The organism is Gluconobacter sp. Gdi (assembly GCF_014132155.1).
GTDB lineage: Bacteria > Pseudomonadota > Alphaproteobacteria > Acetobacterales > Acetobacteraceae > Gluconobacter.
Window position 1 is genome coordinate 60,450 of record NZ_BLJQ01000003.1, and the last position, 57,671, is coordinate 118,120.

General features: G+C 56.1%; 48 protein-coding genes and 3 tRNA genes (1 of these 51 only partly in view). 36 read left to right on the plus strand and 15 right to left on the minus strand.

Annotated features, from left to right (window positions below):
• Together JN414_RS07245 and JN414_RS07250 are read left to right on the plus strand one after the other, a co-directional pair.
• Positions 1-265: hypothetical protein (locus JN414_RS07245; RefSeq protein WP_202207325.1), on the plus strand; the 265-nt coding region annotated here is incomplete at its 5' end.
• 61 nt (positions 266-326) lie between these two features.
• Positions 327-403 (plus strand) — tRNA-Pro (locus JN414_RS07250).
• Positions 404-451: 48 nt separating this feature from the next.
• Here JN414_RS07250 and JN414_RS07255 read toward each other — a convergent pair.
• From JN414_RS07255 to JN414_RS07265, 3 genes are all read right to left on the minus strand, one after another.
• Complete coding sequence (locus JN414_RS07255; RefSeq protein ID WP_202207326.1) at positions 452-1,558, minus strand: AI-2E family transporter; 1,107 nt, start codon at positions 1,556-1,558, stop codon at positions 452-454.
• Between the two features lie 89 nt (positions 1,559-1,647).
• The gene (locus JN414_RS07260; RefSeq protein WP_202207327.1) at positions 1,648-2,079 is read right to left on the minus strand and encodes a DUF3574 domain-containing protein; all 432 of its coding nucleotides are present in this window, start codon (positions 2,077-2,079) and stop codon (positions 1,648-1,650) included.
• Positions 2,076-2,714 (minus strand): NUDIX domain-containing protein, encoded by a 639-nt coding sequence (locus JN414_RS07265; RefSeq protein WP_237389938.1) that lies wholly within the window; start codon positions 2,712-2,714, stop codon positions 2,076-2,078. The genes JN414_RS07260 and JN414_RS07265 overlap by 4 nt, the downstream gene beginning before the upstream one ends.
• 268 nt (positions 2,715-2,982) lie before the next feature.
• Between JN414_RS07265 and JN414_RS07270 the strand changes: the two genes are divergently transcribed.
• The 3 genes from JN414_RS07270 (at position 2,983) to fusA (ending at position 7,453) form a co-directional block, all read left to right on the plus strand.
• The gene (locus JN414_RS07270; RefSeq protein ID WP_202207329.1) at positions 2,983-4,785 is read left to right on the plus strand and encodes an ABC transporter ATP-binding protein/permease; all 1,803 of its coding nucleotides are present in this window, start codon (positions 2,983-2,985) and stop codon (positions 4,783-4,785) included.
• 96 nt (positions 4,786-4,881) lie between these two features.
• Positions 4,882-5,184, plus strand: coding sequence for a 50S ribosomal protein L28 (rpmB, locus tag JN414_RS07275; protein WP_007282133.1), 303 nt, complete (start codon positions 4,882-4,884; stop codon positions 5,182-5,184).
• Between the two features lie 166 nt (positions 5,185-5,350).
• On the plus strand, positions 5,351-7,453 hold the full coding sequence (gene fusA / locus JN414_RS07280) for an elongation factor G (protein ID WP_202207330.1): 2,103 nt from the start codon (positions 5,351-5,353) through the stop codon (positions 7,451-7,453).
• Positions 7,454-7,896: 443 nt separating this feature from the next.
• Here fusA and JN414_RS07285 read toward each other — a convergent pair whose 3' ends face one another.
• Complete coding sequence (locus JN414_RS07285) at positions 7,897-9,486, minus strand: S10 family peptidase (protein ID WP_202207331.1); 1,590 nt, start codon at positions 9,484-9,486, stop codon at positions 7,897-7,899.
• An 86-nt stretch (positions 9,487-9,572) separates the two neighbouring features.
• Positions 9,573-12,338, minus strand: coding sequence for a phosphoenolpyruvate carboxylase (locus tag JN414_RS07290; RefSeq protein WP_237389939.1), 2,766 nt, complete (start codon positions 12,336-12,338; stop codon positions 9,573-9,575).
• 95 nt (positions 12,339-12,433) lie between these two features.
• Here JN414_RS07290 and JN414_RS07295 point away from each other — a divergent pair, with 95 nt between their 5' ends.
• From JN414_RS07295 to JN414_RS07330, 8 genes are all read left to right on the plus strand, one after another.
• On the plus strand, positions 12,434-13,753 hold the full coding sequence (locus JN414_RS07295) for a DUF445 domain-containing protein (protein WP_237389940.1): 1,320 nt from the start codon (positions 12,434-12,436) through the stop codon (positions 13,751-13,753).
• A gap of 120 nt (positions 13,754-13,873) precedes the next feature.
• Complete coding sequence (locus JN414_RS07300) at positions 13,874-14,356, plus strand: SUF system Fe-S cluster assembly regulator (protein WP_202207598.1); 483 nt, start codon at positions 13,874-13,876, stop codon at positions 14,354-14,356.
• Positions 14,357-14,368: 12 nt separating this feature from the next.
• Complete coding sequence (gene sufB / locus JN414_RS07305; RefSeq protein ID WP_046901415.1) at positions 14,369-15,856, plus strand: Fe-S cluster assembly protein SufB; 1,488 nt, start codon at positions 14,369-14,371, stop codon at positions 15,854-15,856.
• 3 nt (positions 15,857-15,859) lie between these two features.
• On the plus strand, positions 15,860-16,630 hold the full coding sequence (sufC, locus tag JN414_RS07310) for a Fe-S cluster assembly ATPase SufC (protein WP_064273144.1): 771 nt from the start codon (positions 15,860-15,862) through the stop codon (positions 16,628-16,630).
• Positions 16,627-17,820, plus strand: coding sequence for a Fe-S cluster assembly protein SufD (gene sufD, locus JN414_RS07315; protein ID WP_202207333.1), 1,194 nt, complete (start codon positions 16,627-16,629; stop codon positions 17,818-17,820). Before sufC ends, sufD begins: the two co-directional genes overlap by 4 nt.
• Positions 17,817-19,028 carry an aminotransferase class V-fold PLP-dependent enzyme gene (locus tag JN414_RS07320; protein ID WP_202207334.1) on the plus strand — a complete coding sequence of 404 codons (1,212 nt, stop codon included), beginning with the start codon at positions 17,817-17,819 and terminating at the stop codon, positions 19,026-19,028. The genes sufD and JN414_RS07320 overlap by 4 nt, the downstream gene beginning before the upstream one ends.
• A complete protein-coding gene (locus JN414_RS07325; RefSeq protein WP_064273147.1) occupies positions 19,025-19,393 on the plus strand; it encodes an SUF system Fe-S cluster assembly protein in 369 nt (122 codons plus the stop codon). The genes JN414_RS07320 and JN414_RS07325 overlap by 4 nt, the downstream gene beginning before the upstream one ends.
• Positions 19,394-19,410: 17 nt before the next feature.
• Entirely contained in the window at positions 19,411-19,767 is a 357-nt protein-coding gene (locus JN414_RS07330; RefSeq protein ID WP_046901420.1) for an iron-sulfur cluster assembly accessory protein, read from the plus strand.
• Here the strand turns inward: JN414_RS07330 and JN414_RS07335 are convergent.
• The 3 genes from JN414_RS07335 to JN414_RS07345 all read right to left on the minus strand — a co-directional run bounded on the left by JN414_RS07335 (position 19,712) and on the right by JN414_RS07345 (position 24,031).
• Positions 19,712-21,037, minus strand: a complete 1,326-nt coding sequence (locus tag JN414_RS07335; protein ID WP_237389956.1) for a class I SAM-dependent RNA methyltransferase — start codon at positions 21,035-21,037, stop codon at positions 19,712-19,714. The two genes, JN414_RS07330 and JN414_RS07335, sit on opposite strands and share 56 nt — an antisense overlap.
• Positions 21,030-22,952, minus strand: a complete 1,923-nt coding sequence (locus JN414_RS07340) for a DEAD/DEAH box helicase (RefSeq protein ID WP_237389957.1) — start codon at positions 22,950-22,952, stop codon at positions 21,030-21,032. Before JN414_RS07340 ends, JN414_RS07335 begins: the two co-directional genes overlap by 8 nt.
• A 626-nt stretch (positions 22,953-23,578) precedes the next feature.
• On the minus strand, positions 23,579-24,031 hold the full coding sequence (locus tag JN414_RS07345) for a hypothetical protein (RefSeq protein ID WP_202207336.1): 453 nt from the start codon (positions 24,029-24,031) through the stop codon (positions 23,579-23,581).
• A 158-nt stretch (positions 24,032-24,189) separates the two neighbouring features.
• Between JN414_RS07345 and JN414_RS07350 the strand changes: the two genes are divergently transcribed.
• The 18 genes from JN414_RS07350 to recO all read left to right on the plus strand — a co-directional run bounded on the left by JN414_RS07350 (position 24,190) and on the right by recO (position 45,620).
• Positions 24,190-25,659: an NAD(P)H-hydrate dehydratase gene (locus JN414_RS07350; RefSeq protein ID WP_202207337.1), complete on the plus strand. Its 1,470-nt coding sequence runs from the start codon at positions 24,190-24,192 to the stop codon at positions 25,657-25,659.
• A 69-nt stretch (positions 25,660-25,728) separates the two neighbouring features.
• A tRNA-Leu gene (locus JN414_RS07355) sits at positions 25,729-25,813 on the plus strand.
• Positions 25,814-25,869: 56 nt separating this feature from the next.
• Complete coding sequence (gene tig, locus JN414_RS07360) at positions 25,870-27,201, plus strand: trigger factor (protein ID WP_202207338.1); 1,332 nt, start codon at positions 25,870-25,872, stop codon at positions 27,199-27,201.
• A 131-nt stretch (positions 27,202-27,332) separates the two neighbouring features.
• A complete protein-coding gene (locus tag JN414_RS07365) occupies positions 27,333-27,977 on the plus strand; it encodes an ATP-dependent Clp protease proteolytic subunit (RefSeq protein ID WP_046901425.1) in 645 nt (214 codons plus the stop codon).
• Positions 27,978-28,176: 199 nt separating this feature from the next.
• Positions 28,177-29,442: an ATP-dependent Clp protease ATP-binding subunit ClpX gene (gene clpX / locus JN414_RS07370; protein WP_202207339.1), complete on the plus strand. Its 1,266-nt coding sequence runs from the start codon at positions 28,177-28,179 to the stop codon at positions 29,440-29,442.
• A gap of 158 nt (positions 29,443-29,600) precedes the next feature.
• Complete coding sequence (gene lon / locus JN414_RS07375; protein WP_202207340.1) at positions 29,601-32,141, plus strand: endopeptidase La; 2,541 nt, start codon at positions 29,601-29,603, stop codon at positions 32,139-32,141.
• A 139-nt stretch (positions 32,142-32,280) separates the two neighbouring features.
• On the plus strand, positions 32,281-32,568 hold the full coding sequence (locus JN414_RS07380; protein ID WP_007282110.1) for an HU family DNA-binding protein: 288 nt from the start codon (positions 32,281-32,283) through the stop codon (positions 32,566-32,568).
• Between the two features lie 70 nt (positions 32,569-32,638).
• Positions 32,639-32,713 (plus strand) — tRNA-Val (locus tag JN414_RS07385).
• A gap of 21 nt (positions 32,714-32,734) precedes the next feature.
• A complete protein-coding gene (locus tag JN414_RS07390) occupies positions 32,735-33,457 on the plus strand; it encodes a biotin--[acetyl-CoA-carboxylase] ligase (protein ID WP_202207341.1) in 723 nt (240 codons plus the stop codon).
• A 17-nt stretch (positions 33,458-33,474) separates the two neighbouring features.
• Positions 33,475-34,272: a type III pantothenate kinase gene (locus JN414_RS07395; RefSeq protein WP_046901429.1), complete on the plus strand. Its 798-nt coding sequence runs from the start codon at positions 33,475-33,477 to the stop codon at positions 34,270-34,272.
• 51 nt (positions 34,273-34,323) lie between these two features.
• Entirely contained in the window at positions 34,324-35,982 is a 1,659-nt protein-coding gene (locus JN414_RS07400; RefSeq protein WP_064273152.1) for a ribonuclease J, read from the plus strand.
• Between the two features lie 11 nt (positions 35,983-35,993).
• Positions 35,994-37,310, plus strand: a complete 1,317-nt coding sequence (proS, locus tag JN414_RS07405) for a proline--tRNA ligase (protein WP_202207342.1) — start codon at positions 35,994-35,996, stop codon at positions 37,308-37,310.
• Complete coding sequence (locus JN414_RS07410) at positions 37,310-38,557, plus strand: lipoprotein-releasing ABC transporter permease subunit (protein WP_202207343.1); 1,248 nt, start codon at positions 37,310-37,312, stop codon at positions 38,555-38,557. Before proS ends, JN414_RS07410 begins: the two co-directional genes overlap by 1 nt.
• Positions 38,550-39,239 (plus strand): ABC transporter ATP-binding protein, encoded by a 690-nt coding sequence (locus JN414_RS07415; protein ID WP_202207344.1) that lies wholly within the window; start codon positions 38,550-38,552, stop codon positions 39,237-39,239. The genes JN414_RS07410 and JN414_RS07415 overlap by 8 nt, the downstream gene beginning before the upstream one ends.
• A gap of 60 nt (positions 39,240-39,299) precedes the next feature.
• A complete protein-coding gene (dnaE, locus tag JN414_RS07420; protein ID WP_202207345.1) occupies positions 39,300-42,722 on the plus strand; it encodes a DNA polymerase III subunit alpha in 3,423 nt (1,140 codons plus the stop codon).
• A 171-nt stretch (positions 42,723-42,893) separates the two neighbouring features.
• On the plus strand, positions 42,894-43,688 hold the full coding sequence (gene rpsB, locus JN414_RS07425) for a 30S ribosomal protein S2 (protein ID WP_046901435.1): 795 nt from the start codon (positions 42,894-42,896) through the stop codon (positions 43,686-43,688).
• Between the two features lie 102 nt (positions 43,689-43,790).
• Complete coding sequence (gene tsf, locus JN414_RS07430) at positions 43,791-44,699, plus strand: translation elongation factor Ts (RefSeq protein WP_046901436.1); 909 nt, start codon at positions 43,791-43,793, stop codon at positions 44,697-44,699.
• A 123-nt stretch (positions 44,700-44,822) separates the two neighbouring features.
• Positions 44,823-45,620, plus strand: coding sequence for a DNA repair protein RecO (gene recO, locus JN414_RS07435; protein ID WP_202207600.1), 798 nt, complete (start codon positions 44,823-44,825; stop codon positions 45,618-45,620).
• On the opposite strand, the gene JN414_RS07440 is transcribed toward recO, so the two are convergent.
• Positions 45,580-46,056, minus strand: coding sequence for a hypothetical protein (locus tag JN414_RS07440; RefSeq protein ID WP_202207346.1), 477 nt, complete (start codon positions 46,054-46,056; stop codon positions 45,580-45,582). The genes recO and JN414_RS07440 overlap by 41 nt on opposite strands.
• Here JN414_RS07440 and parC point away from each other — a divergent pair.
• Complete coding sequence (gene parC / locus JN414_RS07445; protein WP_202207347.1) at positions 46,033-48,243, plus strand: DNA topoisomerase IV subunit A; 2,211 nt, start codon at positions 46,033-46,035, stop codon at positions 48,241-48,243. The two genes, JN414_RS07440 and parC, sit on opposite strands and share 24 nt — an antisense overlap.
• A 2-nt stretch (positions 48,244-48,245) precedes the next feature.
• Here parC and JN414_RS07450 read toward each other — a convergent pair whose 3' ends face one another.
• On the minus strand, positions 48,246-48,962 hold the full coding sequence (locus tag JN414_RS07450) for an arginyltransferase (RefSeq protein ID WP_099212259.1): 717 nt from the start codon (positions 48,960-48,962) through the stop codon (positions 48,246-48,248).
• A gap of 115 nt (positions 48,963-49,077) precedes the next feature.
• On the opposite strand from JN414_RS07450, the gene cls reads away from it, so the two are divergent.
• Positions 49,078-50,490 (plus strand): cardiolipin synthase, encoded by a 1,413-nt coding sequence (cls, locus tag JN414_RS07455; RefSeq protein WP_202207348.1) that lies wholly within the window; start codon positions 49,078-49,080, stop codon positions 50,488-50,490.
• 3 nt (positions 50,491-50,493) lie between these two features.
• Here cls and JN414_RS07460 read toward each other — a convergent pair whose 3' ends face one another.
• On the minus strand, positions 50,494-51,120 hold the full coding sequence (locus tag JN414_RS07460; RefSeq protein WP_202207349.1) for an endonuclease/exonuclease/phosphatase family protein: 627 nt from the start codon (positions 51,118-51,120) through the stop codon (positions 50,494-50,496).
• Positions 51,117-52,193, minus strand: a complete 1,077-nt coding sequence (locus JN414_RS07465; protein ID WP_202207350.1) for an AI-2E family transporter — start codon at positions 52,191-52,193, stop codon at positions 51,117-51,119. Before JN414_RS07465 ends, JN414_RS07460 begins: the two co-directional genes overlap by 4 nt.
• A gap of 111 nt (positions 52,194-52,304) precedes the next feature.
• Between JN414_RS07465 and JN414_RS07470 the strand changes: the two genes are divergently transcribed.
• Genes JN414_RS07470 through JN414_RS07480 form a run of 3 tightly spaced genes read left to right on the plus strand, consistent with a single transcriptional unit; the run spans position 52,305 to position 54,565 of the window.
• Positions 52,305-53,135, plus strand: a complete 831-nt coding sequence (locus tag JN414_RS07470) for a sulfurtransferase (RefSeq protein ID WP_202207601.1) — start codon at positions 52,305-52,307, stop codon at positions 53,133-53,135.
• A gap of 3 nt (positions 53,136-53,138) precedes the next feature.
• A complete protein-coding gene (metC, locus tag JN414_RS07475) occupies positions 53,139-54,356 on the plus strand; it encodes a cystathionine beta-lyase (RefSeq protein WP_202207351.1) in 1,218 nt (405 codons plus the stop codon).
• Complete coding sequence (locus tag JN414_RS07480; protein WP_202207352.1) at positions 54,356-54,565, plus strand: hypothetical protein; 210 nt, start codon at positions 54,356-54,358, stop codon at positions 54,563-54,565. The genes metC and JN414_RS07480 overlap by 1 nt, the downstream gene beginning before the upstream one ends.
• On the opposite strand, the gene JN414_RS07485 is transcribed toward JN414_RS07480, so the two are convergent.
• The 3 genes from JN414_RS07485 to JN414_RS07495 all read right to left on the minus strand — a co-directional run.
• The gene (locus tag JN414_RS07485) at positions 54,545-56,047 is read right to left on the minus strand and encodes a YifB family Mg chelatase-like AAA ATPase (protein WP_202207353.1); all 1,503 of its coding nucleotides are present in this window, start codon (positions 56,045-56,047) and stop codon (positions 54,545-54,547) included. The two genes, JN414_RS07480 and JN414_RS07485, sit on opposite strands and share 21 nt — an antisense overlap.
• Before the next feature lie 36 nt (positions 56,048-56,083).
• Positions 56,084-57,331, minus strand: a complete 1,248-nt coding sequence (gene serA, locus JN414_RS07490) for a phosphoglycerate dehydrogenase (RefSeq protein ID WP_202207354.1) — start codon at positions 57,329-57,331, stop codon at positions 56,084-56,086.
• Between the two features lie 80 nt (positions 57,332-57,411).
• Positions 57,412-57,671: the 3' portion of an inositol monophosphatase family protein gene (locus JN414_RS07495; RefSeq protein WP_202207355.1), read on the minus strand. 547 nt of this gene lie beyond the right edge of the window; 260 of the gene's 807 nt are visible here — the last part of the coding sequence; its start codon lies off the right edge, out of view — the gene reads right to left on this strand; the stop codon is at positions 57,412-57,414.

Below are 57,671 nucleotides of genomic sequence, written 5' to 3' on the forward strand. Positions count from 1 at the left end.
AGCCGAAGCCGAAGCCGAAGCCGAAGCCGAAGCCGAAGCCGAAGCCGAAGCCGAAGCCGAAGCCGAAGCCGAAGCCGAAGCCGAAGCCGAAGCCGAAGCCCCTTTCTCAATTTATGACACAGAAGAAGTTTTGGTTCTGCAGGATGCGAATCAGCACCTTGCTGCCTCCGTCAGGCATCTGGATGCAGAAAACGAATTTTTGCGTTCTGAAATGAAGGAAATTCTGGAAGAACTTCAAATTTTGAGAAGTCTTCTTCCTGTATAAGGCAGATGCCCCATTGCGGTGATGAGTTTACGCTGCTAAACCACCGCCACCGCAGGACGAACGGGCAGTAGCGCAGCCTGGTAGCGCACCAGTCTGGGGGACTGGGGGTCGTGGGTTCGAATCCCGCCTGCCCGACCAGTCCTGCGGTAATTTCCTGAAAAAATGATGTTTTTGTAAAAGGCCTTTTCAGGCCTTTTTCTTGTCTGTGCGCTCTTCTGTCCAGAGCGTCCACAGCAGGTGCAGTGCGGCCATAATTGCTGGTCCAAGGAATAAGCCGAGAAGGCCCCATGTTTCTGCTCCGCCCAGAATACCGAGCAGGACCCAAAGGAATGGCATTTTGGTGCTGCCACCAATTAAAACGGGGCGGACAAAGTGGTCAGCTACAAAAATCACGACTGAACCCAAGGCCATCACCACGATTGCGCCGATCATGCTGCTTTTGGCCAAGAGCAGGAGTGCGACCAACCCGACGGTTGGCCATGCAAGAAATGGTATCATTGCGGCAACAGCCGTGAGCATGGCAAAGAGCAAGGGCTGTGGAGCACCTGTCAGCATATAGGCGGCTCCCATGATCGCCCCTTCTCCTAGGCCGACCAGCACCAGCCCTGCGAGAGTTCCGTGAACGGATGAGATCATCTGCTTGGCAAGGCTTTCTCCTTGCTCACCAAACAGCCGATGCGAGCCGACAAGCCCTTTGCGGATAACGTAATCACCATCCTTTAGCAGGAAGAAGAGCGTTAACAGGGAGAAGGCGAAAAGTGTGCCCCGACGCGCGACCTGCGACCCAACCTGCTTTGTCATTTGCATGCCATGTGCGACATCGACTGAGTGGAGCAGATGTGACAGCCGTTGCGGGCTGGTCATGTGGTTTTGCCACCAGGTGGTTGCCTGCGTAGCGACGAACGGAAGGTGAGGAACCCACTCAGGCATCGGGATGCCGTTATTGCGTACGTCCTCAATCCACTCCAATGCGCTTCTGATCTCGTCGGCAAGTTTGACGCCAACAAGTGAAACGGGGACCAGAAAGATCAGAGCAACAACTAGCGTGAAGCTCATAGGCAGCCAGTCATTACGACCAAATCGACGTTCAGCACGCTGATAAAGCGGCCACAGGGAAATTGCGAATACACATCCCCATAACAAAGCGGGAAGAAAATTTTTCAGTGTGTAGAGACCGATAGCCACAAAAAAGAGGGCCAGGAATCCGCGTGCCCGTCGCTGTATGGTTCCGGTGGAATCCGAGGCTTCCACCGGGATGACTTCAGGGGAACGAGGAGGAAATTGATCGGTCATGAGGGTCCTGAAAATAGAGGCCGGAAATTATGACTAAGGCGTTATCCGTTCGCATCTTAGGGACGCGTTGGAAGCACGCTCGCAGGTTCTCAGTTGAACAGTGAGCATCCGGACTGAATGGTGAGGCCCACGGCCTGTTGGGAGAACTGTTGCCGGTAAGCGGCTTGAATTGCACGCAGATTGTGCTGAAGGTTCTTATCAGGAGGCGTCACAACCCAGAGAATTCTGGACGGCTCCCTGCCGACGATATGGGTGACTGTGTTCATCCACTGCCCATCAGCCTTGAAAACTGTCAGGCCGCTCGGGAAATAGGGAGTAATTTGGGATGTGACAAATGTCTGCCACTCATCATCTGTTATCGGCAAGCCGCCGGGACGCGTCTGCCCGAACATCATTCTGATCTGCAATGTATCCTGAGCACGCATTTCGCGGCAGAGGTCGGGCGTGACACTCACCGGGACGACGCAGCCTCCCAAAAGGGGAAGCGAGAGGAACAGCGCAGTGAGACCGAGGTTTTTCATGAGTGTGTTTGTGCCAGTGCATTTTTAAGGATGGTACATTCGCTGGGAGTGAACAGACCCCGCCGGATAAACAGATCGATCAGAACAAGATTGACGTTGAACTTGAAGTCATCGGTGTCCCGAACGAGAGAGAATGCATCCGTTAGTGGTATCAGATGAAAGCTCTCAACTTCACCATCTTCTGCTACCGGGAGAAAATCTTCTGGCAGGATCAGGTCATAGCAGTGAAGAACATCTCTTCTAAGCCCTTCAGGGCGGTCCATGGCGTAGTGCAGTCGGCTGACGGGCACTGCGCGGCGGGATAGTTTTTCTGGGATGCCAGCCTCTTCCTGAGCTTCCTTGATAACGGTCATCTCTGGGTCAAGCCCGGCACTCATGCCGCCAGCGACCAGATGGTCCAGTTTCCCAGGATCAAGACGTTTGGACATACTCCGACGGGCGATCCATAGCATTGTGCCTGTGGAATGCTCCACGAGGCCATTCATATGGATACCTTCTGCCGCTACTCCCAGAACAGGAATGGCACCCCGGTCAACACGCCCAATGACATGGCCTTGCGCGTTGCGAACGTCGAAAGGCTCATCATGCGAAGCATACACGCCCTGTCTGGCAAGAGTTTGGGAGAGGGGAAACAAGTCCTCTCCTGACGCAACGCCGAACTTTTCGTGTGTTTTTAATCCCAAAGATTCAAGCTGGAGGGACGTTTCCGGGGAAATCCATCCAATCTGCTCGTGAGCACAAAAAAACGGGAGCCGTCCGCCGGGAAGGCGTGCGCTATTGCAGGCCTCTATATGTCGGAGGAACGGATCAAGATTCGGGAATGGAGACTTTTCTAGCACAATCGAAAGTTTCGCATGCGCGCGAGCGATTGCAAAGCGGAGCCTCTCTTTCTCATAGTCTGGCATGTCAAAGAAACACGATTCGAAATCGGAAAGCCTGTCTCTCAAAGAACTCTGGAAAAAAATTCGTCCTGAAAATCCTGGCCGTACAGCGTTCTGGGTCGGGGCGGCGATGGTTCTGCTTCTTGTAGAAAGCGGGACGACTGTTGCGACCCCCTGGCTATTCAGTCGGATGGTGTCGGCGTTGTCAGAGCATCAGGCGCTGCTGGCAGTCCCGTTCTGGCTGATTGGCCAGTATGCGATCATCCGTGTTGTTGCTGGCCTATCGACACCGCTGCGTGAAATGCTGATTGCTCCTATTGAAGCTGACCTGCAAAGGCGTGTTGCGCTGGTGGGACTGGAGCATCTTCACGCCATGAGCGTGCGGTTTCACCTTGATCGGCAGACGGGAGCTCTCACGAGGACACTGGATCGTGGCTCGGATGCGATTGGCACATTGCTCAGTCTTGTCCTCTTCAATGTTCTGCCAAACACCATCGAACTGTTGATGACGCTTTTCGTTGTGTTTCGGATCTTTGACTGGCGGTATGTCGTGGTGGCTGTCGGCGGGATCGGCGTTTATGCGGCTGTATCGTATGTTTTTACACGTATGCGAATGACGGCCCGGCGCGCGCGGAACACAGCCAACAGTCAGGCACAATACCAACTCGTTGACAGTATGCTGAACTTCGAGACAGTCCGCAGTTTTGCCAACAGTCATCAGGAAATTCTCCGCTACGACCGGTCGCGCGTCGCTCTGAAAAACGCTGAAATTCGTTTGAAACGATTGGTCGGCCTTTCCCAGATGGCGCGAAGCCTGCTGATTGCGGGCGCAACCGCGGTCATATTGTTGCTGGCCGCTCATGACATCGTGCAGCACAGGATTGGTGTCGCACAGTTCGTTCTGATCGGCAGTTATCTTCGAGGGCTCTATAGTTCTGTAGGAGCGCTGAATTACGTCAGTGCGGGCTGGAGAAATGCCCGGGTAGATCTTGAGAACTACCTTGAACTTCTTGGTACGCACTCAGAGATTGTTGAGGCAAAAAATCCGGTATCCCTGCCGGTCAAGCTTGCAACCGGTGGTCCAGCGTCGATCAGGTTCGAGCATGTTTCCTTTAGTTATGATCCGTCCCGTGAGATCTTGCATGACATTAATCTTGACGTTCCGGCAGGAACGTCTCTGGCGATTGTCGGTCATACGGGCTCGGGGAAATCGACGATTGGACGTTTGTTGACCCGTGCATACGATCCTACATCGGGTTCCATCTCTATTGATGGGAAAAACCTGCGGGATGTCGCGCTGGAAGACTTACAACGTGTGATTGGCACGGTCCCCCAGGATACCGTTCTGTTCAACGCGGGGATTGGCGAAAATATTGCCTATGGAGATCCGTCTGCTCCTGAATCTGCGGTCGAGCTCGCAGCGACCCGTGCGCAAATCCACGACTTTATTAATGAACTGCCAGAAAAATATGACACAGTCGTTGGAGAGCGGGGACTGAAACTCTCAGGAGGCGAAAAACAGCGCGTCGCAATTGCTCGTGTGCTTCTCAAGGACCCACGCATTCTGCTTCTTGATGAGGCGACGAGCGCGCTTGATACGTGGACGGAAGCCGCGATACAGCAGGAGTTGCGTGCGCTTTCTCTCTCCCGGACAACAGTGATCGTTGCGCATCGTCTGTCCACAGTGCAGGACGCCGATCAGATTGTTGTGCTGGATGCAGGCAGGGTAGTCGAACGCGGAACGCACACGGAATTGCTGCAAAAAGACGGTTATTATGCAAGAATGTGGTCGGTTCAGGCAGGAGAAGCGGTCATGAGGGCTTGACGAAAGCCCTCTCGTTCGCGATAAGCCGCGCCTGATTTACGGAACGCGCCGGGCCTCCGCTGTCCTGCGTCATCCAGCATCGAGGAAAGTGCTACCATGTCTCGCCGTTGCCAGGTCACGGGCAAGGGCGTGCTGACGGGCAATAACGTCAGCCACGCCAATAACAAGTCCCGCCGTCGTTTTCTCCCGAATCTGCAGGAGACCACGATGATCTCCGATATTCTTGGTTCGTCAGTGCGCATGCGCCTGTCCACCAACGGTATCCGTACGATCGAGCACAATGGTGGGCTGGATTCGTTCCTGCTGGGAACGCCAAACCGCAAGCTTCCTGAAGAAGCTCAGGTCATCAAGCGTCGTATCCTGCGCGTTCAGGAACGCAAGGCTGCACAGACCGCCTGAGAAATCTTCCCGGCTGATGTCGGGTCATAAAGATTACTCTTGAAAACCATGGCGGTCTGGGTCATTCAGCCGCCACTGGGACAAATCAGGTTCGGCTTTAACGAGCCGCAGCGGAGGTGTTTCAGTCCAGACTGAAACACCTTTTATTGTTTTTTGGAGGTTCTCCGTGTCCGAAAGCGTTCAGGAAGCCAAATCGGCTCTCTCGAAGATCCGCAATATCGGTATTACCGCACATATTGACGCTGGTAAGACCACCACGACCGAGCGCATCCTGTACTACACGGGTGTCTCCCATAAGATCGGTGAAGTGCACGACGGCAACACCACCACCGATTACATGGCACAGGAGCGTGAGCGCGGCATCACCATCACGTCCGCTGCCGTGACGTGTGAGTGGAACGACCACCGCATCAACATCATCGACACCCCGGGCCACATTGACTTCAACATTGAAGTGAACCGTTCGCTCCGCGTGCTCGATGGCGCCATCTTCGTCATCGAAGGTGTTGCTGGTGTGCAGCCGCAGTCCGAGACCAACTGGCGTCTTGCTGACCGCTACAACGTGCCGCGCATCATCTTCATCAACAAGCTCGACCGTACGGGTGCAGACTTCTACTACGCTTTCAGCACGCTGAAAGAGAAGCTGGACATCGTTGCAGTTCCGCTGCAGCTGCCGATCGGCGCTGAAGAAAATTTCGTTGGTGTTGTCGATCTGGTCGAGATGCGTGCCATCGTGTGGGAAGGCGGCGAACTCGGCGCCAAGTTCCACTACGAAGAGATCCCGGCTGACCTGAAGGAAAAGGCTGAGGAAGCTCGCCAGACCCTGCTTGACACTGCTCTTGCCGTTGATAACGACGCCATGGAAGAGTACTTCGAGAAGGGCGATGTTGACATCGCCACGCTGAAGAAGTGCATCAAGAAGGGTGCAATCTCCGGCGAATTCCGTCCTGTCATGTGCGGTACGGCGTTTAAGAACAAGGGCGTTCAGCCTCTGCTCGATGCCGTCATCGACTATCTTCCGGCTCCGGACGAAGTTGAAGGCATCCGTATTGCTCCGCCGGAAGGCGAAGAGGTTGACGAAGACTTCCTGCCGATCGTTCCTGTCGATCCGGATGGCAAGTTTGCTGGCCTGGCCTTCAAGATCATCTCCGACAAGTACGGCACGCTGACCTTCGTTCGCGTCTATCGCGGCGTTTTGAATGCTGGCGATACAATCCTGAACACGACCAAGGGTCACAAGGAACGCGTTGGCCGCATGTTCCAGATGCATGCTGACAAGCGTCAGGAAGTGAAGTCCGTTGGTGCGGGTGACATTGCTGCGTTCGTCGGTCTGAAGGACACGGTCACGGGTGATACGCTGGCTGATGCCGCTGATCCGGTGGTTCTGGAGCGTATGCAGTTCCCGGTTCCGGTTATCGACATCTCTGTCGAGCCGAAGACCAAGGACGGCGTCGAGAAGATGACGCTGGCACTGCAGAAGCTGACGGCTGAAGATCCGTCCCTGCACCTCAAGACCGATCAGGAAACGGGTCAGACCATCCTGTCGGGCATGGGTGAGCTTCACCTGGACATCATTGTTGACCGTCTGCGTCGTGAATACGGCGTTGATGCCAACATCGGTGCACCTCAGGTTGCTTATCGTGAGACGATCACGAAGCCGCACGTTGAGACCTACACCCACAAGAAGCAGTCTGGTGGTTCGGGTCAGTACGCTGAAGTCAAGATTGAGTTCGCTCCGTCTGACAAGCCGGACGAGATCATCTTCACCAACAAGGTCGTTGGCGGTACGGTTCCGAAGGAATACATCCCGGCTGTCGAAAAGGGCATCCGCATGCAGAGCACCACGGGTGTTCTCGCAGGCTTCCCGACGGTGGACTTCCAGTTCACGCTGCTCGATGGTAAGTACCATGACGTTGACTCGTCGGCTCTGGCCTTCGAAATCGCGGCCAAGGCTTGCTTCCGTGAAGGTATGAAGAATGCCGGTCCGGTCATTCTTGAGCCGATCATGGATGTTGAAGTCACGACCCCGAACGATCACGTTGGTGACGTTGTTGGCGATCTTAACCGTCGCCGCGGCATCATCCAGAGTCAGGAAACGTCTGGTTCGACCGTGATGATCCGTTCCCAGGTGCCGCTGAAGGAAATGTTCGGCTACATTTCCCATCTGCGTTCTGCAACGAAGGGGCGTGCATCCTTCACCATGCAGTTCCATCATTACGAGGCTGTTCCTCGTAACGTTGCTGAAGAAATCATGGCAAAGTCCGCCTGATTTTTTCGCTTCGGTGAGACATCTGACCCCGCCAGAGCAATCTGGCGGGGTTTTTTGTGCCTGTATTTCATAAGGATGCACCAATGCGTCTGCCTGACAGGCAGACATGCACTGTTGCTTGTTTTTCCTGCGAATAACCTTTTACACGCAGAATTTTTCCCTCGGAGTGGTAGCACTCAGGCATACCGGCCTCTGGTACACGCTATCCCGGGCTTGGAGAGGTAGGGTGGGCCCGTTTCGGTTGTCCAGATATGACCGCTTCGGCAAAAACTCTCACTGATCAGATCAGTGACAGGGTGGCATCAATCAAACCGTGCTGCATGTACGAGTTTGTGATTAACGGGTCCTGATAGAATTCTCGTTCGGGTAAGTTAGGGCGCCGAAGCATAAAAAAAGGCGACGAAAGGTTGCCCCGCCGTCGCCTTTTCTGAAAATGCTAGAGATCAGTGCAGATTGTCTGTCCGGCGGATAAACGCTGCGACATTGTCATGAAGCTGCTGCAGGGCTGCCGGGTCTACGTAGACCATGTGTCCGGACGAATACTGAGCGTATTCGATGTTCTTCTGAAGGCTGGTAGCCATCGGAAGATGCTTCATCTCGTAAATACCTTCGTAGTAAGGCGTTGCGAGATCGTAGTAGCCACCATTTAGCATCACATGCAGGTTCGGGTTCGTCTTGATTGCCATGGCAAGGTCGCTCATGACGTTGGGAACGCCCTTGGGCTGGTAGCCGTGTCCTGGCTGGGTGTGTTTGTTGTCCCAGTTCCCTTCAGGATTGAAGAGGCGGTAGGTTTCGTCTGTGCCGTACTTCAGAGTGTTTCGCACATAGTCATTGAAGACCGAAACATAGGCAGAACTGATAGCGCTGGACTGCGGATCGTAATCGGCTTCCTTCGTCATCGGATCAAGCGTTGGGCTGGAATACCGCGTATCGAGGCGACCTGTTGCCATTCCCGTTGCAGCCTGAAGCTGCTGTTCGAATTGGCCGCCGTTCACGCGGAGATCAGAGCGCAGAATATAGTCCACCGGCAGGCCAGTGTAGGTGTGGAGCTTCTCTGCGATGGCCTGACGCTCGCTTTCCGGCAGGTCTGCTCCCTGACGGAGGGCAACGGTATAATCCGTCACAGCAAAATGCTCGACTTCTTTCAGGAAGGCCTTCAGGTCCGGGTGCTGCTGTGGCAGGCAATGATGATACCACGCCGTTGCAGCATAGGTGGGTAGAGCGAGAACATAGGGGTCATCAACGCCAGGGTTGAACTGCGGTGCATCAGCGCTGTTGTCGTAATTCAGGATCTGGGAGAGCAGGATGACACCATTGAAATCGATGTTCTCTTCCTGCTCCAGATCATTGATGACGACTGCGGAGCGCATGGTGCCGTAGCTTTCGCCAAACAGGTATTTGGGCGAATTGTAGCGGTGGTACTTTGCAAGAAACTTCGAGATGAAGTGGGTGAATGCTTCTCCGTCACCATCGACACCAAGGAACTCCTTGGCTGCATCCTTGCCCGCAATGCGTGAGAAACCGGTTCCCGGAGCATCAACAAACACAACGTCCGACACGTCTAGTAGAGACTGGGGATTGTTGATGAGAGCGTAAGGCGCGGCGGGAAGATGCTGGTCACCAGGTGTGTTGACGCGGCGTGGGCCGAACGTGCCCATATGGACCCAGACAGACGCCGACCCCGGCCCGCCGTTATACAGGAAGGTAATGGGACGTTTCGCGGATGGAACGCCATCCTTGAAGTAGGCGGTATAGAACATCGATGCGACAGGTGGGTTCTTGTCGCTGTCGTCTTTGCCGGCTTCAACCTTGATGCCGCGCTTGGTCAGAACCTCATTGGAATCATTGTATTCTGACCCGTGCACGAGAATAGTCCCGGCAACAGCCTGATAAGGAATGGTCGAGCCATCCACGACTACCGTGCCGCGTGTCACGCTGTCGGCATTGGGGGCAGGAGTGTCCTTGGCGGGTTCAGCGGCAAGAGCGGGTGTTACCATCATGGCAACACCCAGGAAGAGAGCCTTGCGAAGCATTCAGAAGGGCCTTGTGTTAAGTGTTCTGCCCTTCTCTAAACGCATAGCTGACTTGCAGACAAGCCAGATGTTATAATGTTTCGTTCTTAACCGAATGCACGGTTCGTATGCATGATCGCCACGCCGATTTCCCGTAGCAGATTGAACGAGCGTTCCAGTGGCTGGAAAATTTCCCGGTGTTCCCGGGCAAAGCCACTTTCTTCGCCCGCGTCGCCCGGCTCGCCAAAGTCCAGATTGGCCACGCTCGGGCCAGAGACCGGGAAGAGGTCATCCAGCAGATGCAGAGAGCGCGGGATATCCAGACACAGGATCAGGTTGGTGATGGAATCACGTGTCAGGCTATTGCGCGGACCAAAATAGGGAATACGCGTAGACAGAACCCACAGTCGATCAATCAGGGCAAAGCGGATGGCGTGCAGTAGCTTTTCACGGGGCTCCATACGCGGGGCATCCGGCCACGCGGCACGTAGGGCAATATGATCCGTCTGGATACGGCGGAACATTGCCGGTGCGCTCGTCCAGAAGCGCAGAACTTCCAGTCCATGGGAAATGGTCAGGAAATTCTGACGCTCTTCTTCGTCCTGCGCTTTGGATGCGCGATCCAGCCAGGTTCCCGGATCAAGCTGACGTATTGTTGCGCGCAGGACTTCCAGATCGGAGTGAGCCAAGGCCTGTCGGGCAAAGTCCATGGCTTCGCGGAAACGTGGCGAGCTGGTGACAAACTGCTCGAATGTTTCCGGATGGCGCTGCGCCGCGCTTCCAAGTCCGTGCAGCACATTGGCCCACCAGCCAAGCTGCTGAAGGATGGCATTGTTTGGGATAGCGCGTAGCTGGCTTGGATGCGTGATGCGTGTGACTGTAGCGGCGTCAGACTGACGTGCAGAGGGGCGGGAGCCTGTCTTGTCAATCAGGGATGGCCCGAAAGCACTCAAGAGCGCTGCATATCCCGGATCGTTGACCAGCGCGCCCATGTCCAGCGCAATGGTCGAAAAGAAGTCTGCTGCAAAATCCGGGCGTTCATAGACTGGATCATTCACGCTCGTCGGAACGTGCGCCACATGCTCGGCCAATGTCGCAATCGTGGAGGCTGCAATGCTTCCCGTTCCGAACAGCGTATAGCCGTCACCACCCTGAAATGCGGTTTCTACACGGCAGCCGACGCCTGCATTCTGGAATGCAATCCGCGTTCTTGCCGGAGAAAAATAGTCCAGACGCTGACGAAGGCTGAAAGGATGGGCGCCGCGGCCGATGCTTTCGCCATGGGTGTCGAACAGGGTGAGGGCAACGTCCCCGAGATCATGTTCTTTCAAGAGGTCCAGCGTCCGCATCCGTAGCCGCTCAACCAGATTCGTGGCGGCTAACTGCCCGACATATCGACCCGAGTCCGAATAACCGAACTGGAGGGATAGTCTGCCATTCGCCCGCAGATAATCCCGCCAGTGTGGGGAGCGGAACGCTTCCTCAAGGATGGTCTCTCCGTTTTCGAGTGCGCTTTCCGTCTCGAAAAGAGGAGAAATTTCGATCTGATGATCCTGAATACCGAACAGGCGGGCGAGCCACAGCGTGGCCAGCAGTGTGTATCCGCTTTCTGTCTCAGCAATGAGAAAGCGGATGGGGGAGCCGGAGTCGATGTGCTTGAGAATCTGCGCCATCGTCATCATCAGACGTGCGGCCGATGCTGGTTCAACGAGCAGAGAGCCAAAATCGACATGGCGCGCCGTTAGATCATCGAGGGCATCGTTGATTCGAGACAGCAGCACGCGACGGCGAGACGGAAGAGCCGGATCGTCCGTCAGACCGAGGCGCGTTCTTGCAACGTTATAGATCTGAGCGGCATTCAGTCGCGTGTGGATATGCGCAATACCAAGACCGTGGCTCATGAACCCAGCCCGGAGTGTGCGCAGTCGCAGGGCATCTGACGCTTCCAGTCCCGATGCGGCATCCCGGAAGAAGGGCTGAAGCTCTTTCGCGTCCAGCAGGGCTTTTTCCCGATGTGCGATCAGGGTCTGTGCAAAGTCGCGGATGTCTTCGGGGGTAGCACTTTTGCTTCTCGGACATGCGGCATGTTGTGTCCGGACCGCTTCCATGGCGCGGCGAACACGCATCGCCAGTGCCGTGTCCTGAAGGCGGAGTTCAGTCAGGCCCGATTCAAGACGTTCAAGCTGGGCAAGTTTGAGTTCCAGACGGATGCGGATTGTGTCCCACCAGCCAATGTCATTGCGTCCGTCTGTATCAAAACCGACCCAGCTTGCGAGAATGACGGGTGAGGGATCCACATGATCCGCCTCATTCGCCCAGCGGGATGTCATTTTTTCAATGAGAGATGCCGTCAAATCATCAAGAGCATCGCGGCCACGTAAAACGGCTGCCAAGGCCAGGGACTGTTCATCAGCGAGTGTTGGCGGTGCAGAGCGACGATGTGTTGTCAGGCAGGGAAGAGGTTCTTCCGGATTGGATGCGCGTTCTGCCATGAGAGCATACACATGGTCAGCTAAAGCAAACGTCGGGTGAGCCGTAAAAACAGCAGCGATTGCGGGTTTGGTCAGCGCTTCGGGAGAAGGGGCCTGCTCGACCAGTTTCGCCGCGACCTGCTTGAGACGTTCTGTCGGATTTGCGTCTTCAAGGCCAACATAGTGCCGAAGATGGGCTGCACGCTGGGAGAAGTATTCATCCCGCAGTGTTCGAACTGTGTGTTCCAGTTCCTCGATTTTCTCGCCTTTTCCGATGGACAGTTCATCACCAATGGAGGCAATCAGATCACCCAGGCCGTTGCGTTCCTGTGTAAGGCGCGTGGTCATGGCGTCGATGCGGTCGGAAAGGGATGTGTCGTGCCGGGAGGCGCAGTCAGACATCGGGAGCAGTCTCGCTTCTGCGGGAGGTAAATTGAAAACGGGCAAGTTATGTTCCATGCCCGGCCTGTAAGCGCAACCTTGTTGCGGACGCGACAGTGCGTCCGGATGATGCTATCGGAGGCTTCATGCATCCGGATATGAAGAAAGATGTCAGTCAGGCCATTCCGCAGAAGGGATCTTCGCCAACAAGATTGGCCGGAGGCCTTCTGATCGGGATGGGCGCGCTTGCCACAGGCACGACCTATCTGGCTGCAAGACATTTCCACGATGAGAGTCTGGCGTTAGGCGTGCTCCGGGCAGGCTCACGAGCGGGCGTTGTCGGTGGTCTGGCGGACTGGTTTGCTGTAACGGCTCTGTTCCGACATCCGATGGGGCTTCCTATTCCTCATACGGCTATCCTTCCTAGACAGAAGGTACGGTTAGGGCAGGCGCTGGGTCGGTTTGTGTCCGGTCAGTTCTTTACGGATGCCGACGTTCATCGGGCCCTCTCCAAGATTGATCTGCCAGGTTTGATCGCGGACGCTCTCAGCGAGCCATCTACCCGACAGACACTTGTCGCCACGCTGCGCGCCAGTATCCCCAGCCTGTTTGATCGCCTTGAGGACGGTCGGGCGAGTGCTGCTCTATCGCGCGCGCTGCCGGTCCTGCTCAATGGTGAGGAAATCGCGCCACTCGTCTCTCGCGCCATGAGGGCGATGGTGGACAGTGAGATGCATCAGGAAGTGCTCTCTTTCCTTCTGGCAAAGCTCAAGGCCACGGTCGCCGCCAAGGAAGGTGATCTGAGGCAGTTCGTCGAGGAGCGGGTGCGTGAGCAGGGGGGGCGCTTCCTCGGCTGGGCCATTGGCGGATCGGTTGCCAATCGGGTTCTGACGGCTCTTCAGGCTGAAATTGAACGGATCGATCCGATGGACTCGGATATTCGGCATGGCTTCACGACGTGGGTGCGGGCTGAAATCGATCGGATGGAAACGGATCCGGATCGCCGACAGGATCTGACCCGAGCGATTGGCTCAGTTCTCACGCATTCCAGCCTAAAGGCCTGGAGCGGCGAACTCTGGGAGCGCGTCCGCCGGATGGCAGAAGAAGATTGCGCAAAAGAGGACGGTTGGAGTGCCTCTGTTCTGGATACGGCGATTACCGGTCTGGCAACGTCCATGCGTGAAAATGATCCGCTGAGAGATCGCATCAACACGACCGTGGAGCGCATGGTCTCGAAGCTGCTTCCTGGCGTCAGAGACAAGCTCTCCGGGTTCATCGCTAACGTCATGGCAGGATGGGATGGCGATGACCTTGCGCGCCGTCTGGAAGCACGTGTAGGGCGGGATCTGGCCTATATTCGCGTTAACGGGACTGTCGTCGGGTTTTTGGCTGGAGCTGGCCTTGATCTGATCTCCCGCCTGTTTTTCGGTGTCTGAAGAGGCTATAACTCCGTTTAAGACATCACAAACTTCTTGACCTTTGTGACAGCATGGGTCATCTGGAACCTAATCAGGACTTCATAAGTCTTGAATGAATGTAATGTGAGTGTGCAAGCTATGCTGAGGCTCTCCAAACTAGCCGATTATGCCACCGTCCTCCTTGTCCACCTCGGACAGCACGAGGGTCTGGCAACAGCCGCCGCGCTGGCAGGAGAGACCGGAGTACCCGAGCCAACCGTTGCAAAGCTGCTTAAGGGGCTGGCTTCGAGCGGACTCGTCATCTCTCATCGAGGGGCCCGTGGCGGTTACCGGCTGGCAGGTGCGCTGGAAGAGATTACGATCGCCACGGTTATTGCCGTTGTTGATGGTCCGATCTCGATCACAGCCTGCTGTGATGGTCGGGAGTGCGAGCATAGCTCCCTGTGTGGCCTTTCTGGGCAGTGGGACATGGTAAATGACGCCATTCTCCGAACGCTCAACAGTATTACGCTTGCGGATATGAATCGACATTCCGTTCTACATAGCGGGAAGGCGCCCAAGGAGCCTTCTCTCGACACTACCGGCGCCGGGCCAGTCCCCGTGGCTGATCCGGTCAACTGAGGACACCAAATCATGCCAGCTGTGACGGAGACCCGCGAGACAGTCGAAAAGCTCGCGAAGTCCAGTTACGAGTGGGGCTTCGAGACTGATATCGAAATGGATATCGCTCCCAAGGGCCTGAATGAAGATACGGTTCGTCTGATCTCGGAGCGTAAGAGAGAGCCTGAGTGGATGCTGGAATGGCGTCTCAAGGCTTTCCGTATGTGGCTGGAAATGAAAGAGCCTGAATGGGCCAAAGTCAGTCACCCTCCGATTGATTATCAGGATGCGCATTACTTCGCTCAGCCTAAAAAGAAGCCTGGCCCGAAAAGTCTGGATGAAGTCGATCCCGAGCTTCTCAAAACCTATGCCAAGCTAGGCATTCCGCTGCATGAGCAGGCGTTGCTGGCTGGTGTAGAAGGTGCTGAAGATCAGAAGCGTCTTCCTGTTGCTGTTGACGCTGTTTTTGACAGCGTGTCGGTTGCGACAACCTTCCGCAAGACGCTTGAAGAAGCCGGTGTCATCTTCTGCCCGATTTCAGATGCTATTCGGGAACATCCGGATCTCGTAAAGCAGTATCTTGGTTCGGTTGTGCCAGCCGCTGACAATTTCTTTGCGGCACTGAATTCCGCCGTCTTTACAGATGGGTCGTTTGTGTTCGTTCCAAAGGGTGTGCGTTGCCCGATGGAACTCTCCACATACTTCCGAATCAATGCCCGCAATACCGGCCAGTTCGAGCGGACCCTGATTATCGTCGAAGATGGCGCGAGCGTCTCTTATCTGGAGGGGTGTACAGCTCCCCAGAGAGATGAAAACCAACTTCATGCGGCGGTTGTCGAGCTGATTGCGATGGATGATGCGTCCATCAAGTACTCTACGGTGCAGAACTGGTATCCGGGAGATGATGAAGGTCGCGGTGGCATTTATAACTTCGTGACGAAGCGGGGAGCCTGCCGCGGCGCACGGTCCAAGATTTCCTGGACGCAGGTTGAAACCGGTTCTGCGATTACGTGGAAGTATCCCTCCTGCGTTTTGGCAGGCGAGGGCTCGGTTGGCGAATTTTACTCCGTTGCTGTGACCAACAATCACCAGCAGGCCGATACAGGTACGAAAATGATTCATCTGGCGCCGAATACGCGCTCGACGATCATTGCCAAGACCATTTCGGCCGGCCGCTCTGACAGCACATATCGTGGTCTTGTTCGTATGCAGCCGAAGGCCCGCAATGCGCGCAATTTCACGCAGTGCGACAGTCTTCTGATTGGTGATCAGTGTGGTGCACATACGGTTCCGTATATCGAGAGCCGCAACATGACCGCGCGTATCGAGCACGAAGCAACGACGTCTAAAATCTCCGAAGACCAGCTTTTCTACTGTCGCTCTCGCGGGCTTTCTGAAGAAGACGCAGTTGGTTTGATTGTTAACGGATTTTGCCGCGAGGTGCTCAAGGAGCTGCCAATGGAATTCGCGGTCGAGGCTCAGAAGCTACTCCAGGTCAGCCTCGAAGGAAGTGTGGGTTAAGACATGAATGATTTTCTCAAGATCCAGGGTCTCGAAGCACGCATTGATGCCGATGGGACGCCAAAGGAAATCCTGAAAGGGATCGACCTCGAAATTCCAAAGGGCGAAATCCATGCCATCATGGGCCCAAATGGCTCCGGCAAATCTACGCTCTCCTATGTCCTTTCCGGCCGCGATGACTACGAAGTAACAGGCGGGAGCGCGACCTTTAAAGGCCAGGATCTTCTAGCTCTGGACCCGGAAGAGCGTGCTGCTCTGGGCGTGTTTCTCGCATTCCAGTCTCCCGTCGAGCTGCCGGGCGTCAATAACGCCAATTTTCTGCGGACAGCCGTAAATGCTGTGCGCCGTGCGCGTGGTGAAGACGAACTGGACGCTGTTGCGTTCCTGAAGGCCGTGCGAGCTGAGACTAAGCGTCTGTCCATGTCTGACGAAATGCTCAAGCGTGCGGTTAATGTCGGCTTCTCCGGCGGTGAGAAGAAGCGCAATGAAGTGCTCCAGATGCGCTTGCTGCAGCCCTCTTTCGCTATTCTCGACGAGACGGACAGTGGTCTGGATATTGATGCCCTGCGTATCGTTGCAGATGGCGTGAATTCTCTTCGCGGGCCTGACTTCTCGGCACTTGTCATCACGCATCATCAGCGTCTGCTCGATTACATCGTTCCTGACCGCGTGCATGTTATGGCCAAGGGCAAGATCATCTACAGTGGTGGTCCGGAAGTGGCGAAGACGCTTGAGAAGCAGGGCTACACCCAGTTCCTCGAGGCTGCAGCGTGAGTACAGGGACAGCAGTTCAGTCGTCCCCAGCCCTGAGCGCTTTCGTCGGGCGTGCAGCGGGACATGGCTCTGTTCTGGCTGAGCGCGGGATTCCCACGCGGCGTGTCGAGGCATGGCGATATACGCCCCTGCGGGCCTTTACGGAAACGGTTTGGAACGAAGCGTCTGCACTGTCGGATCACGACGTGCAGTCGCTGTTGGATGCGCTGGCGTTGCCAGAGGCGGAAAGCCGTGCGGTTTTCGCGAATGGGCAAGAAGCTGCATCTCAAACACGCCTTTCGGAAAATCTTGTTCGTTCGCAGGGTGAAGCCGTTGATCCGTTAGAGGACCGCTTTTCGGCTATTCTCAACGCAGCCCTGCGTCAGGATGGTTTGTCCATTCGCGTGCCTGCGGGCGTTGCTGCTGGAACGCTGGTCCTCGTTTCCCTCACCTCAGGGAACGCCATTTCCACACATCTGCGCCATCAGATTGTTCTCGAAGACGGTGCATCTCTGACGGTCTTCGATGTTAACGCAGGGGACGGTCGGTATGTGACCAACCCGCGGTTTGACATTGTGGTTGGGAAGGGCGCCCAGTTGAATCACGTCAAACTGCAGCGTGAGGGCGCAAACGCGGGGCATCTTGCTCTTGTTTATGCATCCGTGGACGCGAACGGAAACTACGACAGCTTTACCCTGAATCAGGGTAGTGAGCTGGCGCGGCACGAAGTTGTTGCGACGCTGACCCAAGCCCATGCACAGGTCCATGTGAACGGAATTCAGATCGTGGATGGCACGCGCCTGAACGATCTGACGTCTATGATTCATCATGCAGCGCCTGATTGTGGGTCGCGCCAAACGGTTAAGACTGTGCTCTCTGAGAGCGGACAGGGCGTGTTCCAGGGCAAGATTCTCGTCGATCGTGTTGCCCAGAAGACTGACGGCTATCAGATGAATCAGGCACTTCTTCTGTCAGAGAAAGCGCAGATTAACAGTAAGCCTGAGCTGGAAATTTACGCGGATGACGTGAAGTGCAGCCATGGCGCCACTGTGGGGGCACTGGATGACGAGCAGCTTTTCTATCTGCGCTCTCGTGGTGTGCCAGAAGCAGAAGCGCGCATTATTCTCGTTCAGGCCTTCCTTCTGGATGCACTTGATCTCGTAACAGACGAGACCCTGCGCGACGTACTGATCCGGAGCATCACAGCATGACGCCGGCTGTACGCGCGCAGTTTCCGATCCTGTCTGAGCAGGTGCATGGTCGTCCGCTCGTCTTTCTCGACAGTGCCGCTTCAGCCCAGAAGCCGGAATGCGTGATCGAAGCTATGCGCGATGCGGCGTATCATCAGTACGCCAACATTCATCGCGGCTTGCACTGGATGAGTGAGCGGACAACAGAAGCTTACGAACGTACGCGTGATGCTGTCGCAGGGCTCATTAATGCGCCAGACCGCCATGAAGTTGTCTTCACGCGAAACAGTACAGAGGCCATCAATCTGGTGGCGCACAGTCTTGGCTCACTGATGAAGCCAGGGCAGGCGGTTCTGATTTCGGAACTGGAGCATCACGCCAATATTGTCCCATGGCTCATGCTGCGGGACCGGGTTGGTATCGAACTCCGTGTAGCCCCAATGGATGAGAGTGGTGACATCGATCTTGAGGCGTATGAAGCGCTTCTGGATGACGGCAATGTCGCTCTTGTGTCCATCACGCATATGTCGAATGTGCTGGGGACCGTCACACCTGCCAAAAAACTGGCAGAAATCGCCCATGCTCACGGCGCGCGCATCCTGTTTGATGGGTCGCAGTCTGTCGTACATCGGAAAATCGATGTGCAGGATATCGGAGCAGACTTTTTTACCTTCACTGGCCATAAGCTTTATGGGCCAACAGGTATCGGCGTACTCTGGGGTAAGCGGGAGCTTCTAGATGCCATGCCACCGTTCCTGGGTGGCGGCGAGATGATCCAGAATGTCTCTTTCGAGCGTGCGACCTGGGCGACTGTCCCTCATAAATTCGAAGCGGGAACCCCTGCCATTCTGGAAACGATTGGTCTGGGCGCGGCTGTTAAGTTCGTGGAGGGGATTGGTTACGACGCCATCTCTCGTCACGAAACAGCCTTGACCACATATGCCGAGCAGCGTCTGGGCGAGGTTGATGGGCTTAAAGTTCTTGGGTCTCCGCGGGTTCGCGGTGGTGTTCTGTCCTTCGTGATGGACGGTGCTCATCCCCATGATCTGGCTACCTTGCTGGATCAGTTGGGCATTGCGATCCGCGCTGGTCAGCATTGTGCGGAGCCGCTTGTCCGTCGTCTCGGTGTGCATGCGACGGCACGCGCCAGCTTCGGTATTTACACGACACAGGATGAGATTGACGTCCTGATCACAGGCCTTGAACGGGCACGGAAGATGCTCACATGAGTGATGCCATGACCGAACAACACCCCATTGACGAGAGCACTCCCGTAACAGGTGAGGGCACCGGCCCGGACCAGGACGCTGTTATAGCGGCCATTGCGACCGTTTATGACCCGGAAATCCCGGTAAATATTTATGAGCTGGGTCTGATCTACGCGATTGACCTGCATGATGACGGACGGGTCAACGTGGAAATGACCCTGACGGCTCCGAATTGTCCGAGTGCTCAGGAACTGCCGGAAATGGTGCGTGACGCCATTCTGAAAGTGCCAAATGTGACGAATGCCACTGTGGAAATCGTATGGGATCCGCCGTGGGACATGAGCCGCATGAGTGATGATGCGCGTCTTGCGCTTAATATGTTCTGATCTGAGGGGCAAAAGTCATGTCTGAAACCCTGACACGTCGACCACTTCCCGCTCTGATGTCTGTATCTGATCGTGCTGCTGAGAGGTTGCGCGTTCTCTATGCCGGCGCTCATCAGGGACAACTTTTACGCATTGGTGTGGGTACGCGAGGCTGCTCAGGCTTGTCTTACGAAATGACTTTTGTGGATGAGCCAGCCGTAACGGATGAGCGCGTAGAAGACCAAGGTGTGACCCTGCTTGTTGATCGCAAGGCCACACTTTTTCTGACAGGAACAGTCATGGACTACGAGATCAAGGATCTCGAAGCCGGATTTACCTTCAGGAATCCAAATGAGAAGGGACGTTGTGGCTGCGGCGAGAGTTTTCACGTTTGATCCGTTTAGGATCACGTGAAAATACCAGAACCGTTTCCACTTCTGTGGACCAGAGGAACTGGTCCACAATTGTCCAGTTCAGGACTGAATAGCCTGCCTCTTTTAATGCGCGGCCATCTTTTTCCAACGCAGCAGGATTACAGCTTACATAGACGATGTCTTTAACGCCAGATTTGGCGAGTGGCATTGTCTGTGCACCAGCACCAGCATAAGGCGGATCAAGAACGACAACTCGTGTTGACTTCAGATCCTGAGTCAGAAGAGGCTGACGCATAAGATCACGATGGAATCCGTCCACCCGTCGACCGCCTGCTGCTGCCTTTAAGCAAGTTGCAGCAGCAAGATCGCCTTCATACGCTATTACGCGGCCTTTTTCCGACATGGGGAATGTCAGAGTACCGCAGCCTGCGAAAAGCTCGACTGTGATATCTTTTTTGTTGAGTGGCGGAAGCCCATCAACAACAGCCTGTACAATGGCATTTTCCGCATCTTCAGTCGCCTGAAGAAAGGCAGCGGGAGGCGGAGTAATTTCCACGCTTCCAAATGCTTTCTTGACTGCCCGCGTCTGTGAGACCGTTTCAATAGAACGGTCTTTCGGGTTTTGCCATGAAATCCGCGGCAACCCGTGTTGCCTCCCGAAGGCGGCAAGTTTCGTGCGGTCAGCGGTAGTCAACTCAGCTGGCGTCGAAAGCGTCAGGTCTGGGCCACTATCCAGAAGATTGAGGACTAAGCCTCCGCGGCCGGTCAACGCACCCAGAGAAGACAGGACCTCACGAAGTGGCTTCAGCAAAGCAAAAAGGGTCGGGTGCAGGACATGACACTCCGTCATATCCACCGGATCGCCATTGCGTCGATGAAGCCCGAGGATAACGCCACCTGGAATACGCTGGATCGCCAGGTCCATGCGTCGGCGCGTGTATGACGGCGTTTGATAACGCTGCGGAACAGGAAGATCTTCAAAGCCCGCTGCTGTCAGAGCTTCAGCGACTCGTGTTGTCTTCCAGTCTAGCAGCGCAGGCAGTGACATCTGTTGAATCGCACAGCCACCGCATTCGCCAAAGAGAGTGCAGGGAGGTGCAACTCTATCTGACGACGGAGCTGTAATTTCAATCAGTTCAGGGCGCGTACCAGAAAAGCGGGCTAGCACTTCCTCTCCTGGCAATGTGCCAGGAATAAAAAGAACATGCCCGTCGTGATGAGCCACGCCGTCAGCCGCAGCGCCTAAACCTTCAATCCGGAGGGGAAAAGCTCCGGTCCCGGGGTTATTCATCACCGTAATGACGAGCATCGTGCTGAACGGGAAGGGTCAGGTCTGTTTCGGCTGCCACCGACAGTCTGTGTCGCCGAGGCACCAGCATGAACGCAGGGGTATCCCCACCGAAGCCTGTCTTTGGTGCATCGTTTTCGAAGGCAGGGGCAAGTTCAACGGACTGGCGATCATGAGGAGCAGGCTGCGCAACGGGTGCTGCAACAGGCTGAGGCGCGTTTGCCACCTGTGTCTCGTCACGATCCGTGCGATTGCGCTTGCGCCCTCCGCGTCGGCGCTTGTTACGGCGCTGTCCTTCCGAATCGTCCTCAATGCTGGATTCTTCGGAAGTCTGCGATGGGAGTGCCCGTTTGGGTGTCTGAATCAAACGACCATTTTCGTCTTCCTGAGCCCAATCAACGGACTGTATTCCGGCAGTTTCAATGCGAGGAATAACTTTGCCTGTCAGAGTCTCAATCGCATCCAGCAGGCGGCGGTCACGGGGCCCCGCAATGCTGAAAGCATGACCATGCTTGCCGGCCCGACCAGTGCGTCCGATGCGATGCACATAGTCTTCCGCATTGAACGGCAGATCAAAATTGAAAACATGCGACAGACCGCCGATGTCAATTCCACGCCCGGCAACGTCAGAGCAGACCAGAATCTTCAACTCGCCGGACTTGAAGCTATCAAGCGTGGAGAAACGCAGGGACTGCGCTAAATCCCCGTGCAGATGGCCCGCTGCGAATCCATGCTTCGTCAGATAACGCTGGAGCATGTCCACGTCGCGCTTGCGGTTACAGAACACAATGGCGTTCTGAACATTCTGCGCCTGAAGCAGCTTACGAAGTGCCCGGCGCTTCTCGTCTTCTTCAACGACAATCAGACCTTCTTCAATCGTGGTTGCGACAGAAGATGGACGGGAGACCGTGATCTGTACCGGATTTCTTAGGAACGCATCCGCAAGGCGACGAATTTCCGGTGCCATAGTGGCGGAGAAGAAAAGCGTCTGGCGATTTGCGGGCAACAGGCTGACGATTTTTTCAATATCGGGAATAAATCCCATATCGAGCATACGGTCAGCTTCGTCGATAACCAGCGTGCTTGTCTGCGTCAGCAGTAGCCCGCCGCGTCCGAATAGATCGAGAAGACGTCCCGGAGTCGCAATCAGAACGTCCACGCCACGGTTCAGAACTTCGCGTTGTTCGGCCATGCTTTCACCGCCGATTAGCAGTGCATGGGTCAGGCGTAAGTGCTTGCCATAAAGCTTGAAATTGTCTGCAACTTGGAGGGCAAGTTCGCGGGTTGGCTCAAGAATGAGTGAACGTGGCATTCTGGCTCGCGCTCTGGAGCCAGACAGCTTCTCGATCATCGGAAGCGTGAAGGATGCAGTCTTTCCCGTTCCGGTTTGAGCCACACCCAGAACGTCGTGCCCCTTCAGAACTTCAGGAATAGCCTGAGCCTGAATAGGAGTCGGATGCTCGTAACCGAGTTCCTGAATGGCGCGCATGATGGCGTCAGAAAGGCCCAGATCAGCAAAGCGCGGACGATCTTCTGAGGCCTCAACAGCGACTACAACTTCAGCTTGTGCCGGCTCAGGTTTAATCTCAGCCGTCACTTCCGGAATAGCTGGCGCAGTTACCGGAGCTTCAGCCTCGGGCCGAACCTTCCGAGGGCGTCCACGGCGAGCTGGTGCTTTCGCTGGAGCCTCTGCTGCCTCTACTGGAGGAGCAACTTCAGGACGTGCTTCGGCTTCTGCTGGTTTAGGTGCGGACACCTCGGCTGCGATAGCAGCTTTGGGTTTGCGCCCGCGACGTGGCTTCGGTGTTTCTGCTGGCTCAACGACTTCAGGTGTAGCCTCAGCAGCAACGACTTTCGGTTTGCGCCCGCGCTTTTTGGGAGCAGGCGCTGCGACTTCTTCAACGACACCGTCACTCACAACCTTCGGCTTACGACCGCGGCGCTTGGGCGCAGGAGTTTCAGTTACTTCCGGGGCAACAGCTTCGACGGACTCGGTTGTTTCCGGAGCTGGCTTGCGTGCCTTGCGGCGAGGAGCGCTCAGCGTGTCGGTATCAGCCGTCTCGCTCTTGGGACGGCGGCCACGACGTACTGGGGCAACTTCAGCAATTTCTGGTGCGCTTTCCTCTTCGGAAATTGCAACCGCCTTCGTGCGCCGACGAGAAGGTGTTGCAGTCTTGGCAACGGCTTCTGTCTCTGTCTTTTGAGCTGCGGGACGACGACCGCGAGGCTTCTTTTCAGCTACGACCGGCTCAGGAGTAGCCGAATCGGCATCTTCCGTTTCGATCGGGGAATTCTTGATTGCCTTCGCACGGCTGCCTACGGGGCGTCCGCGTTTTGCAGGGGCAGAGGTACGGGGCTTGGAAGGACCGGAGGTCGTTTTCGCGCTCAAATGACTCTCGAGACTCTCGTTGACGGTACAGACCTGACGGAATGGACCGGAGTTGAGGGCGGGCACACGTCCCGCAACTTTAAAGTGGTGCGTTATCGGCTAAACGCTGGAATGGCAAGCGATACAGCCCATGAAGCGCCATATCGCTACCACAATCACATGCCGTGCGCCATGGCTGCAATCAGAATGTTCGCAAGACCAAGGCCAGCCATGAGAACCATACGGTTTCTGAGAGTGTCAAAAACAGCAGGTTGCGGGCGCATGGCCCGACGGGCTCGCAGGAATGGGCCGCGAACTGTTGTTATGAAAACCACTGCCATGGCAATCCCGATCAACTGCATGGCATTGATCGTCCAGTTTACGGCAGCAAAGCCGCCTTCATGGAAAACAAGTGCCCAGCCGCTCACCAGGGAAAAAGGCACAACCTGCCAGAGGCCTTTGAAAAAGCGTGTGTAGTTCTGCAAAAGGACCGAAGAGCGTGGTCCCGGGTCGAGGAGGCCAACTGTGGAGCGGACAACCAGGGCGGAGTAGATTGATCCGCCAATCCAGTATGTCATGCACAGAAGATGGATTGCGAGCACTAGGCTCCAGAGAAGTGAACCCGTCATTGATCCTCGTCATGGTCAGGTGGGTGAAGGAAGAGCAGGGATATCCCTGATGTATCGGCCGGAGGTTACCCGAGGGGAATGTCCAAAGGCCATAGGGAACGCGGATGTCGCCTGTGCTTTCTGTAAGCATGCCCGCTCATCAGGAGAAAAACAGAGTTATGCCTCCATACCCTCTTGCGCTGCTAACACCCAAGGAAAGCGACATGATGGATCATGCAGCTTCGGCTGTCGTTCCTGTCGCGCAACTCATGGAAAATGCGGGATGGGCCGTTGCTCGAGCCATTCGCAAGCGGTTTCAGAAATGTCGCGTGGCCGTTGTTTGCGGCCCGGGTAACAACGGAGGAGACGGTTACGTTGTGGCCCGTCTTTTGGCGCGATGGGGGTGGTCGGTCCGAGTGGTGGCGATGGGTACTCCCAAAGAGGGTGGGCCGGCATTTGTCGCTGCGTCAGGGTGGGCTGGTCCTGTGCTGCCATTCGAGAGAGCATCTCTGGAAGGAACTGACCTACTGGTTGATGCTGTTTTTGGGTCTGGGTTGAAGCGTCCAGTCAGTGACGACGTAGCTGAAGTGCTCGCAGCTGTTCCTCGGCGTGTAGCAATCGATATGCCGAGTGGCGTATCCGGAGAAACTGGAGAAGTGCTCGGTCAGGCACAGAGTTGCGCGTTGACGGTCACGTTTGTGAGGCCACGGCCAGGTCATTTTCTGGAGCCCGGGCGAGGATTGTGCGGGGAGCTGGTCTGCGCCGATATCGGTATGCCTGAGCAGGCATGGATTGGCCTGAAGCCAAAAATAAGTTTCAATTGGCCGGGGCTTTGGGAGCTGCCGGTCTCCGGAGAGGGAGACTATAAATATCGACGCGGTGTTGTGAGTGTCTGTGGTGGTGCTGTTATGCCGGGCGCCACAAGGCTGGCAGCACGAGCCGCACGGCGGACGGGCGCCGGGCTTGTCCGCATCGCAGCCCGAAAAGCTGCAGAAGCTTATCGACTCGGCGACCCGGGACTCATCATTGATGACCAGTCTCTTGGCTCCCTGCTGGAAGATTTGCGACGGAAGGTCTGGATCTGTGGCCCCGGCCTGACCCCTGAAGAGGTTTCTGAAGTTCTCCCTGCGCTATTGGCTGCAAAAAAAACGGTTCTTGCGGATGCCGGTGCTTTGGCGTGGGGAGCGGAAGACCTTTCTCGTCTGAAAGGTGTGGCGGCTGTTACGCCGCATATCGGCGAATTCAAAAAGCTGTTTGGCCCTGTGACTGGGAGTCGAACTGAAGCTGCCTTGAACGCTGCGCGTGAGTTGAATGCCGTGATGGTCATGAAGGGTTCAGATACGATCATAGCTGCGCCAGACGGACGCATTGCAATCAACGCGCACGCCACATCGGCGCTTGCTACTGCAGGGTCTGGCGATACACTGACGGGTGTGATTGGGACTTTGATGGCTGCGGGAATGGAGACCTGGGAGGCGTGTTGCGCGGGTGTCTGGCTGCATGGTGAGGCAGGAATACAGGCATCCCGTGATCACGGTGGGTGGCCCGTCGCAGAGGATCTGGATCTTCCCCTGGGGGAGGCTCGGAGCGTCGCGACAGAGCTTTCAAAGGCGGATTTAAGCAAAAACCCGATGGCCGCCCTGTTGTGAAGTGGCGTTTCATGCGCTAAAGGCCGCGCTTCCAAGGTTCGGTAACACGAACCCCGGAGACGGGGCTGAGCGGGCGTGGTGGAATTGGTAGACACGCCAGATTTAGGTTCTGGTGGCGCAAGTCGTGGGGGTTCAAGTCCCTCCGCCCGTACCAACCCGGTTTCCTGAGAAGAGATTTTAACATACCCGACCGAGAGGATCGCCTGGCTCATGCAGGTTACGCCCACGCTCAACGAAGGACTTAAGCGCGCCTTCACTGTCGTTGTCCCGTCTGCGGACCTGCAGGCTCGTCGCGCCGCCCGACTCGCAGAAGTTGCACGCACGATCAAGCTTCCGGGTTTCCGTCCGGGCAAGGTGCCGGCATCTCTCGTCAAGCAGCGTCATGGCGCAGCCGTGAATGCGGAACTGATGGAAGAAGTTGTTAACGACACGGTTGGCAAGCTTCTCCAGGAACAGGACGTCCGTGCGGCTATGCAGCCGAAGGTCGAACTGGTTTCTGCTCCGGACTCTGATGGCGATCTGGAATTCAAGATCGAAGTTGAAGTTCTGCCGGAAATTGCAGTTCCTGATCTGTCTGGTCTGAAGCTGACGCGTCTGACCTCCAAGGTTGACGAAGAAGTCGTGAACAAGGCTCTGGCTGACCTCGCCCGTCGCAGCCGCAAATTTGACGCCATTGAAGAAGATCGCGCTGCCGTAAAGGGTGACGTGGTCTGCGTTGACTTCGTTGGTAAGCATGATGGCACGCCGTTTGACGGTGGCACGGCTGAAGACGTGAACGTCGAAATCGGCGGTGAAGGCTTCATTCCGGGTTTTGCCGAGCAGATGGAAGGCATGAAGGCCGGGGAAGAGCGCGTTATCAACGTGACGTTCCCGGAAGACTATCAGGCTGAAGAACTGGCCGGTAAGGCTGTGACGTTCGACATCAAGGCGAAGTCCCTGAAGAAGCCTGTTGATCCGGAAATTAACGATGATCTGGCCAAGGACATTGGTCTTGAGAGCATCGAGCAGATCCGCTCCCTGATCACGGAGCAGGCTGAAGGCGAGTACAAGCAGCTTTCCCGTCTGCGCATCAAGCGCGAGCTTCTGGACGCCCTGTCTGAGAAGACCGACTTTGAAGCCCCGCAGAGCATGGTTGACGCCGAGTTCGGTCAGATCTGGACCCGCGTCGAGCAGGATCGCGAAGCTGGTCGCATGGACGAGGAAGATGCAGGCAAGGACGAAGAGACCCTGCGTGCAGATTACCGTCGTATTGCAGAGCGCCGCGTGAAGCTGGGTCTGCTGCTGGCTGAAATTGGTCGCAAGCAGGAAATTCAGGTGTCCCGCGAGGAACTGCTGGGTGCGATGCAGCAGGAAGCTCAGCGTTACCCGGGTCAGGAAAAGATGGTTTTCGAGTTCTTCTCCAAGAACCCGCAGGCTGTTGAAGGGCTTCGTGGCCCGATCCTGGAAAACAAGGTTGTCGACTATCTGATCGAGCTGGCTGACGTCACCGAAAAGGAAGTCACACCTGAAGAACTCGCAGAAATCCCGCCTGCCGAGCTCTGAGAGTACTGACGTAAGAAGGACGGGCACTCTCAGGAGTGCCCGTTTTGCTGTCTGCTCCCTTTGACGGAACGCTCTCTCGGGTCCATGTTAGAGAGAACAGACAGCCCATCGGGCATTGAGGAACAGACAGTATGACCATTGGGGACCGCGATCCCGTCGAGGTGTTCAACAACTCTCTGGTGCCGATGGTGGTCGAACAGACTGCCCGCGGAGAGCGAGCTTTCGACATTTTTTCACGCCTCCTTCAGGAGCGTATCATCTTCCTGACCGGCCCGGTTTACGATCAGGTGTCATCCTTGATCAGCGCTCAGCTTCTGTATCTTGAGAGCGTCAATCCGACCAAGGAAATTTCGTTCTACATCAACAGCCCTGGCGGTGTCGTTTCCGCTGGTCTCGCGATTTATGACACGATGCAGTACATTCGTTGCCCTGTTAGCACTGTCTGCATTGGTCAGGCTGCGTCCATGGGGTCGCTGCTCTTGGCTGGTGGCGAGAAGGGGCATCGTTACTGCCTGCCGAATGCGCGCGTGATGGTGCATCAGCCATCTGGTGGAGCACAGGGTCAGGCGTCCGATATTGAGATTCAGGCTCGTGAGATCCTGTTGATCCGTCAGCGCCTGAACGAAATCTATCGTGAGCACACAGGGCAGACGCTTGAAGAGATCGAGCGCAAGCTCGAGCGTGATAGCTATCTGTCTGCTGAAGAAGCGAAAGAATTCGGTCTGATTGACGCTGTTGTGCGACGTCACCCCAACGTGGCAGCCAGTCAGGATTGAGTTTGTTTGAAGTGACAGGGGAGAAGGTTGCTCCCCTTGGAAAGAAAAAGCGGCATACCGATATGCCGCTTTTCATGTCTTGGAGCCCAGGGCTTCGGGGTTGCCGAAGGCTGAGACCTCGGCCTAGAGTTTTAAGTGCTTCCGCATGTCTGCTGCCGAAAAGTGGTCGGTGCGTGCGTGAGGGGAAAGAGGAACAGCGATGAGCAACAAATCCGGCGATTCCAAAAACACCCTGTATTGCTCGTTCTGTGGGAAATCCCAGCACGAAGTGCGCAAGCTGATCGCTGGCCCGACAGTTTTCATCTGTGATGAATGCGTTGAGTTGTGCATGGACATCATTCGCGAGGAGCATAAAACGCATCTCGTGAAGTCCCGAGACGGTGTTCCGACGCCAAAAGAAATCTGCAAGGTTCTGGACGATTACGTCATTGGTCAGTTCGAGGCCAAGCGCGCGCTTTCTGTGGCCGTTCATAACCACTACAAGCGTCTGGCCCATGCTCAGAAGAGCAATGACATCGAGATCGCGAAGTCGAACATTCTTCTGATTGGCCCGACCGGAACAGGCAAGACGCTGCTGGCTCAGACGCTGGCTCGTATTCTCGATGTGCCGTTTACCATGGCTGATGCCACGACGCTGACCGAAGCCGGTTATGTGGGCGAGGACGTTGAAAACATCATCCTGAAGCTTCTTCAGGCATCAGACTATAACGTTGAGCGTGCGCAGCGTGGCATCGTCTACATCGATGAAATCGATAAGATTTCTCGTAAGTCCGATAACCCCTCCATCACGCGTGATGTGTCGGGCGAAGGTGTACAGCAGGCACTGCTCAAGCTGATGGAAGGGACCGTTGCGTCCGTTCCGCCGCAGGGTGGCCGCAAGCATCCTCAGCAGGAGTTCCTGCAGGTGGATACGACGAACATGCTGTTCATCTGCGGTGGTGCCTTCGCGGGGCTGGACAAGATCATTGCAGCGCGTGGGAAAGGCTCAGGTATCGGTTTTGGGGCAGATGTGCGTTCTGAAGACGAGCGCCGTCTGGGAGCGATCCTTCAGACTGTCGAACCTGAAGATCTTCTCAAATTTGGGCTGATTCCAGAGTTCATTGGTCGTCTGCCTGTCATCGCGGCCCTGAATGATCTGGATGAAGCTGCTTTGATCCAGATTTTGAGCAAGCCCAAGAATGCGTTGACCAAGCAGTATGCGCGTCTCTTCGAAATGGAAGGCGTCAAGCTGACATTCACGGAAGACGCACTTTCCGCCATCGCGAAGCGTGCCATCGAACGTAAGACAGGTGCACGTGGCCTTCGGTCGATCATGGAGAATATTCTTCTGGGAACAATGTTCGATCTTCCTGGGCTGGACAGCGTTGAGGAAGTCGTCATCAATCGTGAAGTGGCGGAAAGCAAAGCCAACCCTGTGTATGTGTATGGGAAAGGCAAAAGCGAGCCGGCTGAGCAGTCTGCCTAAGAGTGTTGAAGGGGCCGTCTTGTCAGACGGCCTTTTCGTTCCGACATTCTGGATAGATGCTGTCTGAATTCGTGCCTTTTCTGCATGAAGAGACATCACGGTGTTCGCGCTGCCAGGCAGGCGGAGGCCGTGGGATCGTCCCTATGGAGATCAAGTGAATGACTGACGATACCAAGCCTAAAACGCGCCGTCGCACAAAGAAGGTGGACGACGCTGCTGTTGTAGAAAAGAAGCCTGCCCGCAAGCCGCGAGCCAAAGCTGCCGCTCCAGTAGAGGCTGTGCCTGAGGCCGCTCCGGCTTCGCGTCCGGATGTTATGGCTGTACTGCCGCTGCGGAACATTGTTGTGTTTCCACACATGATTGTTCCGCTGTTCGTCGGCCGGGAAAAGTCTGTCAAGGCGCTGGAAACGGTCACTCGTGACAGCAAGCAGATCCTGCTTGTTGCGCAGAAAGATGTTTCGCAGGATGACCCTTCTGCTGACGACATTTACCGGTACGGCACGGTTTCCACCATCCTTCAGTTGCTGAAGCTGCCGGACGGCACCGTTAAGGTTCTGGTCGAAGGAACCCGTCGTGTTGAGATCACGCGTCTGTTCGACGTGGACGGTCACTTCGAAGCTGAAGTGAAAGAAATTGCGGAGGAGCCTTTGTCGGCTACTCCTGGCAGCGATCTGGAAGCTCTGGGCCGCTCAACGGTTTCCCAGTTCGAGCAGTATATCAAGCTCAACAAGAAGATCCCGCCTGAAGTCATGGTCTCGATCAACCAGATCGAGGATCTGTCAAAGCTCGCGGACACAATTGCCAGCCATCTGAATCTCAAGATTTCCGAAAAGCAGGAAATTCTCGAGATGGCCTCTGCTGAGCAGCGTCTGGAGCAGGTCTTTGCTCATATTGAGACAGAGATTGGTGTTCTGCAGGTTGAGAAGCGTATCCGGAACCGCGTGAAACGGCAGATGGAGAAGACGCAGCGCGAATATTATCTCAATGAGCAGCTTAAGGCGATCCAGAAGGAGCTTGGGGAAGGCGAGGATGGCAAGGACGAACTTGCCGAGCTTGAAGAGAAGATCAACAAGACGCGCCTGAGTCGTGAAGCCAAGGAAAAGGCCCATGCCGAGCTGAAAAAACTCCGTGGCATGAGCCCGATGTCAGCAGAAAGCACGGTCGTCCGGAATTATCTGGACTGGCTGTTGGGTATCCCGTGGAAAAAGCGTTCCAAGATCACCAAGGAGTTCACGCACGCTGAAGGTGTACTTGAAGCCGAACATTACGGTCTGGAGAAGGTCAAGGAGCGTATCCTTGAGTATCTTGCCGTGCAGACGCGTTCCCAGAAGATCAAGGGACCAATCCTGTGCCTCGTAGGGCCGCCGGGCGTTGGTAAAACGTCTCTCGCACGGTCTATCGCCAAGGCAACGGGCCGTCAGTATGTTCGGATGTCTCTGGGTGGTGTGCGCGACGAATCGGAAATTCGCGGCCATCGCCGGACGTATATCGGGTCCATGCCTGGAAAAATTATTCAGGGCATGAAGAAAGCGAAAACGTCTAATCCGCTGTTCCTGCTGGATGAGATCGACAAGCTAGGCGCGGATTGGAGAGGTGATCCTTCGTCTGCACTTCTGGAGGTCTTGGACCCAGAGCAGAACTCAACGTTTGCCGATCACTATCTGGAAGTCGATTACGATCTCTCGGATGTCATGTTCGTGACGACGGCTAACAGCCTGAACATGCCGCAGCCACTGCTGGATCGTATGGAGATCATCAATCTCTCCGGGTACACGGAAGATGAGAAGGTCCAGATCGCGCGTCGTCATCTGCTGTCAAAGCAGGCTGAGGCCCACAATCTCAAGCCGGATGAATGGTCTGTTTCCGATGAGACGCTGATGGAGTTGATCCGCTCCTACACGCGTGAGGCTGGCGTCAGAAATCTCGAGCGTGAGATTGCCCGATTGGCTCGTAAGGCCGTGAAGGAAATCATCACGACGGGTGTGACGCATGTTGAGATCACGCCGGACAACCTGGAAAAATACGCAGGTGTCCGCCGCTTCCGTCATGGTGAGACCGAGACGGAAGATATGGTTGGTGTCGTGACCGGACTTGCCTGGACGCAGGTCGGCGGCGAGATCTTGACGATTGAGAGCGTCATGGTGCCTGGAAAGGGGCAGGTGAAGCAGACTGGCAAGCTGGGGGAAGTGATGCAGGAGAGCATCTCGGCCGCCCTGTCTTACGTCCGATCACGAGCTCAGGACTTCGGCATCCGGCCACCTCTTTTCGAGAAGCGCGACATCCACGTGCATCTTCCAGAGGGGGCTACGCCGAAGGACGGTCCGTCCGCAGGTATTGCGCTTGCTACGTCTCTTGTCAGTATTCTGACGCAGATTCCCATCCGTAGAGATGTGGCGATGACGGGCGAAATTACGCTGCGTGGTCGTGTGCTGGAAATTGGTGGCTTGAAAGAAAAGCTGCTTGCAGCGCTTCGGGCAGGGATCAAAACTGTTCTTATCCCGAAGGATAATGAAAAGGATCTTGCCGAGGTTCCTGAGAATGTCCGCCATGCTCTCAAGATTATTCCAGTCAGTCACGTCGACGACGTTCTGAAAATTGCTCTCACGCGTATGCCTGAGGCGATTGAATGGGATGAAAATGTCGATCCTGTAGGCGGAATTTCGGCTGAGAAAGTGGCTCCAAGGGCACTTCCGCACTAACGGTTGGGTTCTTATACGATTCTAACAGTTGACGCGGCCAAAAAGCGCTTCATAGTGCGGCCGCAGATCGAACAAGCGCCTGAGCCGCAAGACTCTTCGGAGGTTGGCTCAGGTGCTCTTAACACCAGAAAGGCACATCATGGAGAAGCCCCTCAACAAGCAGGAACTGATCGCCGCCGTTGCTGACGCCGCCGATCTTCCGAAGGCCAAGGCCAGCGAAGTTGTCGATGCGGTGTTCAGCACGATCGAGAAGACGCTTGCCAAGAAGCAGGAAGTTCGTCTGGTTGGTTTCGGTAGCTTCGTGACCGCTACGCGTAAGGCCGCCAAGGGCCGTAACCCGCGTACGGGCGAAGAGATCGACATTCCGGCATCCACCTCTGTCCGTTTCAAGCCGGGCAAAGGTCTTAAGGACGCCGTAAGCGAATAATTTCGCTTTTTTGGTTCTGAGTGCCTTTACGGGTGCTCAGAACCGTGTATATAGGCCACGTGTTTTCAGAGGGCGATTAGCTCAGCGGTAGAGCGTCTCGTTTACACCGAGAGGGTCGGCAGTTCAATCCTGTCATCGCCCACCACATGAAGACTGTTTTTTGACTATGGCCTGGCGTTTCGAAGTTTATGAGACGTTGGGATCGACTTCCGATCTCTGTAAAGAGAAAGCTGAGGCTGGAGCCCCCGAGAGGCTCGCCGTTCAGGCACTTTTCCAAACATCAGGGCGTGGAACCCGAGGTCGCAGTTGGGTAGATCCCGGCGGTAATCTGGCAATTTCTCTATTGTTCAAACCGCAAAATCTTGAAAAATTTTTGATTGCGTGCCCGTTTCTGACCGCTTTGGCGCTTTACGAAACAGCGCAGAGTTTCTGCCCTTCAAAAGCAGAGTTTTTGCTGAAATGGCCAAATGATCTGCTCTTGAATGAACGCAAAATGGCGGGAGTTCTGATTGAGGCGGGTGGTATTGCGTCTAACAGGTGGGTTGTTGTCGGTATTGGTGCAAACCTGGCGCAGGCGCCTGACGTCCCTGGTCGTCAGTTGGCAGCCCTTTCCGAGGTCGCTCCTTCAGTCGATCCCATCAAGTTTGGCGAGGCACTGACGGCGGAAATGGACCGCTGGATTGCCGCGTGGAATGATCATGGTTTCGAAGTCATTCGTCGGGCATGGCTCGAAAGAGCGCATCCGGTTGGACGTCATCTTGCGGTTCAGCGTGGTGAAACTTATATAACAGGTTCATTTTCAGGGTTGGATGAACAGGGGCGACTGCTTCTCGCTCTCCCGGGTGGTGAAACCATACCGGTCGTAACAGGTGATATCCTGCTGGGTTAAAGGGACCGGATCGGAACGTGCTTCTCGTCATTGATGCTGGCAACACCAACGTTGTGTTTGCCGTCCACGACGGTCAGTCGTGGATCGGTCAGTGGCGCATGTCCACCAGCGACTCCCGTACAGCAGATGAATATGCCGTTTGGTTACTGGGCCTTTTCGATCGTATTGGGCTGACGCCTGCGTCTGTCACGCGCGCGATTATCGGAACTGTTGTTCCCGCAGCATTGTATGATTTGCGGCGTTTCTGTCGCCAGTGGCTCGATGTGGAGCCACTTGTGGCCAATGCTGGCTTGGATTGGGGCATTGAAGCGCTAGTCGATAACCCGGCAGAACTTGGTGCGGATCGTCGATTGAACGGTCTGGCAGCCCAGCACTTTTATGGTGGCCCGCTCATTGTTGTTGATTTTGGCACGGCAACAACGTTTGATGTCGTGAATGAATACGGTCAATACTGTGGTGGGGCGATTGCTCCGGGCGTCAATCTGTCCATTGATGCCTTGCACAGAGCGGCCGCTCGATTGCCACGGATGAGCATCGGGCGCCCTCTGAACGCAATTGGCCGAAGCACAAGCGTTGCCATGCGTTCCGGACTCTTCTGGGGCTATGTTGGCCTGGTTGAAGGGATCGTAGGAAGAATTTCCGAAGAAATGGGCGGACGCCCCAAGATTGTTGCAACAGGCGGTCTTGCGCCTCTGTTTTCAGAGGGCACCAACCTGTTTGACGTGATGGCCCCTGATCTGACCCTGGATGGCCTCCGTCTTCTGGCGGACCGCAATGCGCTCCTGCCGATCTCAAATTCCCCCGAAGGCATGTAGGCTTTCGGCAATGAATATCGCTCATGATGGTAACACACGTAAGGAATAACTATGACGGATACACCTGACGGTTTGTCCTTCCTGCCTTTGGGCGGGACGGGCGAGATCGGCATGAATTTCAATCTCTACCGCCTCACTAAAAACAGTAAGGAAACCTGGCTCGCCATAGATTGCGGCATTGGCTTCTCAGGTAACGACACGCCTGAAGCTGAAGTGCTGATGCCGGACCCGACGTTTATCGCGGACCGTGCAAAGGATCTGTGTGGGCTGGTCATTACACATGCCCATGAAGATCATCTGGGTGCAGTAGCTCATCTCTGGCCTTATCTGCGTTGCCCGGTTTATGCCACGCCGTTCGCTGCCGCAGTACTGCGTCGCAAGCTGCATGAAGCGCATCTGGTTAATCAGGTAAAAATTCATGTGGTGATGCCGGGCTCGCGCTTCCATGTCGGCCCGTTTGATCTTCAGTTTGTGTCGGTGACGCACTCTGTCGCGGAAGCGCAGGCAGTTGCTCTGCGGACACCCCATGGGCTGATCGTTCATACCGGTGACTGGAAGCTGGATGAAAATCCGCTTGTTGGCCCGGTTACTGATCTGGAAGAGTTCCGTCGTCTGGGTGACGAAGGCGTTCTGGCGATGGTGGGTGATAGCACCAACGTCATGAAGGAAGGTCGCTCAGAGTCGGAAGCTGACGTTCGCAAGGGCCTGACGGATCTGATCACGAGCCTTCAGGGACGTGTGGCCGTAACGTGCTTTGCCAGCAACGTGGCGCGCGTTGAGAGCATTGCGAAGGCTGCCATGGCGGCTGGTCGTGCTGTCATGATCGTGGGTCGTTCCCTGCGTAATCTTGAAACTGCTGCTCGTGAGTGTGGCTACTTCAGCGATCTGCCACCGTTCCTGACGGAGCAGGACGCACGTGACGTCCATGATGACAACCTTCTGATGATCATCACGGGAAGCCAGGGTGAACCCCGCTCTGCGCTCTCCCGTATCGCGTCCGATACTCATCCGAACATCTCGCTGGGTGAGGGTGACACGGTCATTTACAGCTCCCGCGTCATTCCGGGGAATGAGCAGGCTGTCATGGCTGTGCAGGACAACCTGTCCCGTCGTGGTGTGACTGTTCTGACTGACAAGGACGCGAAGGTTCATACGTCCGGTCATGCAACGGGCGATGATATCCGCGTTCTGTATGGCATTGTCCGTCCGAAATACAGCATCCCGACGCATGGCGAATGGCGTCATCTGACGGCTCATGCGGCTCTGGCCCATGAGATGGGTTCTGATCCGATCCTGCTGGAAGATGGCGACATCCTGAACCTGTCGCCGGGTGAAGTGAAGGTTGTCGATACGGCACCGACTGGTCGTCTGGCGCTGGATGGCGGTCGTCTTCTCCCCATGACAGGCGGTGTTCTGGCAGCACGTCGCAAGATGCTCTTCAACGGCATGGTTCTTGCGAGCTTCGCTGTTGATGACGAAGGCTATGTGATCGGTGAGCCAAAGATCAGCGCGCCGGGACTTTTGGAATCGGAAGATCCGGAAAGCATTCGCATTCAGGAAGAATTCGCTGATTCTATTGACGAAATTCCTGATGAACTGCGAAAGGACGACACGGCATTCCGTGATGCGGCCAAGACGGCTCTGCGCCGTGCCCTGGGGCGTAAGCTCCAGAAGCGTCCGCTTGTCGATGTTCATCTGCTGCGCGTCTGAGAGAATAGAGTATGCGTCTGAGTAAAGCCTTTCAGCCGACGCTGAAGGAAGTTCCGGCGGAGGCGCAAATTGCGTCTCACCGCCTGATGCTACGTGCAGGTCTGGTTCGCCAGACCTCCTCGGGTATTTATGCCTGGTTGCCAGCGGGTCTGCGTGTTCTTCGGAACATCGAGCAGATCATCCGCGAAGAGCAGGATGCAATCGGGGCTCAGGAAGTCCTGATGCCGACGCTTCAGTCTGCTGATCTGTGGCGTCGTTCAGGGCGTTATGACGCTTATGGTCCGGAGATGCTCCGCATTCAGGACCGTCATGGTCGTGAGCTGCTTTACGGACCGACGAACGAGGAAATGATCACGGATATCTTCGGATCGTCCGTGAGTTCCTATAAGCAGCTTCCCAAGGCGCTGTATCATATTCAGTGGAAGTTCCGTGATGAGGTGCGTCCCCGTTTCGGTGTGATGCGCGGTCGTGAGTTCCTCATGAAGGACGCCTATTCCTTCGATGCGGATTATCAGGGCGCGGTTAACAGCTATCGTCGCATGATGCTGTCCTATCTGCGGATTTTCCAGCGTCTTGGCGTTCGCGCTGTGCCAATGGTTGCAGATACGGGGCCGATCGGTGGTGATCTCAGCCATGAGTTCCTGGTTCTCGCACCAACTGGTGAAAGCGGCGTATTCTTTGACGCTGCTCTTGAAGAGCAGGATTGGCTGGGCCGTCCGGTTGATTGTGATAACGAGGAAGATCTCGCCGCATTCTTCTCTTCCGTGACGGATCACTATGCCGCAACTGATGAGAAGCACGACGAGGCTGCCTGGGCGGAAGTGCCGGATGACCGGAAGCGGGAAGGGCGTGGCATCGAAGTCGGCCACATCTTCTACTTCGGCACCAAGTACACGGAATCCATGGGTATCGAAGTCAGCGGTGCCGACGGGACGAAATTCTCGCCTCACATGGGGTCTTACGGTGTCGGTGTCTCCCGTCTGGTCGGTGCAATCATTGAGGCATCGCACGATGACGCTGGCATTATCTGGCCGGATTCCGTTGCGCCGTACAAAGCTGCGATCCTCAACCTGCGTCCGGGTGATGAAGCCTGTGACGCGATCTGCGAAGATATCTACGGGGCTGATCCAGAGAATTTCATGTACGATGATCGCTCCGAGCGCGCGGGCGTGAAGTTTAACGATGCTGATCTGATGGGTCATCCCTGGCAGATCATTGTCGGTCCTCGTGGTGCCAAGGAAGGCAAGGTTGAACTGAAGCGCCGTGCAGATGGTGAGCGGTTCGAGCTGCCGGTGGCTGAAGCGCTGGCCAAGATCGGAGCAGCCTGATGTTTGGCCGCTTCGAGCGTATGGTGGCGGGGCGCTATCTGCGTGCCCGCCGTGGCGAACGCTTCGCCTCGATCATTGCAGTTTTCTCATTGGTCGGAATTGCGCTCGGAGTGGCCACGCTCATCATCGTCATGTCGGTGATGAACGGGTTTAAGGCCGATCTCATGGGGCGTATCCTTGGCCTTCACGGTGATCTCACTGTGTTTGGCTACGGTCGCCCTATTGAAGCCTATCAGAACGACGTCGAGGCTATCCGCTCTGTTTCTGGAGTGAAATCTGTCATTCCCATGGCGCAGGGGACTGTGCTCGTGGAAGCCGGACGATACTCGACGGGTGCAGAGGTTCAGGGTGTCGCCCAGCAGGATCTTCGTGATTGGCGTGCTCTAAGTAACGGGATTATTGCCGGTTCGATTGATCGTTTTACCGGCGACGATGCTGTTGCCATCGGGACGACCATGGCCGATCGCGCTGGTCTGACGGTCGGTTCTCCGATCACCCTGTTGTCTCCGGACGGCCAGGCCACACCGTTTGGCACGATGCCGCGCGTGAAGACGTACCATGTGGCCGCCATCTTCGATGCCAACTGGAACGATTACAACTCGAACATCGTTTTGGTGCCGCTCCCTGCCGCACAGAAGTTTCTGATGCTCGGGAGCGCCGTCTCCCTGATCCAGGTCTCAACCAACGACCCTTCGAACATTCAGCCCACACGTCAGGCCATCGCGCAACGCCTTGATGACCCGCGTCTTCGGGTTCTGGACTGGACGCAGAGCGCGAACGGCTTCCTTGATGCTGTGACGGTTGAGCAGAACGTCATGTTCCTCATTCTGACGCTCATTATTCTGGTGGCTGCTTTCAACGTTATCTCGTCCTTGATCATGATGGTGAAGGACAAGACACGTGATATCGCGGTTTTACGAACGCTTGGTGCGAGCCGTGGCGCAATCATGCGGATATTCCTCATGAATGGTGCTTTTGTCGGGATTGTCGGGACGGCTGCTGGTTCTGCCCTTGGTATTGCGTTCGCCCTGAATATCGAACGTATCCGGCAGTGGCTCCAGTCTCTTACCGGAACCAACCTGTTCAACCCGGAAGTTTACTTTCTCGAGCGTCTTCCGGCGAAGCTGGTCTGGTCGCAGGTTGGAGAAGTGATTGCCATGTCTCTGGTGCTTTCTCTTCTCGCAACGCTGTATCCATCCTGGAGAGCAGCGCGAACTGATCCAATTGAGGCGTTGCGTCATGAGTGAGGCACAGGTGCCAGCATTAAAGCTGGAGAATCTGACGCGTCGTTTTCGGTCAGGCGAAGAAACGCTCGAAATTCTATCGAATGCCGAGTTTACGCTTTACCCCGGTGAAATTGTCGCCCTTGTGGCGCCGAGCGGGACCGGAAAATCTACGCTCTTGCATCTCGCCGGGCTGTTGGAAGCTCCCACCGAAGGTACAGTTTATATCAGTGGCAACGCCGTAAGTGGACTGAGTGATAGCGTTCGCACTGCTGTCCGACGTGATCAAATCGGGTTTGTGTATCAGTTTCACCATTTGTTAGGTGAGTTCACGGCACGCGAGAATGTCATGTTGCCCCAGTTGGTTGCGGGTGTGTCCGCAAAGGTGGCGAAGGCGCGTGCCGAAGATCTATTGGGACGTTTTGGATTGTCTCATCGCCTGAATTCTCTGCCCGGCCGCCTGTCTGGCGGTGAGCAGCAGCGGACTGCTATTGCGCGGGCCTTAGCCAACAGGCCAAAACTTCTCCTTGCGGATGAGCCAACCGGTAATCTGGATGTTGGGACGTCTGATCACGTTTTTGATGAGCTATTGCGTGCCGTTCGTGAGGAAGGCGTTGCAGCACTGATTGCAACGCATAATCAGGAACTTGCGGCCCGTATGGACCGGACGGTGACGTTACGGGATGGGAAGCTCGTACCGTTTTGAGTTGAGGTGACCGGCAAGAAGAGCGCTGTATCTGCTCGCCGGTCCTGATAGAATAGAGGCATGCCTCATGCCGATTTTGTCCATCTCCGTAATCACTCAGCTTACTCCCTGAGCCAGGGCGCCATTCGCATTCCAGATCTGGTTAGTCTGGCTGTGAAGAACGGTATGCCTGCCGTTGCATTGACGGACAGTGGCAACCTATTTGGTGCTCTGGAATTTTCTCTTTACTGCCGAAGCAGCGGTGTACAGCCAATTGTGGGCTGCCAGCTCTCACTTCCATCGCGCAGCACCAAGCCCGGAGCTCCTTCTGAGCCGCTGGTGGTGCTGGCCCGGAACGAGACGGGACTGGCCAATCTCCAGATCCTGTCCTCTGAGGGCTTTCTGAATGGCGATCCGGCTGATCCAACAATCGCTGTGGATGTGCTGTGTCAGCATGCCGACGGGTTGTTTCTTCTGACTGGCGGCAATCGTGGGCCGATCAATCGGTTGATTTATGACGAGCAGAAAGGTGAGGCAGAAGAACTGCTGCGTCGTCTGGCAGACGCTTTTCCAGGTAATATTGCGGTGGAACTCAATCGCTTCGGCGCGGCGGGTGAACGCGAAATCGAAAGCGTTCTGATCCCACTCGCGGACAAGCTTGATATTCCCCTTGTCGCTACCAATGAGTGCTTCTTCCCGACGCCGCAGATGCACGAAGCCCATGATGCGCTTATCTGTATTGCCCAAGGGCGGACGATGGCCGAAGCCGATCGTTGGCACGTTTCCCCGCAGGCCTGGTTCAAGACGCCGGCTGAGATGCGTGAGATCTTCAAGGATTTGCCGGAAGCTTGTGATAACACGCTGATCATTGCGCAGAAATGTGCCGTCGCTGCGTGTACGCGAAAGCCACTTCTTCCGATTTGCCCGAAGGTTCGTGAGGGTTCAACGGAAGAAGAAACGCTTCGTGCTATGGCATGGGAAGGGCTGGAAAAGCGCCTTGAAGCGATCAGTGCGGACGAAGACAAAAGAAAAATCTACTCAGATCGGCTGCAGACTGAACTCGACATCATCGCGAAGATGGGTTTCCCCGGTTACTTCCTGATCGTTGCCGACTTCATTCAGTGGGCAAAAGCGCATGATATTCCCGTAGGGCCTGGGCGTGGATCGGGTGCAGGCTCACTGGTGGCGTATGCACTGACCATCACTGATATTGATCCGCTACCCTTCGGCTTGCTGTTCGAGCGCTTCCTGAACCCGGAACGTGTCTCGATGCCTGACTTTGATATCGACTTCTGTCAGGACCGGCGAGACGAAGTTATCCGCTATGTTCGTGAGGAATACGGTGGAAGCCGTGTCGCTCAGATCATTACCTTCGGTAAGCTTCAGGCCAAAGCTGCCGTCCGGGACGTTGGTCGTGTACTTGGTTTGCCTTACGGCATGGTTAACCGGGTTGCGGAATTGATCCCAAATAACCCTGCCAAACCAGTGACACTGGCGCAGGCGATTGAGGGCGAACCGCGCCTGCAGGAGATGCGAGACAGCGATGAAGCTTTGAAGCGGCTTCTGGAAATTGCTCTTCAGCTTGAAGGTCTCTATCGGCACGCCTCAACACATGCCGCAGGCGTCGTGATTGGCGACCGAGAACTGGTCGAACTGGTGCCGCTTTATCGAGATCCGAAGAGCGACATGCTGGTCACCCAGTACAACATGAAGTTTGTTGAGCAGGCCGGACTGGTCAAGTTCGACTTCCTTGGTCTGACGACATTAACAATTCTGAAGCGTGGTCTGGATTTCCTTAAAGAACAAGGAATTATAGTCGATCTCTCACGTATCCCGTTAGACGATAAAAAGACTTTTGAAATGCTCGCGAAGGGAGACACGGCTGGTGTCTTCCAGTTTGAAGGCGCGGGCATGCGCGATATGCTCAAACAGATGGCCGCCAGCCGTCTGGAAGATCTGATTGCCGGTGTGTCGTTGTATCGACCGGGGCCGATGGCCAACATTCCGGACTATTGTCGGCGCAAACATGGCGAGGCATGGGAGCCGCCTCACGAAGAAATTCGGGATATTCTGGAAGAGACCTATGGGATCATGGTCTACCAGGAACAGGTCATGCAGATCGCTCAGAAAATGGCGGGATACAGCCTCGGTGGTGCTGACCTTCTGAGACGCGCCATGGGCAAGAAGATTGCGTCTGAAATGGAGAAGCAACGCGAGATCTTCACTGACGGCGCTACGGCCCGAGGAATTCCAAAAGATAAAGCCGTAGAAGTCTTTGATCTTATGGCTCGTTTTGCGGACTACGGCTTTAACAAGTCACATGCCGCTGCCTATGCTCTGGTTTCATATCAAACGGCCTGGATGAAGGCGAACCATCCAGTCGCATTCCTTGCTGGCTGTATGTCTCTGGCACGGGAAAAGACGGATAAACTCGCTGCGCTTTATCAGGAAGCAAAGCGTATGAACATCTCGGTGCTTCCCGTTGATATCAATCGCTCAATGGCGGATTTCTCCATTGAGACACTGGAGGACGGGCGTCAGGGCATTCGTTATGCGCTTTCAGCGATCAAGCGCGTCGGGACTGCCGCCATGGAGGCGGTGGTGGCAGTTCGCGGGGACCGTCCTTTCAAGGATCTGACAGATTTTGCAGAGCGATGTGACCCTAAAAGCATTAACAAAATCCAGATAGAAAATCTCGCAAAATCAGGAGCTTTTGATAGTCTTCTTAAAGACCGCCACACCGTATTCGCGAGTGCGGACATCCTCATCCGCCGGGCGCAGGCGAGAGCGCAGGAACAGCAGGTTGGTCAGACGGGTCTGTTTGGCGGGAGCGGACAGGAGCGGGAAATTCTCCGTCTGAATGAGGGGCGCCCTTGGCCGGATTTCGAACGTCTCTCGCTGGAAGCGTCTGCTATTGGTTTCCATATGAGCGCCCATCCTCTAGATGCATACCGCACGGTCCTTAGACGCTTGGGGGTCACGCCGTCGAACGCACTGGAAAATGCTGCAAAAACAGGAAGTACCCGCGTCAAGATCGCGGGATGCGTTGTGGATAAGAAAGAGCGTCCTACCCGAACTGGCAAGAAAATGGCGTGGGTCAATCTCTCAGATAGTGGTGGTGGCTGTGAAGTCACGCTCTTCGCTGAGACATTGATGTCCTGCCGAGATCTCTTGGTCGCAGGGCAAGCTATTCTTGTGCAGGCTGAACTCAAACTGGACGGGGACGCTCTGCGGATTACGGCCCAGAGCGTCATGGATCTGGAGGTCGCGGCTGCTGCTGAGCGGTCTGAAATGCGTGTGTGGCTTCGCCAGTCATCCGCTTTGCCCAGTCTTTCCGAAATGCTTGAAGAAATGCGTGGCGGACATGGGCGTGTCGTACTGCTTCCATCTCTGGAAGAGACGCAGGATGTGGAAATCCTTCTGCCCGGGACATATCGCGTGACGCCTCGGTTGGCGGAGCGGATGCGCACCATTCGTGGCGTAGAGAAGGCTGAACAACGATAAACCAGAGAAAATTCTTGCAATAAGGGCGCGTATCAGCCATATCGCGCTCGTCCGTTTTCTTCCCTTCAAGGAGGTTGGCGGACAATCCGCACGCATGACCATGAGGTTTTCTGGTGTTCCGCAAGGGACGTCGTCATGCGGAGGTCTAACCAGATGCTAGGAATTTGAATCATGGCAATGCCAGAATTCACCATGCGCCAGCTCCTTGAAGCCGGCGTTCACTTCGGTCACCACACCCGCCGTTGGAACCCTGCAATGGCGCCGTACCTGTTTGGTATTCGCAATCAGGTCCACATTATCGATCTGCAGCAGACCGTTCCCCTGCTGGACCGCGCCCTGAAGCTGGTCCGCGAGACGGTTGCAAACGGTGGTCGCGTTCTTTTCGTTGGAACGAAGCGCGCTGCTGCTGAGCATGTTGCTGAAGCTGCCCAGCGTTGCGGCCAGTACTACGTAAACCACCGCTGGCTCGGCGGCATGCTGACGAACTGGAAGACCATCACGGGCTCCATCAAGCGTCTGCGCCAGATCGACGACATGCTGTCCGGTGACACGGCTGGTCTGACGAAGAAGGAAGTTCTCGACATCACGCGTGACCGTGAGAAGCTCGAGCGCTCCCTCGGCGGTATCAAGGAAATGGGCGGCCTGCCTGACCTGATTTTCGTGATCGACACGAACAAGGAAAAGCTGGCTGTTGAAGAAGCCAACAAGCTCGGCATTCCGGTCATCGGCATTCTGGACAGCAACTCCAACCCGGCCGGTGTCACGTACCCGATCCCGGGCAACGACGACGCTATCCGCGCCATCACCCTGTACTGTGACCTGATTTCTGGCGCAGTTCTGGACGGTATTTCTGCTGAGCTGGCTGCTTCCGGCCACGATATCGGCGCTGAAGAAGAGCTTCCGGCTGAGACCGCAGTTCTTGAAGCTGCCGTCGCCGAAGGTGAGCAGGCTCCAGCCGCTAACTGAGACAGCGTGCCGTGTTCTCTCTGATGGCACGGCAACTGAAAAACATGCATGCGGTCGGGCGTTTACGCTCGGCCGCATGATCTTTTCGAGGGATAAGAGAACATGGCAGAGATCACCGCAGCCCTGGTTCGCGAGCTACGCGAAAGCACCGGCGCAGGCATGATGGATTGCAAGAAGGCTCTGACTGAAGCCTCTGGCGACATGGAAGCCGCCATCGACTGGCTGCGCACGAAGGGCCTGTCCCAGGCTGCCAAGAAGTCTGGCCGTACCACGGCAGAAGGTCTGGTTGGCGTTGTTTCCGGCCCGAACCGCGCCGCTATGGTCGAAGTCAATGCCGAGACGGACTTTGTTGGCCGTAACGAAGCATTCCAGGCTTTCGTTGAGCAGGTTGCTCAGGTTGCTCTGGAAGTTGGTGATGACTTGGAAACCATCAAGGCTTCCAAGGTTCCGTCTGGCCGTACGGTTGCTGACGAACTGACGCACCTGATCGCCACGATCGGTGAAAACATGTCCATTCGTCGCGCCAAGGTTCTGTCCGTAGAGACCGGCGTTGTCGCAAGCTACGTGCACAGTGCACTGCGTCCGGGCATTGGCAAGATCGGCGTTCTGGCTGCTCTTGAAGCACCGTCCGAGAGCGAAGCTATTCTGACGCTCGGCCGCCAGATTGGTATGCACGTTGCTGCAACCCGTCCGGCTGCTCTGGACGTTGCAAGCGTTGATCCGGAATCTCTGGAGCGTGAGCGCGCTGTTCTGATCGAGCAGGCTCGTGAGTCCGGCAAGCCGGAAGCCATCATCGAAAAGATGGTCGAAGGTCGTGTCCGCAAGTTCTACGAAGAAGTTGTGCTTCTTGAGCAGGTCTGGGTACTGGACGGCGAAAGCCGCGTGTCCAAGGTCGTTGAGAAGGCTGGTGCGAAGCTGATTGGTTTCGAGCGCTTCCAGCTTGGCGAAGGCATCGAAAAGGAAGAAAACGACTTCGCTGCTGAAGTGGCTGCTGCTGCTGGCACGAAGTAAGATCTTTCTTTTTCCGGCTGATGGGCTTGCCTGTTCAGTTGGATACGAGAGACTGGAAACTCCCGCATGGTCATCGTGCGGGAGTTTTTCTGTTTTGAGGGGCTGTGGGGCTGCTTTGCAATGATGGAATGGGAGGCCGCTGCGCTTGTTCTCTCCGTTCGACCCTACGGCGAAGGCAGCGCACTTGTTCACTTATTGAGCGAAGAGCACGGTGTTTCGCATGGAATGGTCCGTGGTGGTGGTTCACGGAAACAGGCCCCGCTGTGGCAAACCGGTAATCTTGTTATGGCCAGATGGCGCGCCCGGTTGTCTGATCAGCTTGGAGGTGTGACTGCCGAGCCTGTGCAAAGTGTTGGAGCCAGATTGCTGGACTTGCCGTTGCAACTGGCGATGGTCAGCAGTGCGTGTGCCCTCGCTGACGGGGCGCTCCCACAGGGTGAGCCTCATCCTGAGCTTTTCATGCGCTTGATCCGCCTGCTGACATTGATTGCTGTTGCTCCGGAGCCGCCCCCCATGGCGGCCTATATTCGCTGGGAACGTGAACTGCTCGGTGGCCTTGGGTACGGTCTGGATCTTTCGACCTGTGCAGTTACTGGAGCCACTGAAGATCTGAATTTTGTCTCTCCACGATCTGGCCGGGCTGTCAGCGTTGCGGGAGCAGGAGAATGGCGGGACCGTCTATTGCCGCTTCCGGCCTTCCTGCGACATGACGAAGAAGAAGGCCTGCCTGACGAATGGTTACAGGGAATGACACTGACAGGTCATTTCCTGTCACGCTGGGTCTTTGGCGTCCGGCATCAACCGTTGCCTGCCGCCCATGAAAGGCTTTTCGAGCGTGTCCGTAGGTTGACGGAGCCAGACGATTTGCAGAATGATGAGGTCAGTATTGCACCTGAACCGGACCTGGGCGAAGACCACTGACGACATCCGGGTCTGCACTCCAGTTCCAGACGGACCAGTCCCATCCCGGATGCTGATTAATTTCTGCGGTCATACGTTGTTCTTCATTCGCAGAGACATGGTGGCCGGACTGGTAAGCGTGGTAAGCTGACATATTGCCCATATAGACGCACCCGCAGGCTGTCGGATCCGCATAGAGCAGGACCGGAATATTGCCTTGCATGCGGTACGTCATGGTGTTGGCAGGAAGCAGGTTCATCATTTGCCAGCGGGCTGTTGTATCGGCTGGATGGGCGACAAAGCCGCTGCGAGCCAGTGTATCTTCCTCATGGAGGATGGGCCGGTAGGGTGAACAGGCCGAAAGAAGAACGAGGGCGACGCTGGACAGAAGCGGGCGCCAGTGTCTAATTCCTGCGGAGAAAAGGGGAAGTGCATGGGCGTTGATCTGGCGGGTCATATTGAGGATACCAAGCTCGCGGAGGCTTTGAGCGAGCGATATATTGCGTATGCGATGTCGACGATCATGTCGCGGTCCCTTCCGGATGTGCGTGATGGTCTCAAGCCGGTGCACCGGCGCCTCCTCTATGCGATGCAGCAGCTACGCCTTGATCCCACATCAGGGTTTAAAAAGTGTGCACGTGTCGTCGGTGACGTGATCGGTAAGTTTCATCCGCATGGTGATGCGTCCGTTTACGAAGCGCTGGTGCGTCTGGCGCAGGATTTTGCCGTCCGTTATCCGTTGGTGGAGGGGCAGGGTAACTTTGGTTCCATCGACGGTGATGGCGCGGCTGCCATGCGATATACGGAAAGCCGCCTGACAGAGATTGCCCAGACGCTGCTGGATGGCATCAACGATGATGCTGTCGATTTCCGGCCGACCTACGACAACGAAGATCACGAACCGATCGTGCTGCCTGGGACGTTCCCGAACCTCTTGGCCAATGGCTCCGCGGGTATTGCGGTGGGCATGGCGACAAGCATTCCGCCTCACAATGCTGGTGAAATCTGCCGAGCTGCAAAGCTGCTGATTGAGAAGCCTGAAGCAACGGTTGCGGAACTCGTCGATTACATTCCAGGCCCTGACTTCCCGACGGGCGGCATTCTGGTGGAAGATCGGGATTCGATTATCCGGTCTTACGAAACTGGGCGAGGCAGTTTCCGGACACGGGCGCGCTGGGAAGTTGAACAGGGACGTTTTGGTACGTGGTGCATTGTCGTCACTGAAATTCCCTATCAGGTGCAGAAATCCCGGCTGATCGAACAGATTGCCGAGTTGATGGAGCAGCGTAAGCTGCCCTTGCTCGGAGATGTCCGGGATGAAAGCACCATGGAAATTCGTCTGGTGCTGGAGCCCAAGACCAAGGGATGTGATCCTGAGGTCCTGATGGAGACGATGTTCCGCAACACGGCACTTGAAAGCCGGTTCAGTTTGAACATGAATGTTCTGGGCGGGGATCGTGTACCGGGTGTTCTGTCGATCAAGCAGGTCATTCAGGCTTGGCTCGCACATGTGCATGAAGTGCTGGTTCGACGTTCCAACCATCGTCTTGCGGCGGTCCTGCGCCGACTGGAAATTCTTGACGGCTTTCTCGCGGTCTATCTGAATCTTGATGAGGTCATCCGCATCATTAGAGAAGAAGATGAGCCCAAGGTCTGCCTTATGAAGACCTTTACTTTGACGGATATTCAGGCGGAAGCCGTGCTGAATATGCGCCTGCGTTCTTTGCGGCGCCTGGAAGAGATGGAAATCCGTAAAGAACGTGATGCACTGGCGGATGAGCGGAAATCTCTTGAAACCCTTCTGGGTTCTGAAAAGCGGCGCTGGACACGGATCGGCAAAGATCTGGACGCCACGATCAAGAAATTCGGCAGTGGCCCACTAGGTGATCGCCGGACAACAATTGCTGAACCGCCCAAAGCCATCGATATTTCAGCGGCTCTGGAGGTTGATCGTGAGCCTCTGACAATTCTGCTGTCCAGCGAAGGCTGGATACGGGCCATGAAAGGCCATGGATTGGACCCGGAAGGCCATCGCTTCAAGGAAGGTGATTCGCCGGGACTGATGGCGGAATGTCAGAGCACAGACCGGGTCTGCCTGATCGCCAGCGGAGGAAAGGCGTTCACACTCAAAGCTGCGGATCTGCCCCGTGGACGTGGTTTTGGTCAGCCGGTGCGGACGCTGATGGACATTGCGCAGGAAGAGCGCATCGTTGCCATGTTCCCTGTGACGGAGGATGGCAAGCGCCTGATCGCCTCCGAAACTGGGCGTGGCATGATTGTGTCTGAAGCTGGGATTGTTGCCGAGAAGCGGACCGGCAAGCAGGTTTTTAACGTCAAGGATGGGGAAAGCGTTTTTGCCTGTATTCCGGCAGTTGGAACGCATGTTCTGGCGGTCGGGCATAACAAGCGCGTTCTTATTTTCCCAATGGAACAGGTTCCTGAGATGACGCGTGGGTCAGGCGTGTCTCTTCAGAAGCTGGGCGAGAGCACATTGCGGGATCTCAGGGCCTTTACGCTTGAGGAAGGCCTTCTGTGGCAGCCCGGGCAGCGTGTACGACCTGCTGCTGATCTGGCCCCGCTTGAAGGACGGCGCGGTGCAGTTGGGCGTGCCGCTCCGCAATGGATCCTGCGCAAACCAAGCTGATGTCAGACCGGTGCGGCCAACGTTTCCCAGTGACCACCCTGGAAGATCTCAGCCGGACGGAAGGTGGCCTTGTAAGCCATTTTCCGGCTGCCGGGGACGTAATAGCCTAGATAGAGATGAAGGCTTCCGCGCCGCTTGGTCAGATTGATCAGCGTCAGGATTGAATAGGTTCCCCAGGAGGCCGTCGGGCTGGATGTATCGTAGAACGTATAAACTGCGGACAGGCCGTCAGACATAATATCCACGAGGCTGACGCAGACGAGTTGGCCTTCAGGGGTTCGAAATTCCACGACAACCGTTTCCACCGGGGTGTTGGAAATCAGTTCGACGTAATCCTGCCAGGACATGTGGGCCATGTCGCCGTCCGTGTGCCGACTTTCCTGGTAGGCATGGAACAGGGCAAACTGCTCCTGCGTTGGCACCGGCGGTATGATGACAGCATTGGTATTTTCGTGATGCTTCCAGACGCGCTTCTGGGCACGCGAAGGCGTGAAGAGTCCTACAGGAAGGCGCAGGGGCTTGCAGGCCCGGCAGTCGATGCAGACAGGTGCGTAGGCGATTGTATGGCTGCGCCGGAAGCCAGCCTGGGACAGACGGTCATGCAATGCCGAAGCATTCGGGCCGGAAAGATCAGTCAGAACCTTGCGCTCCATGCGATCGGGCAGGTACGGGCATGGTGCTGGCTCGGTTGTATAGAAGAGCTGTGGGCGGTGTTGCACAGGGCCGCTCCTCCAATGGAAAACCAGATGCGTTCTTCAGCCTAACCCAGACAGGACGCTGGCGCATCCATCATCTTTGCGGGAAGAGTATAGCCTCGGCCTGATTGGGAGTTTTATGAGGCACTGGACCATTCTGGATTGTGTTCTGACGTTTTTTCGCTGGGCGCTTCCCATCTGCGTGACGCTCCATGCGCTGCGGCATAAACGGAATACGTCTGCCTGTGCCGGGTGGATTGGCGTGTGCTGGGTCGGACCGTTTGTCGGGACAGCGCTTTATCTGATGTTCGGCATCAACCGGGTGCATCGCCGGGCCCGGAAGATGATCGATCATCATTCCTGGGAAGGACGGGAGCTGCTCGCCAAATACCGGCAGGTGATGGACGGACATCTGGCGCCATTGGCGAAGATGCTCGGGCGACTGACAGAGCGGCCGCTGATGGGGGGGAACTCTGTCAAAGTGTTGCATGATGGGGATAACGCCTATCCCGTCATGATCGAAGCCATCAATCAGGCGCAGACGTCGATCGTGCTGTGCTCTTACATCTTCCGGGCCGACAGGATCGGAGAAATGTTCGCGGAAGCTCTGGTCGAAGCACACAGACGGGGCGTCGAAGTTCGTGTTTTGGTCGATGGAATCGGGAGTGGGTATTTCAGGTGTGCGATTGAACGCCGCCTGCGACGGGATGGCGTGAAGTGTTCGCGGTTCATGCATTCTGTGTGGCCATGGCGCATGCCGTTCATCAACCTCCGCAATCACCGTAAAATTCTGGTGGTGGATGGTCGTCTTGGTTTCATGGGTGGCCTGAATATTGGTGAGGAGAACATGCTTCGTCTCCGCACCAAACTGCCGGTTGCGGACACGCATTTCCAGTTGCGCGGGCCGATTGTGCATCAGCTTTCCGTAGCATTCGCCTGGGATTGGTCTTTTACAACCGGGGAAGAGCTTCGTGGGGAGCCGTATCTGCCTGAGCCGGTTCCGGTTGGTGATGTACCCATGCGGATTGTTACGTCTGGGCCAGATGCAGATCTGGAGAAGATTGAGTACGGAATGCTTCAGGCTATCACGTTGGCAAAGACGCATGTTCGCCTCATGACGCCATACTTTCTGCCAGACGATCGATTTTCAGCCGCATTGAATCTGGCCGCTCTGCGGGGCGTAGTGATTGACGTCGTGGTGCCCAAAAGCAGCAATCATGCCATTATTGATTATGCACGCGACGCCAATCTGAGGCCGTTTCTGGATGCCGGGTGCCGCATATGGATGGCCGATCCGCCCTTCAACCATTCCAAGCTCATGGTTGTGGACGATGAATGGAGCTTTGTTGGAAGCACTAATCTGGACGTACGTTCTCTGCGGTTGAATTTCGAAATCAATCTGGAGATTTACGACACGGGCGTTGCGCGCGACCTGTCTGCGTTCATGGATAGTCACCGGAAAAACCGCCTGACCCACCACGATATTGATCGGACGCCTTATCTGATCCAGGTCCGCAACTCAGCGCTCAGACTTTTTCTTCCTTACCTGTAACCGTCAGGGATTGAGGCGCAGCGTCACCGAGATGGGTCGGTGATCAGAGCCAAAGCGTGGCAGGGCCTTCGCCTCAAGGCGGTTCACCCCACGTACGAGGCATCGGTCCAGTCGCAAAGGAAGGCGATCCAGCATGCGGTGTGTTTTTTCACGAGGGCCAACATCGTGAAAGCCGGGCAGGAGCACGGGGCCAACAAGATTGAAGTCCCCCATGATGACGGCACGCCGGTGCATGTTGGCTGTCAGACTGCGTAATTGCCTGCGGTTCAGGATCTGACCGTGCGACAGATGGACGTTGGCGAGAGAGAAATTTCCAAAGTCGAGGATCTGCGCCGTACGCTTGACCACCAGGCCACGCGGTAGATGGCAGAAGGACGGAGGCTGCGTGAAAGGCAGACGGCTCCAGCACGCTGTGCCGTGTGGGCGTCCGGGAAGAGGGATACGATCATAATAGCCTCCCAGGATTTCTGGCAGGACATCGACGGGCTCCTGAGCTTCCTGCATCAGGACGACGTCTGGATTTTCCGCACGAATGACTGTCAGGATGTCTTCGAGCGATGCGCCATCCCAGCGCAGAAGGTTCCAGCTCAGAACGCGAAACGGTGAGCCAGACGTAAGGGATGCCGTCACTTGGGAGACTCCGAAATATAGAGAGGGCCTGATTGGGGCATGTGTGGGCCAGCAGCGAACTCACTTGTCAGGGTGTAGCCGATGGCCAGAAGAACAGGTCCTAGAAAAATTCCCAGTCCGCCGAAGGCTACGACGCCACCTAGAACTCCCAGAACGGTCAGGAGATAGGGTAGTTGTGCACCTCGTGAAATGAAAATCGGACGGATCAGATGGTCGGCGCCTGAAATGACGATAACGCCATAAGCCGCCAGAAAGAGACCGTGTCCGACGTGATGGGTCATGGCCAGCCAGATGGCCGCTGGAATCCAGATCAACGGGGCGCCAATGGGAAAGACAGCCACGAAAGCTGCGATACCTGCCAAGAGAACGGGCGATGGGACACCTGCGATCATAAGGCCAATCCCGGTCAGGACGCCTTGAATGATGGCCGTGCCGAGCACGCCATACACAGTACCACGAATGGTCCGACCAATGACATTGATGAGCCGTGGTGTAGCGCGTGGGCCAGCAATGCGAGCGATGAGGGCCGTAATGGTCATGCCAAGGGCGTCGCCGTTCAACCAGAGGAAGAATGCGACGAACAGCGCCATGACCAGCTCAACGAGACCGCTGGCTAGCTTTACAAGAACGGCAAGCGTGAAATGAGCGATCTGCCCGAAGTAAGGACGCAACATCTCCGTGGCGGCACCGACGTCATGCGTCAGATGATACCAACCTTCGACCAGGTGTGGGCCAGCCATAGGGATGCGCCCCATCCATGCTGGGGGTGGGCCAGCTGAGGCGGCTTTGAGAAGCAGCGTGTCCAGGCTGGCGATGGTTGCTGGAATATCGCTGATTCCGGCAGATGTCAGAACGGACAAAGGCACGATAATGGTCACGGCGCTGAGCATCATCATAGTGAGTGCAGCGAGAGCCGGACGAATATGGCGTCGCAGCCACCGATAGATGGGCCAACTCGCAAAAGTCAGGATTGCCGCCCAGAGGATAGCCGAAAGGAATGGCCAGAGGATGATTCCACATCCATAGGCAATTCCGACAAGGACGAAGCCAAGAATGATCCGTTCGGTCTTCATGCAATGGTTTTCCGGACGGTCAGGGGCTTCAAGGCTGGGACCTGCATGTTCATGACTGGACACTGTGCCACGCTCTGGCGTTCTGCGCATCCCTCGACCTATGGTGGATCCATGACGAACTCCCCCCTTATCACCGCAAAAGACCTCCTTTCTGTTGGGACGGCATATGTTCCGCTCGACGCCAGTGTTCTTCTGCCCGGTCAGAAGGGCGATCTGGACGCAGCTTTTCGTGAACGACGCCTGCCAAATGCGCGCCGATTCGACATTGATGTTTTTGCCGATCCAGACAGTCCGCTCCCACATACGGTGCCGGGTGCAGCCCGGTTCTCCCGTCTCATGGGTGAACTGGGGCTGAGTGAAGAGACACCTCTTGTCTTCTATGACGGCAAAGGAAGCGTTGGAGCCTGCCGGGGGTGGTGGTTGGCCCGTCTTTTCGGGCATCAAAATGTGAAGGTTCTGGATGGCGGACTGGCAGCGTGGGAAATCGCGGGCGGCGCATTGGAACACGCTGTCCCTGTGCCGATACAGCCAGTGTCCTACAGGACGCGTCCACAATACCGGTTACTGGCTGGAAGCGCCGATATTCTGAACGCTGACGCGCACACTGTCGTGCTGGATGCGCGAAGCCATGCCCGTTTCACGGCGTCCGTGCCAGAACCTCGCCTTGGTGTCCGAGGAGGTCATATGCCGGGAGCTCTCAGCCTCGACTGGACGCAGCTTGTGAATGAGGCCGGTTATTTTCTGCCCGTTGAGTCTTTGCAAGATCTGTTTGCTCCAGTCGCTGGGCGGCGGGTGATTACCAGTTGCGGGTCGGGTTTGACGGCGGCAACGCTCCTGGCTGGTCTGGCAATCGCTGGGCTGCCAGATGGCGCGTTATATGATGGGTCATGGGCTGAATGGGGCAGCGATCCACAAGCACCAATCGTGACGGGAGAAGAATAAGACATGAGCGACCTTGAAACGAAGGTGAGTGCTGGCTGGAACCGTCTGGCGTCAACGCTGGTGCAGGGTGGCCGGGCCGACGTCAGGGAGAGCGGCACGCTTGTGAACCTTCCTGTCACACGGGGATCGACAGTACTTTTCCCAAGCCTTGAAGCCATGAACCGGATGGATGGTCGAAGCCATTCGCATAAGGCCGTGTATGGCGCCATGGGGACGCCCGTTCAGCATGAGCTGGAAAAGCTCCTGTCGCTCATTGAGGGGGGAACGCATACGCAGGTCGTCAACTCTGGCCTGAGTGCCTGCACGACGCCGCTTCTGGCGTTTCTGGGGCAGGGCGATCATCTTCTGCTTCCCGATTCGGTTTATGGTCCGACGCGTCGTTTCGCAGATACGATGCTCAAGCGGATGGGCATCAGCACAACCTATTATGCTCCCATGGCGACACGCGCAGAGATTGAGGCGCTGATCCGAGCCGAGACCCGGGTTATTCTGGCGGAGAGTCCGGGAAGCCATACATTCGAGGTGCAGGATGTGCCGATGCTGGCAGATGTCGCTCATCAGGCGGAAGCACTGCTGTTTTTAGATAATACCTGGGGCATTGGCGTGTTTCAGCCGTTTGAGCATGGCGTGGACGTGTCCATTCAGGCTCTGACGAAATATCCCGGCGGCCATTCGGACGTCATTATCGGGGCCATTACGGTTAATGATGAAACACACTGGAAAACCCTACGGGATGCGTCCATCCAGTTAGGTCAGTGCGCAAGCCCGGATGACTGCTGGCTCACCTTGCGTGGCCTGCGAACCATGGGAGTGCGCCTCACGCATCAGTCGCGTTCGGCTCTCGAGATTGCACAGTGGCTAAAGACGCGCCCCGAAGTTGCCCGGGTTCTGCACCCCGCTCTGCAAGACTGCCCCGGGCATGAATTCTGGAAGCGCGATTTTACGGGGGCTTGCGGTCTGTTCGGTGTTGAACTGCAACCAGATATCAGTGTCGAAGCTGCGGAACGCATGATTGATGGTCTGAGCATGTTTGGGATCGGCGCCTCATGGGGCGGTTACGAGAGCCTTGTTTTGCCGACCACAGGCCATATTCGGCGTGTGACCGAAGCTGGGGCTCCAAAGGCCGCGACGTTCCGTCTGCATATCGGTCTTGAGAGTGTAGATGATCTCAAGGCGGATCTGGCACGGGGCTTGGACGGTTTGCGGCAGGTCGATCAGTAATGCCACGCAAGGAATGGGTGATCTGGTGGGTCATGGTCTGCGGGTATGTTTTGATGACTGCGACCCTGCTTTATGGCGTCTGGCTATTTGGAACGGCGTTTTTCCTGAGGATTAATTTCTGGATCACGCTGTTTATCATGGCCGCAATGATCCCATCTTTTCTGGATCTGAAGCGTCGCAAGAACGGATCAACGTCGCCGAAACCCTAGCGCTTCTGCCACATGGTGGCGCTGGATCTGCTGCGTTCCTTCCAGATCAGCAATTGTTCGGGAGACGCGCATCAGGCGTGTCAGGCCGCGATTTGAAAGGCGCAGTTTTTCGGCAGCCTGTTCAGCCAGGGACCTCGCATCATCGTCCATGACAAACAGGTCTGGCGAGGCCTGAGCATTGCGCACGTTCTGACGGGTAATCTGTCGATCGCGTGCTTTTTCAACACGGGCACGGACGGTTGCACTGTCTTCACCCCGAGGCGAACGACTGATCTCGATGGGCGAGAGAGGGTCAATCTGCACGCAGAGATCCATGCGATCCATCATCGGACCTGAGATCTTTGCGCTGTAATCTTCTCCGCATCGAGGGGCCTTGCGACAACTCCGGTCAGGGTCTCCCAGATATCCGCAGCGGCAGGGATTCATGGCCGCGATGAACTGAAAACGGGCCGGGTAGGTTGTGTGCTGGGCAGCGCGGGCGATCGAAATTGATCCCGTCTCGATAGGTTGTCGAAGTGACTCCAGACATGACCGCGAGAATTCGGGCAATTCATCCAAGAAAAGCACACCATTATGGGCAAGGCTGACTTCGCCGGGCCGTGCTTTGGCCCCGCCCCCGACCATCGCAGGCAAACTGGCACTGTGATGAGGCGCACGATACGGCGGCCGGATTGTCAGGCGACCATCTTTCAAGAGCCCTGACACACTGTGGATCCGGCTTGTTTCCAGCATTTCCTCAGCCGTGAGGTCCGGTAAAATACCGGGTAGTCTGCAGGCCAGCATGGATTTCCCTGCACCCGGTGGTCCGCTCATGAGAACGGAATGTCCGCCAGCGGCAGCAATTTCCAGTGCTCGACGCCCAAGAGCCATGCCCTTTACGTCAGCGAGGTCAGGGCCATAATCCGGGGTGTATCCTTCTGCCGCGGGAACAGGCGTTAAAACCTGTTCGCCACGGACATGAGACACAACGCCGAGCAGGGTGTCTGGCGCCAGAATGTCTTGGTCTGGATTGCCCCAGCGAGCCTCTCTTCCCTGCAGCGCCGGGCAGATCAGCCCTAGAGACTGAGCCCCTGCACCGAGTGCCGCGGACAAAACGCCATTGACCGGGTTGATCCGTCCATCCAGCGAAAGCTCCCCAACGGCCGCATAGGCAGAGACAGCCTCGAACGGTAGAATGCCCATGGCGACCAAAAGTCCAAGCGCGATGGGAAGGTCAAAATGTGCACCTTCCTTGGCGAGGTCTGCGGGGACGAGATTGACCAGAATACGTTTGGGAGGAAGGGCCAGGCCCATGGCTGTCAGGGCAGCACGGACACGCTCGCGTGCTTCGCCGACTGATTTGTCCGCCATGCCGACCAGCAGAAACGCTGGAAGCCCTGTTGAAACCTGAACTTCAACCGTAACCGGAACAGCTTCGATGCCAGCAAAGGCAAAGCTTTGGATACGGGCAAGGGTAGGAGTGTTCTGGCCAGATGTCGTCATGGAACGAGATCTTAGCCAGAACATGTTACTGGATGGTTAACGCTGGTAAATCAGGCGCGCACGAAGCGTTCCATCAAGGGCGCGCAGGCCATCCAGAAGGTGCTGGTCCATGTCCGGTCCAGCAGATTCGGCTTCCACAACGACGTAACCAACTTCACCGTCCGTCTGAAGATACTGCGCTGTCACGTTGCAGTTCTCGGCCGCGAACAGCTCGTTGATCTGGCGCATGATGCCGGGACGGTTGGCATGAACGTGCATGAAGCGCGTGCCACGTGGCCGCTCCGGAAGCTGTACGCTTGGAAAATTCACGGCACCGATGGTGGAGCCCACGTCAGAGTAGTCCACAAGCTTGCGGGCGACTTCAACGCCAATCCGCTCCTGTGCTTCCATGGTGGAGCCGCCGATATGCGGGGTGAGAATAACGTTCTCCAGGCCCTGAAGCGGTGAAACGAAGCGCTCTCCTGCAACTTTGGGCTCCACTGGGAACACGTCCACGCCAGCACCCATGAGATGGCCGTCCTTGAGGGCTGCGGCCAGAGCTTCAAGGTCAACGACACTGCCGCGGGCGTTGTTGAGAAGAATCGAGTTGGGCTTCATGGCCCGGATCTCGGCTTCTCCGATCAGGAGGTCTGTATCCGGTGTCTGGGGAACGTGCAGCGTGACGATATCGGACTTGGCAAGAAGGTCCTTGAGCGTCGCGACTGCAACGGCGTTGCCGTGCGGGAGGCGGGGCATGATGTCATAATACAGGACGCGCATGCCAAAGGCTTCGGCCAGAACGGAAAGCTGTGAACCGATGGAACCGTAACCGACGATACCGAGCGTCTTACCACGGACTTCCCACGCATTAATGGCGGATTTGTCCCAGCCACCTTGGTGGCACTGTTCAGAACGGGACGGAATGCGGCGCATCAGCATGACCACTTCACCCATCACCAGTTCGGCGACGGAGCGCGTGTTGCTGTAAGGCGCGTTGAAGACCGGAATACCGGCCATGCGGGCGGCGGTCAGATCGACCTGATTTGTCCCGATGCAGAAGCAGCCGATGGCCATCAGGCGATCAGCGGATTCAATGACTTCGCGCGTCAACTGCGTCCGGCTGCGAATACCCACCATATGCACGCCTTGCAGTGCTTCCTTGAGGGCATCGCCTTCAAGAGCGCCTTTCAGACGCGTAACCTCTGCATAACCCTGCACATTAAAATGCTCGACAGCACTCTCATGGATGCCTTCAAGCAGGAGGATGCGGATCTTATTCTTGGGGAGAGAGAAGTGCGTTTCCATATTTCCATCCCGGTCCTGAACCGGAAGGCTCCGGCTCTCATTCCAACCTGTCCCGGCCCATGATCACCGGGGCGTCATGCCTAGCCCATCGTTCCCGGATGGGAAAGGTGGTTCACGATGTCTGTGAGCAGGGCAGGGTTGCCGCACGCCAGAACGGTTCCATCACTTTCGAGCGTAAGAGGCTTGCCCTGCCAGTCCGTAATGCTGCCACCTGCACCTTCAATGACCGGAACAAGTGCACCCCAGTCCCATGGGTTCATGGTGCATTCGGCGATCACATCGATCTGCCCAAGCGCCAGTAGTCCGTACGCGTAACAGTCTCCGCCCCATGATGTCCGCC

Excerpts from the sequence above, each read along its gene's own strand:
- JN414_RS07255 (WP_202207326.1), bottom strand. The coding sequence starts at position 1,558 with ATGACCGATCAATTTCCTCCTCGTTCCCCTGAAGTCATCCCGGTGGAA.
- JN414_RS07260 (WP_202207327.1), bottom strand. The coding sequence starts at position 2,079 with ATGAAAAACCTCGGTCTCACTGCGCTGTTCCTCTCGCTTCCCCTTTTG.
- JN414_RS07270 (WP_202207329.1), top strand. The coding sequence starts at position 2,983 with ATGTCAAAGAAACACGATTCGAAATCGGAAAGCCTGTCTCTCAAAGAA.
- rpmB (WP_007282133.1), top strand. The coding sequence starts at position 4,882 with ATGTCTCGCCGTTGCCAGGTCACGGGCAAGGGCGTGCTGACGGGCAAT.
- JN414_RS07285 (WP_202207331.1), bottom strand. The coding sequence starts at position 9,486 with ATGCTTCGCAAGGCTCTCTTCCTGGGTGTTGCCATGATGGTAACACCC.
- JN414_RS07290 (WP_237389939.1), bottom strand. The coding sequence starts at position 12,338 with ATGTCTGACTGCGCCTCCCGGCACGACACATCCCTTTCCGACCGCATC.
- JN414_RS07300 (WP_202207598.1), top strand. The coding sequence starts at position 13,874 with ATGCTGAGGCTCTCCAAACTAGCCGATTATGCCACCGTCCTCCTTGTC.
- sufB (WP_046901415.1), top strand. The coding sequence starts at position 14,369 with ATGCCAGCTGTGACGGAGACCCGCGAGACAGTCGAAAAGCTCGCGAAG.
- sufC (WP_064273144.1), top strand. The coding sequence starts at position 15,860 with ATGAATGATTTTCTCAAGATCCAGGGTCTCGAAGCACGCATTGATGCC.
- JN414_RS07320 (WP_202207334.1), top strand. The coding sequence starts at position 17,817 with ATGACGCCGGCTGTACGCGCGCAGTTTCCGATCCTGTCTGAGCAGGTG.
- JN414_RS07325 (WP_064273147.1), top strand. The coding sequence starts at position 19,025 with ATGAGTGATGCCATGACCGAACAACACCCCATTGACGAGAGCACTCCC.
- JN414_RS07330 (WP_046901420.1), top strand. The coding sequence starts at position 19,411 with ATGTCTGAAACCCTGACACGTCGACCACTTCCCGCTCTGATGTCTGTA.
- JN414_RS07335 (WP_237389956.1), bottom strand. The coding sequence starts at position 21,037 with ATGAATAACCCCGGGACCGGAGCTTTTCCCCTCCGGATTGAAGGTTTA.
- JN414_RS07345 (WP_202207336.1), bottom strand. The coding sequence starts at position 24,031 with ATGACGGGTTCACTTCTCTGGAGCCTAGTGCTCGCAATCCATCTTCTG.
- JN414_RS07350 (WP_202207337.1), top strand. The coding sequence starts at position 24,190 with ATGCCTCCATACCCTCTTGCGCTGCTAACACCCAAGGAAAGCGACATG.
- tig (WP_202207338.1), top strand. The coding sequence starts at position 25,870 with ATGCAGGTTACGCCCACGCTCAACGAAGGACTTAAGCGCGCCTTCACT.
- JN414_RS07365 (WP_046901425.1), top strand. The coding sequence starts at position 27,333 with ATGACCATTGGGGACCGCGATCCCGTCGAGGTGTTCAACAACTCTCTG.
- clpX (WP_202207339.1), top strand. The coding sequence starts at position 28,177 with ATGAGCAACAAATCCGGCGATTCCAAAAACACCCTGTATTGCTCGTTC.
- lon (WP_202207340.1), top strand. The coding sequence starts at position 29,601 with ATGACTGACGATACCAAGCCTAAAACGCGCCGTCGCACAAAGAAGGTG.
- JN414_RS07380 (WP_007282110.1), top strand. The coding sequence starts at position 32,281 with ATGGAGAAGCCCCTCAACAAGCAGGAACTGATCGCCGCCGTTGCTGAC.
- JN414_RS07390 (WP_202207341.1), top strand. The coding sequence starts at position 32,735 with ATGGCCTGGCGTTTCGAAGTTTATGAGACGTTGGGATCGACTTCCGAT.
- JN414_RS07400 (WP_064273152.1), top strand. The coding sequence starts at position 34,324 with ATGACGGATACACCTGACGGTTTGTCCTTCCTGCCTTTGGGCGGGACG.
- proS (WP_202207342.1), top strand. The coding sequence starts at position 35,994 with ATGCGTCTGAGTAAAGCCTTTCAGCCGACGCTGAAGGAAGTTCCGGCG.
- JN414_RS07410 (WP_202207343.1), top strand. The coding sequence starts at position 37,310 with ATGTTTGGCCGCTTCGAGCGTATGGTGGCGGGGCGCTATCTGCGTGCC.
- JN414_RS07415 (WP_202207344.1), top strand. The coding sequence starts at position 38,550 with ATGAGTGAGGCACAGGTGCCAGCATTAAAGCTGGAGAATCTGACGCGT.
- dnaE (WP_202207345.1), top strand. The coding sequence starts at position 39,300 with ATGCCTCATGCCGATTTTGTCCATCTCCGTAATCACTCAGCTTACTCC.
- rpsB (WP_046901435.1), top strand. The coding sequence starts at position 42,894 with ATGGCAATGCCAGAATTCACCATGCGCCAGCTCCTTGAAGCCGGCGTT.
- tsf (WP_046901436.1), top strand. The coding sequence starts at position 43,791 with ATGGCAGAGATCACCGCAGCCCTGGTTCGCGAGCTACGCGAAAGCACC.
- recO (WP_202207600.1), top strand. The coding sequence starts at position 44,823 with ATGGAATGGGAGGCCGCTGCGCTTGTTCTCTCCGTTCGACCCTACGGC.
- parC (WP_202207347.1), top strand. The coding sequence starts at position 46,033 with ATGGGCGTTGATCTGGCGGGTCATATTGAGGATACCAAGCTCGCGGAG.
- JN414_RS07440 (WP_202207346.1), bottom strand. The coding sequence starts at position 46,056 with ATGACCCGCCAGATCAACGCCCATGCACTTCCCCTTTTCTCCGCAGGA.
- cls (WP_202207348.1), top strand. The coding sequence starts at position 49,078 with ATGAGGCACTGGACCATTCTGGATTGTGTTCTGACGTTTTTTCGCTGG.
- JN414_RS07465 (WP_202207350.1), bottom strand. The coding sequence starts at position 52,193 with ATGAAGACCGAACGGATCATTCTTGGCTTCGTCCTTGTCGGAATTGCC.
- JN414_RS07470 (WP_202207601.1), top strand. The coding sequence starts at position 52,305 with ATGACGAACTCCCCCCTTATCACCGCAAAAGACCTCCTTTCTGTTGGG.
- metC (WP_202207351.1), top strand. The coding sequence starts at position 53,139 with ATGAGCGACCTTGAAACGAAGGTGAGTGCTGGCTGGAACCGTCTGGCG.
- JN414_RS07480 (WP_202207352.1), top strand. The coding sequence starts at position 54,356 with ATGCCACGCAAGGAATGGGTGATCTGGTGGGTCATGGTCTGCGGGTAT.
- JN414_RS07485 (WP_202207353.1), bottom strand. The coding sequence starts at position 56,047 with ATGACGACATCTGGCCAGAACACTCCTACCCTTGCCCGTATCCAAAGC.
- serA (WP_202207354.1), bottom strand. The coding sequence starts at position 57,331 with ATGGAAACGCACTTCTCTCTCCCCAAGAATAAGATCCGCATCCTCCTG.